General features: G+C 45.1%; 46 protein-coding genes, 11 tRNA genes, 6 rRNA genes and 1 other annotated feature (2 of these 64 cut by a window edge). All 63 genes read right to left on the bottom strand.

From position 1 onward, the window contains the following. Positions 1–462, bottom strand: partial view of a 23S rRNA (guanosine(2251)-2'-O)-methyltransferase RlmB gene (gene rlmB, locus NSU05_RS00625; RefSeq protein WP_014475598.1) — the 5' portion only. It extends 288 nt beyond the left edge of the window; the window shows 462 of its 750 coding nt (coding positions 1–462); it begins with the start codon at positions 460–462; the stop codon falls past the left edge of the window. After that, entirely contained in the window at positions 446–877 is a 432-nt protein-coding gene (locus tag NSU05_RS00620) for a mini-ribonuclease 3 (protein WP_014475597.1), read from the bottom strand. Before NSU05_RS00620 ends, rlmB begins: the two co-directional genes overlap by 17 nt. Before the next feature lie 3 nt (positions 878–880). Next, on the bottom strand, positions 881–2,281 hold the full coding sequence (gene cysS, locus NSU05_RS00615; protein ID WP_029317181.1) for a cysteine--tRNA ligase: 1,401 nt from the start codon (positions 2,279–2,281) through the stop codon (positions 881–883). Beyond that, a complete protein-coding gene (gene cysE / locus NSU05_RS00610) occupies positions 2,278–2,931 on the bottom strand; it encodes a serine O-acetyltransferase (RefSeq protein WP_038428274.1) in 654 nt (217 codons plus the stop codon). The genes cysS and cysE overlap by 4 nt, the downstream gene beginning before the upstream one ends. 68 nt (positions 2,932–2,999) lie before the next feature. After that, positions 3,000–3,230, bottom strand: a binding site (T-box leader). 2 nt (positions 3,231–3,232) lie between these two features. Beyond that, entirely contained in the window at positions 3,233–4,684 is a 1,452-nt protein-coding gene (gltX, locus tag NSU05_RS00605; RefSeq protein ID WP_014478617.1) for a glutamate--tRNA ligase, read from the bottom strand. A gap of 90 nt (positions 4,685–4,774) precedes the next feature. Then, complete coding sequence (ispF, locus tag NSU05_RS00600) at positions 4,775–5,251, bottom strand: 2-C-methyl-D-erythritol 2,4-cyclodiphosphate synthase (protein ID WP_014475594.1); 477 nt, start codon at positions 5,249–5,251, stop codon at positions 4,775–4,777. Further along, positions 5,244–5,942 carry a 2-C-methyl-D-erythritol 4-phosphate cytidylyltransferase gene (gene ispD, locus NSU05_RS00595; protein ID WP_017695824.1) on the bottom strand — a complete coding sequence of 233 codons (699 nt, stop codon included), beginning with the start codon at positions 5,940–5,942 and terminating at the stop codon, positions 5,244–5,246. Before ispD ends, ispF begins: the two co-directional genes overlap by 8 nt. A gap of 14 nt (positions 5,943–5,956) precedes the next feature. After that, entirely contained in the window at positions 5,957–7,057 is a 1,101-nt protein-coding gene (locus NSU05_RS00590; RefSeq protein WP_003235014.1) for a PIN/TRAM domain-containing protein, read from the bottom strand. Positions 7,058–7,172: 115 nt separating this feature from the next. Next, complete coding sequence (disA, locus tag NSU05_RS00585) at positions 7,173–8,255, bottom strand: DNA integrity scanning diadenylate cyclase DisA (protein ID WP_003225736.1); 1,083 nt, start codon at positions 8,253–8,255, stop codon at positions 7,173–7,175. A 3-nt stretch (positions 8,256–8,258) separates the two neighbouring features. After that, positions 8,259–9,635: a DNA repair protein RadA gene (gene radA / locus NSU05_RS00580; RefSeq protein ID WP_038428273.1), complete on the bottom strand. Its 1,377-nt coding sequence runs from the start codon at positions 9,633–9,635 to the stop codon at positions 8,259–8,261. Between the two features lie 91 nt (positions 9,636–9,726). Beyond that, positions 9,727–12,159: an ATP-dependent protease ATP-binding subunit ClpC gene (clpC, locus tag NSU05_RS00575; protein WP_003235011.1), complete on the bottom strand. Its 2,433-nt coding sequence runs from the start codon at positions 12,157–12,159 to the stop codon at positions 9,727–9,729. Beyond that, entirely contained in the window at positions 12,156–13,247 is a 1,092-nt protein-coding gene (locus NSU05_RS00570) for a protein arginine kinase (protein ID WP_038428272.1), read from the bottom strand. The genes clpC and NSU05_RS00570 overlap by 4 nt, the downstream gene beginning before the upstream one ends. Then, the gene (mcsA, locus tag NSU05_RS00565) at positions 13,247–13,804 is read right to left on the bottom strand and encodes a protein-arginine kinase activator protein McsA (RefSeq protein ID WP_015252993.1); all 558 of its coding nucleotides are present in this window, start codon (positions 13,802–13,804) and stop codon (positions 13,247–13,249) included. The genes NSU05_RS00570 and mcsA overlap by 1 nt, the downstream gene beginning before the upstream one ends. A 13-nt stretch (positions 13,805–13,817) precedes the next feature. After that, positions 13,818–14,282: a transcriptional regulator CtsR gene (ctsR, locus tag NSU05_RS00560; protein WP_003225724.1), complete on the bottom strand. Its 465-nt coding sequence runs from the start codon at positions 14,280–14,282 to the stop codon at positions 13,818–13,820. Positions 14,283–14,522: 240 nt separating this feature from the next. Further along, positions 14,523–14,638 (bottom strand): 5S ribosomal RNA (gene rrf / locus NSU05_RS00555). 55 nt (positions 14,639–14,693) lie between these two features. After that, positions 14,694–17,621 (bottom strand): 23S ribosomal RNA (locus NSU05_RS00550). A gap of 170 nt (positions 17,622–17,791) precedes the next feature. Further along, positions 17,792–19,341: ribosomal RNA gene (locus NSU05_RS00545) — 16S ribosomal RNA — on the bottom strand. Between the two features lie 170 nt (positions 19,342–19,511). Beyond that, a tRNA-Ala gene (locus NSU05_RS00540) sits at positions 19,512–19,587 on the bottom strand. Positions 19,588–19,594: 7 nt separating this feature from the next. Next, a tRNA-Pro gene (locus NSU05_RS00535) sits at positions 19,595–19,671 on the bottom strand. Positions 19,672–19,698: 27 nt separating this feature from the next. Continuing rightward, a tRNA-Arg gene (locus NSU05_RS00530) sits at positions 19,699–19,775 on the bottom strand. Between the two features lie 9 nt (positions 19,776–19,784). Next, positions 19,785–19,870: transfer RNA gene (locus tag NSU05_RS00525), tRNA-Leu, on the bottom strand. A 14-nt stretch (positions 19,871–19,884) separates the two neighbouring features. Next, positions 19,885–19,959: transfer RNA gene (locus NSU05_RS00520), tRNA-Gly, on the bottom strand. Between the two features lie 40 nt (positions 19,960–19,999). Further along, a tRNA-Leu gene (locus NSU05_RS00515) sits at positions 20,000–20,082 on the bottom strand. A 6-nt stretch (positions 20,083–20,088) separates the two neighbouring features. Continuing rightward, positions 20,089–20,164 (bottom strand) — tRNA-Lys (locus tag NSU05_RS00510). A 36-nt stretch (positions 20,165–20,200) separates the two neighbouring features. Further along, positions 20,201–20,276: transfer RNA gene (locus NSU05_RS00505), tRNA-Thr, on the bottom strand. A gap of 4 nt (positions 20,277–20,280) precedes the next feature. Next, positions 20,281–20,356, bottom strand: a tRNA-Val gene (locus NSU05_RS00500). Positions 20,357–20,378: 22 nt separating this feature from the next. After that, positions 20,379–20,494 (bottom strand): 5S ribosomal RNA (gene rrf / locus NSU05_RS00495). A gap of 133 nt (positions 20,495–20,627) precedes the next feature. Further along, a 23S ribosomal RNA gene (locus NSU05_RS00490) occupies positions 20,628–23,555 on the bottom strand. Between the two features lie 170 nt (positions 23,556–23,725). Beyond that, positions 23,726–25,275: ribosomal RNA gene (locus tag NSU05_RS00485) — 16S ribosomal RNA — on the bottom strand. Together the 16S, 23S and 5S rRNA genes with 9 tRNA genes alongside form the textbook arrangement of a ribosomal RNA operon. 310 nt (positions 25,276–25,585) lie before the next feature. Further along, on the bottom strand, positions 25,586–27,085 hold the full coding sequence (gene lysS / locus NSU05_RS00480) for a lysine--tRNA ligase (RefSeq protein ID WP_003226674.1): 1,500 nt from the start codon (positions 27,083–27,085) through the stop codon (positions 25,586–25,588). Between the two features lie 91 nt (positions 27,086–27,176). Continuing rightward, positions 27,177–28,178, bottom strand: coding sequence for a tRNA dihydrouridine synthase DusB (dusB, locus tag NSU05_RS00475; protein ID WP_014475588.1), 1,002 nt, complete (start codon positions 28,176–28,178; stop codon positions 27,177–27,179). A gap of 23 nt (positions 28,179–28,201) precedes the next feature. Next, entirely contained in the window at positions 28,202–28,411 is a 210-nt protein-coding gene (locus NSU05_RS00470) for a helix-turn-helix transcriptional regulator (protein WP_003226678.1), read from the bottom strand. Next, positions 28,363–28,866: a 2-amino-4-hydroxy-6-hydroxymethyldihydropteridine diphosphokinase gene (gene folK, locus NSU05_RS00465; protein WP_003242690.1), complete on the bottom strand. Its 504-nt coding sequence runs from the start codon at positions 28,864–28,866 to the stop codon at positions 28,363–28,365. The genes NSU05_RS00470 and folK overlap by 49 nt, the downstream gene beginning before the upstream one ends. Then, positions 28,863–29,225: a dihydroneopterin aldolase gene (gene folB, locus NSU05_RS00460; protein ID WP_014478613.1), complete on the bottom strand. Its 363-nt coding sequence runs from the start codon at positions 29,223–29,225 to the stop codon at positions 28,863–28,865. The genes folK and folB overlap by 4 nt, the downstream gene beginning before the upstream one ends. Then, positions 29,218–30,075 carry a dihydropteroate synthase gene (gene folP, locus NSU05_RS00455; RefSeq protein ID WP_015715113.1) on the bottom strand — a complete coding sequence of 286 codons (858 nt, stop codon included), beginning with the start codon at positions 30,073–30,075 and terminating at the stop codon, positions 29,218–29,220. Before folP ends, folB begins: the two co-directional genes overlap by 8 nt. Beyond that, positions 30,057–30,938, bottom strand: a complete 882-nt coding sequence (gene pabC, locus NSU05_RS00450) for an aminodeoxychorismate lyase (protein WP_015715112.1) — start codon at positions 30,936–30,938, stop codon at positions 30,057–30,059. The genes folP and pabC overlap by 19 nt, the downstream gene beginning before the upstream one ends. After that, positions 30,938–31,522, bottom strand: coding sequence for an aminodeoxychorismate/anthranilate synthase component II (pabA, locus tag NSU05_RS00445; protein WP_017696363.1), 585 nt, complete (start codon positions 31,520–31,522; stop codon positions 30,938–30,940). The genes pabC and pabA overlap by 1 nt, the downstream gene beginning before the upstream one ends. Before the next feature lie 13 nt (positions 31,523–31,535). Continuing rightward, complete coding sequence (locus NSU05_RS00440) at positions 31,536–32,948, bottom strand: anthranilate synthase component I family protein (RefSeq protein ID WP_033884635.1); 1,413 nt, start codon at positions 32,946–32,948, stop codon at positions 31,536–31,538. A gap of 166 nt (positions 32,949–33,114) precedes the next feature. Continuing rightward, positions 33,115–34,041 carry a cysteine synthase A gene (gene cysK, locus NSU05_RS00435; RefSeq protein ID WP_003218399.1) on the bottom strand — a complete coding sequence of 309 codons (927 nt, stop codon included), beginning with the start codon at positions 34,039–34,041 and terminating at the stop codon, positions 33,115–33,117. Positions 34,042–34,116: 75 nt separating this feature from the next. Further along, positions 34,117–35,010 (bottom strand): peptidyl-prolyl cis-trans isomerase, encoded by an 894-nt coding sequence (locus NSU05_RS00430; protein WP_003226693.1) that lies wholly within the window; start codon positions 35,008–35,010, stop codon positions 34,117–34,119. 46 nt (positions 35,011–35,056) lie between these two features. Then, entirely contained in the window at positions 35,057–35,932 is an 876-nt protein-coding gene (hslO, locus tag NSU05_RS00425) for a redox-regulated molecular chaperone HslO (RefSeq protein WP_003226695.1), read from the bottom strand. An 11-nt stretch (positions 35,933–35,943) separates the two neighbouring features. Next, positions 35,944–36,720 (bottom strand): type III pantothenate kinase, encoded by a 777-nt coding sequence (locus NSU05_RS00420; protein WP_010886388.1) that lies wholly within the window; start codon positions 36,718–36,720, stop codon positions 35,944–35,946. Between the two features lie 194 nt (positions 36,721–36,914). After that, complete coding sequence (gene ftsH / locus NSU05_RS00415) at positions 36,915–38,828, bottom strand: ATP-dependent zinc metalloprotease FtsH (RefSeq protein WP_038428271.1); 1,914 nt, start codon at positions 38,826–38,828, stop codon at positions 36,915–36,917. A 97-nt stretch (positions 38,829–38,925) separates the two neighbouring features. After that, the gene (gene hpt, locus NSU05_RS00410; protein WP_003226700.1) at positions 38,926–39,468 is read right to left on the bottom strand and encodes a hypoxanthine phosphoribosyltransferase; all 543 of its coding nucleotides are present in this window, start codon (positions 39,466–39,468) and stop codon (positions 38,926–38,928) included. Further along, entirely contained in the window at positions 39,465–40,883 is a 1,419-nt protein-coding gene (gene tilS, locus NSU05_RS00405; RefSeq protein WP_029726386.1) for a tRNA lysidine(34) synthetase TilS, read from the bottom strand. The genes hpt and tilS overlap by 4 nt, the downstream gene beginning before the upstream one ends. Positions 40,884–40,986: 103 nt before the next feature. Continuing rightward, the gene (prkT, locus tag NSU05_RS00400; protein WP_033884637.1) at positions 40,987–42,003 is read right to left on the bottom strand and encodes a serine/threonine protein kinase PrkT; all 1,017 of its coding nucleotides are present in this window, start codon (positions 42,001–42,003) and stop codon (positions 40,987–40,989) included. Then, positions 41,969–42,706 carry a VWA domain-containing protein gene (locus NSU05_RS00395; protein WP_003243782.1) on the bottom strand — a complete coding sequence of 246 codons (738 nt, stop codon included), beginning with the start codon at positions 42,704–42,706 and terminating at the stop codon, positions 41,969–41,971. Before NSU05_RS00395 ends, prkT begins: the two co-directional genes overlap by 35 nt. 84 nt (positions 42,707–42,790) lie before the next feature. Then, positions 42,791–45,274 carry a stage II sporulation protein E gene (gene spoIIE, locus NSU05_RS00390; RefSeq protein WP_015253002.1) on the bottom strand — a complete coding sequence of 828 codons (2,484 nt, stop codon included), beginning with the start codon at positions 45,272–45,274 and terminating at the stop codon, positions 42,791–42,793. A 199-nt stretch (positions 45,275–45,473) separates the two neighbouring features. Then, positions 45,474–45,545, bottom strand: a tRNA-Glu gene (locus NSU05_RS00385). Positions 45,546–45,554: 9 nt separating this feature from the next. After that, positions 45,555–45,631, bottom strand: a tRNA-Met gene (locus NSU05_RS00380). 168 nt (positions 45,632–45,799) lie between these two features. Further along, the gene (locus tag NSU05_RS00375) at positions 45,800–46,186 is read right to left on the bottom strand and encodes a S1 domain-containing RNA-binding protein (protein ID WP_003218379.1); all 387 of its coding nucleotides are present in this window, start codon (positions 46,184–46,186) and stop codon (positions 45,800–45,802) included. 80 nt (positions 46,187–46,266) lie between these two features. Next, positions 46,267–46,644 (bottom strand): cell division protein DivIC, encoded by a 378-nt coding sequence (gene divIC / locus NSU05_RS00370; protein WP_038428270.1) that lies wholly within the window; start codon positions 46,642–46,644, stop codon positions 46,267–46,269. A 17-nt stretch (positions 46,645–46,661) separates the two neighbouring features. After that, positions 46,662–47,297, bottom strand: a complete 636-nt coding sequence (yabQ, locus tag NSU05_RS00365) for a spore cortex biosynthesis protein YabQ (protein WP_003226711.1) — start codon at positions 47,295–47,297, stop codon at positions 46,662–46,664. Then, positions 47,294–47,596 (bottom strand): sporulation protein YabP, encoded by a 303-nt coding sequence (gene yabP / locus NSU05_RS00360; protein WP_003226714.1) that lies wholly within the window; start codon positions 47,594–47,596, stop codon positions 47,294–47,296. The genes yabQ and yabP overlap by 4 nt, the downstream gene beginning before the upstream one ends. A gap of 78 nt (positions 47,597–47,674) precedes the next feature. Continuing rightward, a complete protein-coding gene (locus NSU05_RS00355; protein ID WP_003226716.1) occupies positions 47,675–47,935 on the bottom strand; it encodes a S4 domain-containing protein in 261 nt (86 codons plus the stop codon). Between the two features lie 2 nt (positions 47,936–47,937). Beyond that, complete coding sequence (gene mazG, locus NSU05_RS00350; RefSeq protein ID WP_038428269.1) at positions 47,938–49,407, bottom strand: nucleoside triphosphate pyrophosphohydrolase; 1,470 nt, start codon at positions 49,405–49,407, stop codon at positions 47,938–47,940. After that, positions 49,397–50,995 (bottom strand): polysaccharide biosynthesis protein, encoded by a 1,599-nt coding sequence (locus NSU05_RS00345; protein ID WP_038428268.1) that lies wholly within the window; start codon positions 50,993–50,995, stop codon positions 49,397–49,399. The genes mazG and NSU05_RS00345 overlap by 11 nt, the downstream gene beginning before the upstream one ends. 181 nt (positions 50,996–51,176) lie before the next feature. After that, entirely contained in the window at positions 51,177–51,713 is a 537-nt protein-coding gene (gene spoVT / locus NSU05_RS00340; protein WP_003218365.1) for a stage V sporulation protein T, read from the bottom strand. A gap of 135 nt (positions 51,714–51,848) precedes the next feature. Beyond that, positions 51,849–55,382 (bottom strand): transcription-repair coupling factor, encoded by a 3,534-nt coding sequence (gene mfd, locus NSU05_RS00335; protein ID WP_038428267.1) that lies wholly within the window; start codon positions 55,380–55,382, stop codon positions 51,849–51,851. Positions 55,383–55,451: 69 nt separating this feature from the next. Then, positions 55,452–55,682 carry an anti-sigma-F factor Fin gene (fin, locus tag NSU05_RS00330; protein ID WP_003243417.1) on the bottom strand — a complete coding sequence of 77 codons (231 nt, stop codon included), beginning with the start codon at positions 55,680–55,682 and terminating at the stop codon, positions 55,452–55,454. 59 nt (positions 55,683–55,741) lie between these two features. Beyond that, a complete protein-coding gene (gene pth, locus NSU05_RS00325) occupies positions 55,742–56,308 on the bottom strand; it encodes an aminoacyl-tRNA hydrolase (RefSeq protein WP_038428266.1) in 567 nt (188 codons plus the stop codon). 106 nt (positions 56,309–56,414) lie between these two features. Further along, a complete protein-coding gene (locus NSU05_RS00320; protein WP_038428265.1) occupies positions 56,415–57,029 on the bottom strand; it encodes a 50S ribosomal protein L25/general stress protein Ctc in 615 nt (204 codons plus the stop codon). A gap of 85 nt (positions 57,030–57,114) precedes the next feature. After that, positions 57,115–57,671: the 3' portion of a ribose-phosphate diphosphokinase gene (locus NSU05_RS00315; RefSeq protein ID WP_003218353.1), read on the bottom strand. Its footprint extends 397 nt past the window's final position; 557 of the gene's 954 nt are visible here — the last part of the coding sequence; its start codon lies beyond the right edge, outside the window; it ends in the stop codon at positions 57,115–57,117.

Below are 57,671 nucleotides of genomic sequence, written 5' to 3'. Positions count from 1 at the left end.
TGCTACAGGAATGTGCTCAATTGCTCCTGTTGAAGCTTTTGCCACTGTTGTTGTCAGCCCGACAGCTCTCCGTTTTGGAATGACGATGCCATGAGCGCCGACCGCATCTGCTGTCCTCATAATGGAACCAAGATTATGAGGGTCTTCAAGCTCGTCCAGAATGAGGAAGAAAGGCTGTTCATTTTTTTCTTCGGCTGCTTTATATAAATCGTCCAGTTCTGCATATTCATACGCTGCAACCTGTGCCACTACGCCCTGATGCTGTCCTGTCACCATTTGATCGAGTTTTTTTCTCGGGACGTATTGAATCGTGATTCCCTGCTTTTTGGCAAGCTCAATCACTTGCTGTGCTTGTCCCTTTACGGTGTTTTCCGCCATCCACAGCTTATACAGCTTCCGATCAGATTTTAACGTCTCGATCACTGCATTTTTCCCTATGACGTAATCATGTTGCTGACTCATTTGTTTTCCTCCCTGACGTCCCGAATTGTATAGCTTCGGCTACGAGCTGACTAAGTCGTTCCTCTTTTTTCTCCAGAAAAAGGTAGCCCAGAAGCGCTTCAAATGCTGTACTGTAGCGGTACGTCTGAACATCTGTATTTTTAGGTATTGTCCCTGACTTGGCATTTCTGCCTCTTTTCAGCACCGCTTCCTCTTCTTCCGTAAAAAATGATTGATTCTGCAGAAAAAATAGGATCTCAGCCTGTGACTTTGCTGAAACAATCCGGCTTGATTTCTTATGAAGATCATTTGGTTTGGTAAAGCCCTGCTTAAGCAGGTGATGCCTGACATACACTTCAAAAATGGCATCACCTATATAAGCAAGCGCAAGACCGTTAAGCTGCTTAGAATCTTTTATCGTATCAAATTCAAGCATCTGTTATTCTCCCCGTTTCCAGCGAGTGCCTTGAGCCGTATCTTCAAGAATGATATTCATGCTTTTCAGCTGGTCGCGGATCTGGTCTGACAATGCAAAATCGCGATTCCGGCGCGCTTCATTTCGCTTTTCGATTAAGTCTTCAATCTCTTGATCGAGAAGTTCCTGCTCACCCAACGAAAAACCGAGGACAGAAACAATGCGGTCAAACATCTCAATAAACGCCGTAATCACATGATCAGCCGTATGATCTTTCTGAAGATAATAATTGGCGTGTTTCGCTAAGTCAAACAAGACTGAAATGGCATTCGCCGTATTAAAATCATCGTCCATCGCTTCTTCGAATGCTTTGCGGTGTTCTTCAACTTTTTCAAGCCATTGATCGTCATCCTCCGTTAAATTCGTACTGCTGTTCAGACGGTGCTGAAGATTGCTGTACGCTGTTTTTAAACGGCTGAACGCGCTTTTCGTATTCTCCAGAAGCTCTTCTGAATAGTTAATCGGATGGCGATAATGAACAGATAGCATAAAGAATCTCAAAAGCTGCGGATCATGCTGTTTAATGATGTCATGCACAAGCACAAAGTTGCCTAGTGATTTTGACATTTTTTCATTATCAATATTGATATAACCATTATGAAGCCAGTACTTCGCAAACGTTTTGCCTGTCAGCGCCTCAGATTGCGCAATTTCGTTTTCATGGTGAGGGAATGTTAAATCCTGTCCGCCCGCATGGATATCAATCTGGTCACCGAGATACTTTTTCACCATTGCTGAGCATTCAATGTGCCAGCCCGGACGTCCTTTCCCCCAAGGGCTATCCCAAGAGATTTCTCCTTCTTTTGCCGCTTTCCACAGTGCGAAATCAAGAGCATCTTCTTTTTTCTCGCCGACCCGGATGCGTGCACCTGATCTTAGTTCATCGATTGATTGCTGAGAAAGCTTTCCGTACCCTTCAAATGCTCTGGTTTTGAAATATACGTCACCTTCTGATTCATATGCGTAGCCCTTTTTCACGAGCTGATCTACGAATTCGATAATGGCATCCATGTTCTCCATTACTCGCGGATGAAGGTCGGCTTTTCGGCAGCCGAGCGCACCTACGTCTTCAAAGTATGCTTTAATAAAACGCTCTGAAATGGTGGGTACATCCTCACCGAGTTCATTTGCCGCTTTAATTAATTTATCGTCTACGTCTGTGAAGTTAGAGACATACTGCACATCATAGCCTTTATACTCTAAATAGTTTCGAACCGTATCGTAAACGATTGCCGGACGCGCGTTCCCGATATGAATGTAATTGTAAACCGTGGGTCCGCATACATACATTTTCACTTTTCCCTCTTCAAGAGGAACGAATGTTTCCTTCTGTCTAGTCAATGTATTATAAAGTGTGATTGTCATTTTTGATTGATCCTTTCTTTTCTGTCTTCAAGTTCTGCCTTCAGCTCTAAAATCTGCTGTTCCAAAGACTTAAAGCGGTCAGCAACTGGATCGGGCAAATCCTGATGGTTTAAATCGCGTCTTACTTTCTTGCCATTTTGTACAACGACCCGTCCAGGGATACCGACAACTGTTGAAAAATCAGGAACATCATGCAGCACTACTGAACCAGCCCCAATCTTTGAGCCTTCACCGACCGTAATAGAACCGAGCACTTTAGCACCTGTGGCTATCAATGCGTCATCTTTAATCGTTGGGTGCCTTTTTCCCTTTTCTTTCCCCGTTCCCCCGAGGGTAACCCCCTGAAAAACGGTTACGTTATTGCCGATTTCACATGTCTCCCCAATGACAACCCCCATGCCGTGGTCTATGAAAAATCTTCTCCCGATTGTAGCGCCGGGGTGGATTTCTATCCCGGTAAAAAATCGGCTTACTTGAGATATAAGGCGTGCAAGGAAATAAAATTTTCGTATATATAAAGCATGTGCAATCCGATGCGCCCATATAGCATGTAAACCGGAATAAGTTAAAATCACTTCAAAATAGCTTCTTGCTGCGGGATCTTGATCGAACACAGTATCAATGTCTTCTTTGAGCATTCTAAAAAACACATGCTTCCCCCCGTTTCTCTATCTGATTTCCTCTACCCAATAAAAAAAGCGTCTCTGCATGTAAACATGACAGAGACGCTTTAACCGCGCGGTTCCACTCTGTTTGAAAAGCAGACTTCTGCTCTCCCAACTTCAGCCTGTAACGGCGGCGGCCGCCTTTGAATACTGATTTCAAAAAACGTTCTTCAAAGGTCTTAAGGGCGCACTTCTAAAACCCGGCTCATGGATCTCTCTCAGCCAATGGAGATCCTTTCTGTAATGGCCTAAAGCTTTATACTCTTCCCTGTCAACAATCATTTATTTAGATATTTTTTAAACGCTGAATTGCAGTCTCTTTACCGATCAATTCAATTGATTGCGGCAGTTCCGGACCGTGAGTTTGCCCTGTTACAGCAACACGAATCGGCATAAACAGTTTTTTCCCTTTATGGCCAGTTTCTTTCTGCACTGCTTTGATCGATGCTTTGATGTTATCCGGAGTGAACTCCTCAAGCTCTTCAAGCTTCGCTGCGAATGTACTGAGCACTTCAGGAACCTGTTCTTCTTCCAGAACAGCTTTCGCTTCTTGATTATACTCGATCTCATCCGTAAAGAACAAATCAGTCAACTCAACAATTTCCGCACCGTAGCTTAATTGCTCATGATACAGGGAAATCAGTTTGCGAACCCATTCTTGTTCTTCAGCAGAAAGCTCAGTGCCAACTTTGCCGGCTTTTTGCAAATGCGGAAGCGTCAATTCAACAACCTGATCAAGATCCAGCTTCTTCACATATTGGTTGTTAACCCATTTTAGCTTATGCATATCAAACAAAGCTGGTGATTTAGATAAACGATTTACATCAAAAATTTCAATAAACTGCTCTTTTGTGAAAAGCTCTTCTTCTCCAACCGGTGACCAGCCTAACAGGCCGATAAAGTTGAACAGTGCTTCTGGCAGGTAGCCAAGCTCTTTGTACTGCTCGATGAATTGAATAATGGATTCATCACGTTTGCTGAGCTTTTTACGGCTTTCGTTTACGATCAGCGTCATGTGTCCGAACTGAGGAATATCCCATCCGAATGCTTGATAAATCATAATCTGTTTCGGTGTGTTAGAAATATGATCCTCACCGCGCAGCACGTGTGTCATTTTCATTAAGTAGTCATCAATCGCTACCGCGAAGTTGTAAGTCGGCGTTCCGTCCTTTTTCACAATAACAAAGTCGCCGATGCCATCTGATTCAAAAGAAATTTCGCCTTTTACGATATCATTGAAGGCGATAATTTTTCCTTCCGGCACGCGGAAACGAATACTTGGTTTTCTGCCTTCAGCGATAAATTTCTCCTGTTCTTCCTGAGTCAGGTCTCTGTGTTTTCCGGAATAACGAGGCATTTCTCCGCGGGCAATCTGTTCTTCACGCTCTTTTTCAAGCTCTTCTTCCGTACAGTAACATTTATAAGCAAGCCCTTTTTCAAGAAGCTCTTCATAGTACACTTTATAGATATCGTTACGCTCGGATTGACGGTATGGGCCGTACTCTCCTCCGACATCCACACTCTCATCCCAGTCAATACCTAGCCACTTCAGATAATTCAGCTGGCTTTGTTCTCCGCCCTCAATATTGCGCTTTTTATCTGTATCCTCAACTCGAATGATAAACTTACCGCCTTGATTGCGGGCAAATAAATAATTAAAAAGCGCCGTTCTGGCATTTCCAATATGCAAATGTCCGGTTGGACTCGGTGCATAACGGACGCGTACTTCGTTTCCCATTTTCAAATACTTCCTTTCATGTCATGTATGGCCTCAGGCAAAAATGTATGAATCTATTCTACCACCAAATAGACCCGGCATCAAAACAAGTTAGCCTTTTTGTATCAGTACTGTCGCCTGAGCCGCTATTCCTTCCGCCCGGCCTGTAAATCCAAGCTTTTCTGTCGTTGTTGCTTTTACATTTACTTGAGAAACTTCTGCCTCAAGGCCTTCAGCAATTCTTTTTCTCATATCTTCTATGTACGGCAGCATCTTCGGCTTTTGCGCTATGATGGTGCAATCAATGTTCCCAAGGACATACCCCTTCTGTTTCACGATTCCCCAGACATGCTGAAGTAATTTGAAAGAATCTGCGTCCTTGAACTCGGGATCTGTGTCAGGAAAATGCTTGCCGATGTCTCCTTCACCCACAGCTCCCAGGCAGGCGTCAGCGACGGTATGCAGCAAAACGTCTGCATCAGAATGGCCAAGCAGCCCTTTTTCGTACGGGATTTCAATTCCGCCAATAATGAGAGGACGCCCCTCCACTAATTGATGCACATCAAATCCTTGTCCAATTCTAAACATGTTTATTCCCACTTTCTGATTCCATGATAGCTTCAGCTGACGTCAAATCGTCTGGCGTCGTCAGCTTAATATTTGTATAGCTGCCTTCTACAACACGGACCGAACCGCCCTCCATCTGTTCAACGAGGCTGGCGTCATCCGTCCCTAAAAATCCCTTGCGCTCGGCCTCAGCGTGAGCCTTCATCAATAAAGAAAGACGAAAAGCTTGTGGCGTTTGGACAGCCCACAAGCTTGAACGTTCAATCGTCTCACTGACTTGTAAATCTTGAACGCGTTTAATCGTATCTTTTACCGGAACAGCAAGGATGGCCGCTCCTGTCTGTTCCGCCTCTGCGATCAGTTCGTCAATTTGTTCATGTTTTATAAATGGGCGGGCACCGTCATGTACAAGGACAATCTTTTCCTGCTTTACGGCTTTCAGCCCCTTATACACACTGTGCTGACGCTCATCTCCGCCTGCAACAAGCTCAATTGAAGTTTGAAACGGGTAATCGGACAGCAAGTGTTGAAAGTGCTCCCGCTCCTGCTCGTTAATCACCAAAATGATTTTATCGCACTGCCGGTGACTGTCAAACACTCTTAACGTGTGTATGATCACCGGGTCTCCCTTCAGCTCAATGAACAGTTTATTTCTCCCTGCCTTCATCCGCTTTCCCTGTCCGGCTGCAGGAATCACCACATCATAACTCATTGTTTTTTCTCCCTTTACAGCGCCTTCTCCAACAGCTTAGGCTTCGCAAAAATCATTCGTCCCGCTGCTGTCTGCAGCACACTTGTGACGAGTACATCAATATGCTTGCCGATATAATTCCGTCCTTCTTCAACGACAATCATCGTACCGTCATCCAAGTAGGCAACTCCCTGATTATGCTCTTTCCCGTCCTTAATGACCTGAACATTCATTTCCTCGCCAGGAAGCACAACAGGCTTGACCGCATTGGCAAGGTCATTAATGTTTAATACTGCTACCTTCTGAAGCTCGCACACTTTATTTAAATTAAAATCATTCGTCACGACGACCCCGGATGTCAGCTTAGCAAGTTTGACGAGCTTGCTGTCAACCTCCTGAATATCTTCAAAGTCGCCTTCGTAAATTTCAACTTCAATGTCTAATTCTTTCTGAATGCGGTTCAGGATATCAAGACCGCGGCGTCCTCTGTTTCGTTTTAAAACATCTGAAGAGTCTGCAATATGCTGCAATTCCTCAAGGACAAACTGCGGAATCACGATAACTCCCTCTAAAAAACCAGTCTGACAAATATCTGCTATTCTCCCATCAATAATAACACTAGTGTCCAAAATTTTCAGCTTCTTGTCTTGAACCTCATGTTCTTCATCAGCTGTTCCTTTTTTCTTTTGCATTCTGGCGGAAATGGAAAACAGGCTGATCAATTCATCCTTTTTCTTAAAGCCCACCTGGAAGCCGAGATAACCGAGGAAGAAAGCCAAAAATACAGGAATTATTGTGCTGAATATGCGGTAAGGTATATTGTCTAAAGGAATAACATTTACGATAAGATAAGCAATTATAAGTCCAAAAACTAAGCCAAGACTTCCAAATAACAAATCTGGAACCGGCGCTTTTAACAATGAATCCTCTATCCACTTCACCCAGTTCACAACGTATTCTGTACCCCATATACTGATGAGAAAAAAGATAATTGCTCCTATTGCCGCAGACGTATATGCGTTTGTTATTAAAGGTATGTCCTGTATATTTAACAGTACAAACAATTCAGGTATCAAAAATATACCAACAACGCCGCCAAAAATAATGAAGAACGCCTGAACTATTCGTTTTAACATACCCCCACCTCCTTTTTTAACATTTTAATTTCACAAAGTCTTATGCATCCTACGAATATCAGAATAAACAAAAACCAACATTAATATACCCGTATTCATAAGGTTTTAACCGAAATCACAGTTGTCTGTCTAAATAATGCTTCTCTTGCAGGCGTTTTAATCCTTTTTTGATTTTTTGGGCTCGTACTTCACCGATTCCCTCTACTTCATCTAATTCTTCTGCACTCGCCTCAATAATCCTTGGTAGGACTCCAAATGCTTCTACAACATTTTCAACAATCGGCATCGGAAGACGCGGTATCTTATTTAACAGCCTGTATCCTCTCGGCAATACATAATCATCAAGATTAGTAGAAGCAGGGTAACCGAGAAGCTTATACACAATGGAATCATCCAGCAGATCATAACTGGACATATCCTGCAGCTCCTTCAAGAGAACAAACGGATCTTTAATCTTTTCTTTTACATAGTCCTTAATAAATAAAGCGGCCTCTTCTTCCATATCCGTAATCAATTCAATGACTTGCAGTTTGATCAGATGCCCTTCTGTCCCCAGCTCTTTGATATACATATTAATTTCGTTTTTGATTCTCAGTACCATTTCATAACGATGCATGACAGACAAGACATCACTGAAGGTAACAAGTTCCTCAAACTCTAACGCGTTCAGTGCATTAATCGTTTTATCGAGGATTGTCTTATATTTTTCAAGTGTTTGAATGGCTTGGTTCGCCTTGGTTAAAATAAATCCTATGTCTTTTAGTGTATACTTCATGTTTTCCTGATATAACGTTATGACATTTCTTCTTTCAGAAATAGCGATTACAAGACAGCCAGTTTGCTTAGCTACTCTTTCGGCAGTTCTGTGCCGCATTCCTGTTTCTGATGAAGAAATTGTGGCATCCGGCATCAGCTGAGTATTCGCGTAGAGGATCTTTTGACCCGAATCACTTAAAATGATCGCTCCATCCATTTTAGCCAGCTCATATAAATGCGCCGGAGAAAAAGCCGTGTTTATGTGAAAGCCGCCGTCCACCACTTCTTTTACTTTATCATTATATCCAACAACAATCAGACCGCCTGTATTTGCTCTCAAGACGTTTTCCATCCCCGCTCTGAGCGGTGTACCCGGAGCAACAAACTGCAATATAGATGACAGGTCTAACTCGTGTTTCGCCCCTTTTTTCTCTTTTTCCATCTATTATCCTCCTAATGAAGTACGAAGCGCTTCTGCAACATTTGCTACTCCGATAACCTCAATCCCTTTTGGTTTTGTCCATCCATCCAGATTTGCCGCGGGTATGATCATGCGTTTAAAACCAAGCTTTGCCGCTTCTTTCACACGCTGTTCAATTCTTGAAACCCGCCGGACTTCTCCGGTTAATCCCACTTCTCCAATAAAACAATCTGCAGGATTTGGAGGTGTGTCTCTAAAGCTTGATGCAATACTAATCACAATCGCAAGATCAATTGCCGGTTCATCAAGCTTAACGCCGCCAGCCACTTTCAAATAAGCATCCTGATTTTGCAGCAGCAGTCCAACTCTTTTTTCTAACACAGCCATTAACAGAGAAACCCTGTTATGGTCTATTCCCGTTGCCATACGCCTTGGGTTGCCAAAGCTTGTTGGCGAGATGAGCGCCTGAATTTCAACGAGAATCGGTCTAGTGCCCTCCATAGAGGCAGTGATACTCGAGCCTGCGGAACCAGCAGAGCGTTCTTCTAAGAAAATTTCCGAAGGATTCAAAACCTCAGTGAGCCCCTCTTCCCGCATTTCGAAAATGCCCATTTCGTTTGTAGATCCGAAACGGTTTTTTACAGCCCGCAAAATACGGAAAGTATGGTGGCGTTCTCCTTCAAAATATAAAACAGTGTCAACCATATGCTCCAACAGTCTCGGACCTGCAATAGACCCTTCTTTCGTCACGTGCCCTACGATAAAAATCGGAATACCTTTTGTTTTTGCAATTTTCATCAGCTCAGCGGTACATTCTCTGACCTGTGACACACTGCCTGGAGCCGATGTAATATCGCTTTGGTAAACCGTTTGAATAGAGTCAACAACGACAAACGCTGGATTCATCTCTTGTATAGCAGACGAAATATACTCCATATCGGTTTCAGATAAAACATGCAGTGACGGACTATTAATGCCGAGACGGTCTGCTCGCAGCTTCGTTTGCTTTACAGATTCTTCTCCCGAAATATACAGGACACTGTTTGATGAGCCTGATAATTGAGCGGAAACCTGCAGTAATAGCGTTGACTTTCCGATACCAGGATCACCGCCAATTAAAACGAGGGAGCCTTTAACGACACCTCCGCCGAGTACTCTGTTAAACTCGCCAAGCTGGGTTTTAACGCGGGGTTCTTCTGATGTTTCGATTGATGTAATAGGTGAAGGTTTCTGTACAGTTTGAACAGAATGAGAAAAAGCCGCTCTCCGATTGGCCGGTGCTTTTTTAATCATTTCTTCCACCATTGTATTCCAAGCACCGCAGCCTGGACATTTCCCCATCCATTTTGGAGACTCGTAGCCGCAGGATTGGCAGATGAATTTCGATTTTGTTTTAGCCATATATAGTGTAAGACCTCTCCCTTGTTCTATTTCTTGATATGAAAGTGAGGCATACACTTACATGCTGTATGCCTCATTTCCGTCTTCTATATTAATTCGTTTTAGCAGTCGTTTTTACGACAAATTCGCCATCTTCTACATCAAGAACAATATGCTGTCCTTTATGAATATTTCCTCTGAGGAGTTCTTCAGATAAACGATCCTCGACATGTTTTTGGATCGCTCTTCTTAACGGACGGGCACCGTATTCCAGGTCAACGCCCTCTTCCGCGACTTTCGCTTTTGCAGCATCTGTCAATTCGATAGAAAGATCTTGTTCTTTCAAGCGTTTCGTTAATTGATCAGACATTAATGACACAATCTCAGTGAGATGTTTTTTCTCAAGTGAATGGAAGACAATGATTTCATCAATACGGTTGATGAACTCAGGTCTGAACGCTCGTTTTAATTCACCCATCACTTTATCTTTCATGTCTTTATGATTTTGAGTTTCATCCTGAACGTTAAAGCCGACATATTTATTGCGTTTCAGCTCACTTGCTCCGACGTTTGATGTCATGATCAGAATGGTATTGCGGAAATCGACTGTGCGTCCTTTAGAATCAGTCAATCGTCCGTCTTCAAGAACTTGCAGAAGGATATTGAAGACATCAGGGTGCGCTTTCTCGATCTCATCAAGAAGCACGACAGAGTAAGGTTTTCTTCTGACTTTCTCTGTCAATTGACCGCCTTCATCATATCCCACATAACCCGGAGGTGAACCAACAAGTCTTGAAGTTGAGTGTTTTTCCATGTATTCAGACATATCAATTCTGATCATGGATTCTTCATCGCCAAAAATGGATTCAGCAAGTGCTCGTGCAAGTTCTGTTTTACCTACACCTGTAGGGCCTAAGAAAATGAATGAGCCGATTGGGCGTTTAGGATCTTTCAATCCTGCTCTTGCACGTCTGACGGCTTTTGCAACAGCTACAACTGCTTCATCCTGGCCGATGACACGGGAGTGAAGAATGTTTTCCATATTGAGAAGCTTATCAGTTTCAGTTTGGGCGATTTTAGATACAGGCACACCAGTCCAGCTGGATACAACCATCGCAATATCATCCACAGTAACCTCTGAGTTTTCCTGCCCTTGCTTCTCTTTCCATGATTTCTTCGTATCCTCTACTTGCTCGCGCAGGCGTTGTTCAGTATCACGCAAGGAAGCAGCTTTTTCAAACTCTTGGCTTTGCACTGCCGCATCCTTCTCTTTACGAACCTCATCAAGCTTCTGCTCAAGCTCTTTTAAGTTAGGAGGCGTTGTAAATGAGCGCAGTCTCACCTTTGAACCTGCTTCATCGATCAAGTCAATTGCTTTATCCGGAAGGAAGCGGTCAGAAATATATCTGTCAGAAAGCTTAACCGCAGCTTCAATGGCATCATCAGTGATAGAAACGCGGTGGTGGGCTTCGTATCTGTCACGCAGACCTTGTAAAATTTGAATACTTTCATCTACAGATGGCTGATCAACCTGAATCGGCTGAAAACGGCGTTCCAGTGCTGCATCTTTTTCAATATATTTACGGTACTCATCAAGAGTCGTTGCACCAATACATTGGAGTTCGCCGCGAGCAAGTGAAGGTTTTAAAATATTAGATGCATCAATAGCACCTTCTGCTCCGCCTGCCCCGATTAATGTATGGAGCTCATCGATGAATAGAATGATATTTCCTGCCTGGCGAATTTCATCCATGACCTTCTTCAGGCGATCCTCAAATTCTCCGCGGTATTTTGTGCCGGCAACAACTGTTCCCATGTCTAATGTCATCACACGTTTATCACGCAAAATTTCGGGTACTTCATTATTGATAATTTGCTGTGCCAAACCTTCTGCGATAGCCGTTTTACCTACACCTGGTTCCCCAATGAGAACAGGGTTGTTTTTCGTTCTGCGGCTTAACACTTCAATGACACGCTGGATCTCCTTGCTTCTGCCGATTACAGGGTCAAGGCTGTCTTCCTTCGCAATAGCAGTTAAGTCTCTTGCCAAGCTGTCAAGCGTAGGCGTATTCGCATTGCTGTTTGTTCCTGCCGCTGATGATCCTGTTTCATTACTTCCTAGAAGCTGGAGCACCTGCTGTCTTGCTTTATTTAAGCTGACACCGAGATTATTCAGAACTCTCGCAGCAACACCTTCTCCTTCACGAATCAGACCAAGAAGAATATGTTCTGTTCCCACATAAGAATGACCGAGTTTTCTTGCCTCATCCATTGAAAGCTCAATGACTTTTTTAGCTCTAGGAGTATAATGAATCGTTTGAGACATTTCCTGCCCGCGCCCGATCAAACTTTCTACTTCTTTCTGAATTTTTTCTGAACCGAGTCCAAGCGCTTGAAGAGCTTTAGCAGCAATGCCCTCTCCTTCTCTTACCAGTCCTAATAAAATATGCTCAGTGCCAATGTTATTATGACCTAACCGAAGTGCTTCTTCCTGTGCTAGCGCCAGTACTTTTTGAGCTCGTTCTGTAAATCTTCCAAACATCATATCGATTCATCCTCCTGTCTTTTCCCATTCATTTCTAAGTGAAGCCGTTCTCTGATGAGAGCCGCTCTTCGAATGTCCCTTTCGTTCGGACGCAAAGCGCCTCCCGAGTATTGCTGTAAAAACCCTGGCTGCGTCAAAATCATAAGTTCGTTAAGTATGTTGCTTGAAAGTCCTTTTATTATGCCTAAGTCTATGCCTAACCGAACATCTGAAAGGCACTTTGCAGTTTCTTTCGATTCTATCATCCGGCAATTAGACAAGACCCCATATGAACGATATACCCGATCCTCAAGTTCGATTTTAGAAGTTTGATAAATCGCTTCTCGGGCAGATCGTTCTTGTTCAATCAACTGAGCAGCAACACTGTTAAGATCCTCTACAATATCCTGCTCTGACTTACCAAGCGTGATCTGATTTGAAATTTGAAAGATATTCCCTACTGCTTCGCTGCCTTCCCCATAAATTCCTCTAACAACTAAGCCTAATTGATTAATTGCCGGTATAATTCGATTTATTTGCCTAGTTAAAACCAGCGCCGGCAGATGCATCATGACCGAAGCCCTTAAACCTGTACCTACGTTTGTAGGACAGCTGGTTAAGTATCCTCTTTGCTCATTGAATGCATAATCAACTTTTTCTTCAATCCAGTCGTCGACCTGGTTTGCGGCTTTCATTGCTTCTAAAAGCTGAAATCCAGGGAAAAGACATTGAATTCTAATATGGTCCTCTTCATTTAGCATGACGCTTACTTCCTCATTTTCAGAAAGCAAACAGCCGCCAAAAGGAGACTCTGTCAGATTCGGACTGATTAGATGTTTTTCAACAAGTACACGCTTCTCTAAAGGCTGTGCATCATTCATTCTAATCAAAACAAATTTGCCGATTCCGGAAATTTCTTGCTCTGAAAACTGATCTTCAAATTGCTGTATGATGGATGAGGCTTCTTCATTGGAATACCGCGTAGGGAACCGAATATGCTCAAAGTTCCTTGCTAAACGTATGCGGCTGCTGAGTACAATGTCACTTTCAGGTCCTTTCTGCTTCATCCAACTGCTTAGTGCGTCCTGAATAAAATGCTTTAGCGACATTACTCCTGTTCCTCCTCACTATCTGTACTTTTGAGTGATTGTTCTAATGAACGAATTTGATCTCTTACATGAGCTGCATTTTCAAATTCTTCTTGATGGATTAAGGATTCCAATTCCTTTTTTAGCATATCAATCTGCCGTCTGACATGAAGATTGCCGCCTATTCGTTTCGGTATCTTACCTGCATGCACAGTGTTTCCGCTGTGCACTTTACGTAGGATTGGTGTAATGTTGCTATGAAATGTTTTGTAACATTCAGAACATCCAAAACGACCAATTTTTCTGAATTGCTGAAAAGTCATTCCGCATTTCGGACAAGCAGATATTTGCTCCGAGTGACTGAACATTTGAGTTCCTGCATTTTGAAATGAAGAATCCATATTCAGTAGACCCGAAAGTAAATTATGAATAGAGAAACCCTGATTTGCACTTATACCATATGAATCACTATTTTCTTTGGCACATTGTTCACAAATATGAACTTCTATTTTTTCTCCGTTAACAACCTTTGTAAAGTGAAAAGTGGCTGGTCTCTCGTGGCACTCTTGACAAATCAATCTTTTCACCCGCTTATTTTAATTTTAAAGAAGTCAGCATTGCCTTCATCATTCTCGCTCTTAATTCATCACGTTCAGGTAAGTCAATGTGTAAAACTGAGCGGTCCATTACGCTGACCATCATTTTTGCTTCTCTTTCTGAAATTACCTTGTCTTCTAATAGCCTTAAAATAATGTCATCAGAGGCTGCTTGAGACAAATGGGTATTAATTTGAGAAATAATATTATTGATCAGGACAACTTCATTGTTCATTTTAATTTTAATGATTCTGATATAACCGCCGCCCCCGCGTTTGCTCTCAACAATATATCCTCTTTCGCTTGTAAATCTGGTGTTGATGACATAATTTATTTGGGAAGGAACGCATTGAAATTTATCTGCAATTTCACTTCGTTTAATCTCTAAAATTTCCTTGCCGTTTTGATCTAACACTCGTTTTAAATATTGTTCAATGATGTCAGAAATATTATGTCCCACTCAACCCCCTCCTTTACTGACTTTGACTATATTTGACTTTAATCTTACTATAAGCCGTTTCTCGAGGAATTTCAACTTTCTCGCTCTATCCTTTATTATTTCCATTTTCGCGGTCCACAAAACCTGATTGCTGATTTAAAATTCGGTATAAAGTTATTATATTATACAGTTAAGTGGAATTTTATGATACCAATAAATCAAAATACAAAAAACCCAGCTCAATGAGCTGGGTTTAAGCTTGCTTGGCGGCGTCCTACTCTCACAGGGGGAAACCCCCGACTACCATCGGCGCTGAAGAGCTTAACTTCCGTGTTCGGTATGGGAACGGGTGTGACCTCTTCGCTATCGCCACCAAACAAATTGAGAGTGTTCTCTCAAAACTAGATAACAGGTGTGACATCATTCAAAAATATGGTTAAGTCCTCGATCGATTAGTATCTGTCAGCTCCATGTGTCGCCACACTTCCACCTCAGACCTATCAACCTGATCATCTTTCAGGGATCTTACTTCCTTGCGGAATGGGAAATCTCATCTTGAGGGGGGCTTCATGCTTAGATGCTTTCAGCACTTATCCCGTCCGCACATAGCTACCCAGCGATGCCCTTGGCAGAACAACTGGTACACCAGCGGTGCGTCCATCCCGGTCCTCTCGTACTAAGGACAGCTCCTCTCAAATTTCCTGCGCCCGCGACGGATAGGGACCGAACTGTCTCACGACGTTCTGAACCCAGCTCGCGTACCGCTTTAATGGGCGAACAGCCCAACCCTTGGGACCGACTACAGCCCCAGGATGCGATGAGCCGACATCGAGGTGCCAAACCTCCCCGTCGATGTGGACTCTTGGGGGAGATAAGCCTGTTATCCCCGGGGTAGCTTTTATCCGTTGAGCGATGGCCCTTCCATGCGGAACCACCGGATCACTAAGCCCGACTTTCGTCCCTGCTCGACTTGTAGGTCTCGCAGTCAAGCTCCCTTGTGCCTTTACACTCTGCGAATGATTTCCAACCATTCTGAGGGAACCTTTGGGCGCCTCCGTTACCTTTTAGGAGGCGACCGCCCCAGTCAAACTGCCCACCTGACACTGTCTCCCCGCCCGATAAGGGCGGCGGGTTAGAAGGTCAATACAGCCAGGGTAGTATCCCACCGATGCCTCCACCGAAGCTGGCGCTCCGGTTTCCAAGGCTCCTACCTATCCTGTACAAGCTGTACCAACATTCAATATCAGGCTGCAGTAAAGCTCCACGGGGTCTTTCCGTCCTGTCGCGGGTAACCTGCATCTTCACAGGTACTATAATTTCACCGAGTCTCTCGTTGAGACAGTGCCCAGATCGTTGCGCCTTTCGTGCGGGTCGGAACTTACCCGACAAGGAATTTCGCTACCTTAGGACCGTTATAGTTACGGCCGCCGTTTACTGGGGCTTCAATTCGCACCTTCGCTTACGCTAAGCGCTCCTCTTAACCTTCCAGCACCGGGCAGGCGTCAGCCCCTATACTTCGCCTTACGGCTTCGCAGAGACCTGTGTTTTTGCTAAACAGTCGCCTGGGCCTATTCACTGCGGCTCTCTCGGGCTTGCACCCTAACAGAGCACCCCTTCTCCCGAAGTTACGGGGTCATTTTGCCGAGTTCCTTAACGAGAGTTCTCTCGATCACCTTAGGATTCTCTCCTCGCCTACCTGTGTCGGTTTGCGGTACGGGCACCTCTCACCTCGCTAGAGGCTTTTCTTGGCAGTGTGGAATCAGGAACTTCGCTACTATATTTCGCTCGCCATCACAGCTCAGCCTTATGGGAAACGGATTTGCCTATTTCCCAGCCTAACTGCTTGGACGCGGATATCCAATACCGCGCTTACCCTATCCTCCTGCGTCCCCCCATTGCTCAAATGGTGAGGAGGTGGTACAGGAATATCAACCTGTTGTCCATCGCCTACGCCTTTCGGCCTCGGCTTAGGTCCCGACTAACCCTGAGCGGACGAGCCTTCCTCAGGAAACCTTAGGCATTCGGTGGAGGGGATTCTCACCCCTCTTTCGCTACTCATACCGGCATTCTCACTTCTAAGCGCTCCACCAGTCCTTCCGGTCTGGCTTCACAGCCCTTAGAACGCTCTCCTACCACTGTTCGAAGAACAGTCCGCAGCTTCGGTGATACGTTTAGCCCCGGTACATTTTCGGCGCAGAGTCACTCGACCAGTGAGCTATTACGCACTCTTTAAATGGTGGCTGCTTCTAAGCCAACATCCTGGTTGTCTAAGCAACTCCACATCCTTTTCCACTTAACGTATACTTTGGGACCTTAGCTGGCGGTCTGGGCTGTTTCCCTTTCGACTACGGATCTTATCACTCGCAGTCTGACTCCCAAGGATAAGTCATTGGCATTCGGAGTTTGACTGAATTCGGTAACCCGGTAGGGGCCCCTAGTCCAATCAGTGCTCTACCTCCAAGACTCTTACCTTGAGGCTAGCCCTAAAGCTATTTCGGAGAGAACCAGCTATCTCCAGGTTCGATTGGCATTTCACCCCTACCCACACCTCATCCCCGCACTTTTCAACGTGCGTGGGTTCGGGCCTCCATTCAGTGTTACCTGAACTTCACCCTGGACATGGGTAGATCACCTGGTTTCGGGTCTACGACCACGTACTCATGCGCCCTATTCAGACTCGCTTTCGCTGCGGCTCCGCATCTTCTGCTTAACCTTGCACGGGATCGTAACTCGCCGGTTCATTCTACAAAAGGCACGCCATCACCCGTTAACGGGCTCTGACTACTTGTAGGCACACGGTTTCAGGATCTCTTTCACTCCCCTTCCGGGGTGCTTTTCACCTTTCCCTCACGGTACTGGTTCACTATCGGTCACTAGGGAGTATTTAGCCTTGGGAGATGGTCCTCCCGGATTCCGACGGAATTTCACGTGTTCCGCCGTACTCAGGATCCACTCAGGAGAGAACGAAGTTTTGACTACAGGGCTGTTACCTCCTATGGCGGGCCTTTCCAGACCTCTTCATCTACCTCGTTCTTTTGTAACTCCGTACAGAGTGTCCTACAACCCCAAGAGGCAAGCCTCTTGGTTTGGGCTAATCCCGTTTCGCTCGCCGCTACTCAGGGAATCGCATTTGCTTTCTCTTCCTCCGGGTACTTAGATGTTTCAGTTCCCCGGGTCTGCCTTCTCATATCCTATGAATTCAGATATGGATACCACTCCATTACGAGTGGTGGGTTTCCCCATTCGGAAATCTCCGGATCAAAGCTTGCTTACAGCTCCCCGAAGCATATCGGTGTTCGTCCCGTCCTTCATCGGCTCCTAGTGCCAAGGCATCCACCGTGCGCCCTTTCTAACTTAACCGTTAAAAAGAATCACTATGTGATATCTTGTGTTACTAATTGAATGTGATGTCTACTGTTATCTAGTTTTCAAAGAACACGTTTCGAAGGAATGATCCTTCAAAACTAAACAAGACAGGGAACGTTCTGTTTATAAGACCCAAGGTCTTATATTCCGTATAATATCCTTAGAAAGGAGGTGATCCAGCCGCACCTTCCGATACGGCTACCTTGTTACGACTTCACCCCAATCATCTGTCCCACCTTCGGCGGCTGGCTCCTAAAAGGTTACCTCACCGACTTCGGGTGTTACAAACTCTCGTGGTGTGACGGGCGGTGTGTACAAGGCCCGGGAACGTATTCACCGCGGCATGCTGATCCGCGATTACTAGCGATTCCAGCTTCACGCAGTCGAGTTGCAGACTGCGATCCGAACTGAGAACAGATTTGTGGGATTGGCTTAACCTCGCGGTTTCGCTGCCCTTTGTTCTGTCCATTGTAGCACGTGTGTAGCCCAGGTCATAAGGGGCATGATGATTTGACGTCATCCCCACCTTCCTCCGGTTTGTCACCGGCAGTCACCTTAGAGTGCCCAACTGAATGCTGGCAACTAAGATCAAGGGTTGCGCTCGTTGCGGGACTTAACCCAACATCTCACGACACGAGCTGACGACAACCATGCACCACCTGTCACTCTGCCCCCGAAGGGGACGTCCTATCTCTAGGATTGTCAGAGGATGTCAAGACCTGGTAAGGTTCTTCGCGTTGCTTCGAATTAAACCACATGCTCCACCGCTTGTGCGGGCCCCCGTCAATTCCTTTGAGTTTCAGTCTTGCGACCGTACTCCCCAGGCGGAGTGCTTAATGCGTTAGCTGCAGCACTAAGGGGCGGAAACCCCCTAACACTTAGCACTCATCGTTTACGGCGTGGACTACCAGGGTATCTAATCCTGTTCGCTCCCCACGCTTTCGCTCCTCAGCGTCAGTTACAGACCAGAGAGTCGCCTTCGCCACTGGTGTTCCTCCACATCTCTACGCATTTCACCGCTACACGTGGAATTCCACTCTCCTCTTCTGCACTCAAGTTCCCCAGTTTCCAATGACCCTCCCCGGTTGAGCCGGGGGCTTTCACATCAGACTTAAGAAACCGCCTGCGAGCCCTTTACGCCCAATAATTCCGGACAACGCTTGCCACCTACGTATTACCGCGGCTGCTGGCACGTAGTTAGCCGTGGCTTTCTGGTTAGGTACCGTCAAGGTACCGCCCTATTCGAACGGTACTTGTTCTTCCCTAACAACAGAGCTTTACGATCCGAAAACCTTCATCACTCACGCGGCGTTGCTCCGTCAGACTTTCGTCCATTGCGGAAGATTCCCTACTGCTGCCTCCCGTAGGAGTCTGGGCCGTGTCTCAGTCCCAGTGTGGCCGATCACCCTCTCAGGTCGGCTACGCATCGTTGCCTTGGTGAGCCATTACCTCACCAACTAGCTAATGCGCCGCGGGTCCATCTGTAAGTGGTAGCCGAAGCCACCTTTTATGTTTGAACCATGCGGTTCAAACAACCATCCGGTATTAGCCCCGGTTTCCCGGAGTTATCCCAGTCTTACAGGCAGGTTACCCACGTGTTACTCACCCGTCCGCCGCTAACATCAGGGAGCAAGCTCCCATCTGTCCGCTCGACTTGCATGTATTAGGCACGCCGCCAGCGTTCGTCCTGAGCCAGGATCAAACTCTCCGATAAAGTAGTTTGACTGACTACGCACATCGCTGTGCGATTTTTAAAAACTGAATTAACAGGTACGTTTTGTCTTGTTTAGTTTTCAAAGATCATTTTGTTTGTCCGCTTTGTTAAAGCAACTTTATTAGTATACAACGTCACTTCTTCAAAGTCAACAACTTTTTTAAAACTTTTGGTGGAGCCTAGCGGGATCGAACCGCTGACCTCCTGCGTGCAAAGCAGGCGCTCTCCCAGCTGAGCTAAGGCCCCATAAAAATGGTCGGGAAGACAGGATTCGAACCTGCGACCCCATGGTCCCAAACCATGTGCTCTACCAAGCTGAGCTACTTCCCGATTTCCCATCTATTCTATTAAAAAATATGGCGCGCCCGAGAGGAGTCGAACCCCTAACCTTTTGATCCGTAGTCAAACGCTCTATCCAATTGAGCTACGGGCGCAAAACATAATGCCGAGGGCCGGACTTGAACCGGCACGGTAGTCACCTACCGCAGGATTTTAAGTCCTGTGTGTCTGCCAATTCCACCACCCCGGCGTGGATGGTATAGTTGGAGCGGAAGACGGGATTCGAACCCGCGACCCCCACCTTGGCAAGGTGGTGTTCTACCACTGAACTACTTCCGCAGACAGGATGTCCAGTTTTTCTAACTGTTATCCTATATAATGCGGGTGAAGGGACTTGAACCCCCACGTCATAAAGACACTAGATCCTAAGTCTAGCGCGTCTGCCAATTCCGCCACACCCGCGTAAAATGGTGAGCCATGAAGGACTCGAACCTTCGACCCTCTGATTAAAAGTCAGATGCTCTACCAACTGAGCTAATGGCTCTTCTACAAGAGACTTGAGTATTATATCATATAAAAGTGGTGCCGGCAAGAGGACTTGAACCCCCAACCTACTGATTACAAGTCAGTTGCTCTACCAATTGAGCTACACCGGCATAATGGTGGAGGATGACGGGCTCGAACCGCCGACCCTCTGCTTGTAAGGCAGATGCTCTCCCAGCTGAGCTAATCCTCCATAATTGCACTAACGTGCAATTGCTTGGCGGCGTCCTACTCTCACAGGGGGAAACCCCCGACTACCATCGGCGCTGAAGAGCTTAACTTCCGTGTTCGGTATGGGAACGGGTGTGACCTCTTCGCTATCGCCACCAAACAAATGCCTTCAGGATGAAGGTACTAGGCGTTTCTCACAGGATGTGAGAGCCCTTAGCGGAGTTTCCTTACCTTCCGCCTTTAGAGAGGTGTTCTCTCAAAACTAGATAACAGGTGTGACATCATTCAAAAATATGGTTAAGTCCTCGATCGATTAGTATCTGTCAGCTCCATGTGTCGCCACACTTCCACCTCAGACCTATCAACCTGATCATCTTTCAGGGATCTTACTTCCTTGCGGAATGGGAAATCTCATCTTGAGGGGGGCTTCATGCTTAGATGCTTTCAGCACTTATCCCGTCCGCACATAGCTACCCAGCGATGCCCTTGGCAGAACAACTGGTACACCAGCGGTGCGTCCATCCCGGTCCTCTCGTACTAAGGACAGCTCCTCTCAAATTTCCTGCGCCCGCGACGGATAGGGACCGAACTGTCTCACGACGTTCTGAACCCAGCTCGCGTACCGCTTTAATGGGCGAACAGCCCAACCCTTGGGACCGACTACAGCCCCAGGATGCGATGAGCCGACATCGAGGTGCCAAACCTCCCCGTCGATGTGGACTCTTGGGGGAGATAAGCCTGTTATCCCCGGGGTAGCTTTTATCCGTTGAGCGATGGCCCTTCCATGCGGAACCACCGGATCACTAAGCCCGACTTTCGTCCCTGCTCGACTTGTAGGTCTCGCAGTCAAGCTCCCTTGTGCCTTTACACTCTGCGAATGATTTCCAACCATTCTGAGGGAACCTTTGGGCGCCTCCGTTACCTTTTAGGAGGCGACCGCCCCAGTCAAACTGCCCACCTGACACTGTCTCCCCGCCCGATAAGGGCGGCGGGTTAGAAGGTCAATACAGCCAGGGTAGTATCCCACCGATGCCTCCACCGAAGCTGGCGCTCCGGTTTCCAAGGCTCCTACCTATCCTGTACAAGCTGTACCAACATTCAATATCAGGCTGCAGTAAAGCTCCACGGGGTCTTTCCGTCCTGTCGCGGGTAACCTGCATCTTCACAGGTACTATAATTTCACCGAGTCTCTCGTTGAGACAGTGCCCAGATCGTTGCGCCTTTCGTGCGGGTCGGAACTTACCCGACAAGGAATTTCGCTACCTTAGGACCGTTATAGTTACGGCCGCCGTTTACTGGGGCTTCAATTCGCACCTTCGCTTACGCTAAGCGCTCCTCTTAACCTTCCAGCACCGGGCAGGCGTCAGCCCCTATACTTCGCCTTACGGCTTCGCAGAGACCTGTGTTTTTGCTAAACAGTCGCCTGGGCCTATTCACTGCGGCTCTCTCGGGCTTGCACCCTAACAGAGCACCCCTTCTCCCGAAGTTACGGGGTCATTTTGCCGAGTTCCTTAACGAGAGTTCTCTCGATCACCTTAGGATTCTCTCCTCGCCTACCTGTGTCGGTTTGCGGTACGGGCACCTCTCACCTCGCTAGAGGCTTTTCTTGGCAGTGTGGAATCAGGAACTTCGCTACTATATTTCGCTCGCCATCACAGCTCAGCCTTATGGGAAACGGATTTGCCTATTTCCCAGCCTAACTGCTTGGACGCGGATATCCAATACCGCGCTTACCCTATCCTCCTGCGTCCCCCCATTGCTCAAATGGTGAGGAGGTGGTACAGGAATATCAACCTGTTGTCCATCGCCTACGCCTTTCGGCCTCGGCTTAGGTCCCGACTAACCCTGAGCGGACGAGCCTTCCTCAGGAAACCTTAGGCATTCGGTGGAGGGGATTCTCACCCCTCTTTCGCTACTCATACCGGCATTCTCACTTCTAAGCGCTCCACCAGTCCTTCCGGTCTGGCTTCACAGCCCTTAGAACGCTCTCCTACCACTGTTCGAAGAACAGTCCGCAGCTTCGGTGATACGTTTAGCCCCGGTACATTTTCGGCGCAGAGTCACTCGACCAGTGAGCTATTACGCACTCTTTAAATGGTGGCTGCTTCTAAGCCAACATCCTGGTTGTCTAAGCAACTCCACATCCTTTTCCACTTAACGTATACTTTGGGACCTTAGCTGGCGGTCTGGGCTGTTTCCCTTTCGACTACGGATCTTATCACTCGCAGTCTGACTCCCAAGGATAAGTCATTGGCATTCGGAGTTTGACTGAATTCGGTAACCCGGTAGGGGCCCCTAGTCCAATCAGTGCTCTACCTCCAAGACTCTTACCTTGAGGCTAGCCCTAAAGCTATTTCGGAGAGAACCAGCTATCTCCAGGTTCGATTGGCATTTCACCCCTACCCACACCTCATCCCCGCACTTTTCAACGTGCGTGGGTTCGGGCCTCCATTCAGTGTTACCTGAACTTCACCCTGGACATGGGTAGATCACCTGGTTTCGGGTCTACGACCACGTACTCATGCGCCCTATTCAGACTCGCTTTCGCTGCGGCTCCGCATCTTCTGCTTAACCTTGCACGGGATCGTAACTCGCCGGTTCATTCTACAAAAGGCACGCCATCACCCGTTAACGGGCTCTGACTACTTGTAGGCACACGGTTTCAGGATCTCTTTCACTCCCCTTCCGGGGTGCTTTTCACCTTTCCCTCACGGTACTGGTTCACTATCGGTCACTAGGGAGTATTTAGCCTTGGGAGATGGTCCTCCCGGATTCCGACGGAATTTCACGTGTTCCGCCGTACTCAGGATCCACTCAGGAGAGAACGAAGTTTTGACTACAGGGCTGTTACCTCCTATGGCGGGCCTTTCCAGACCTCTTCATCTACCTCGTTCTTTTGTAACTCCGTACAGAGTGTCCTACAACCCCAAGAGGCAAGCCTCTTGGTTTGGGCTAATCCCGTTTCGCTCGCCGCTACTCAGGGAATCGCATTTGCTTTCTCTTCCTCCGGGTACTTAGATGTTTCAGTTCCCCGGGTCTGCCTTCTCATATCCTATGAATTCAGATATGGATACCACTCCATTACGAGTGGTGGGTTTCCCCATTCGGAAATCTCCGGATCAAAGCTTGCTTACAGCTCCCCGAAGCATATCGGTGTTCGTCCCGTCCTTCATCGGCTCCTAGTGCCAAGGCATCCACCGTGCGCCCTTTCTAACTTAACCGTTAAAAAGAATCACTATGTGATATCTTGTGTTACTAATTGAATGTGATGTCTACTGTTATCTAGTTTTCAAAGAACACGTTTCGAAGGAATGATCCTTCAAAACTAAACAAGACAGGGAACGTTCTGTTTATAAGACCCAAGGTCTTATATTCCGTATAATATCCTTAGAAAGGAGGTGATCCAGCCGCACCTTCCGATACGGCTACCTTGTTACGACTTCACCCCAATCATCTGTCCCACCTTCGGCGGCTGGCTCCTAAAAGGTTACCTCACCGACTTCGGGTGTTACAAACTCTCGTGGTGTGACGGGCGGTGTGTACAAGGCCCGGGAACGTATTCACCGCGGCATGCTGATCCGCGATTACTAGCGATTCCAGCTTCACGCAGTCGAGTTGCAGACTGCGATCCGAACTGAGAACAGATTTGTGGGATTGGCTTAACCTCGCGGTTTCGCTGCCCTTTGTTCTGTCCATTGTAGCACGTGTGTAGCCCAGGTCATAAGGGGCATGATGATTTGACGTCATCCCCACCTTCCTCCGGTTTGTCACCGGCAGTCACCTTAGAGTGCCCAACTGAATGCTGGCAACTAAGATCAAGGGTTGCGCTCGTTGCGGGACTTAACCCAACATCTCACGACACGAGCTGACGACAACCATGCACCACCTGTCACTCTGCCCCCGAAGGGGACGTCCTATCTCTAGGATTGTCAGAGGATGTCAAGACCTGGTAAGGTTCTTCGCGTTGCTTCGAATTAAACCACATGCTCCACCGCTTGTGCGGGCCCCCGTCAATTCCTTTGAGTTTCAGTCTTGCGACCGTACTCCCCAGGCGGAGTGCTTAATGCGTTAGCTGCAGCACTAAGGGGCGGAAACCCCCTAACACTTAGCACTCATCGTTTACGGCGTGGACTACCAGGGTATCTAATCCTGTTCGCTCCCCACGCTTTCGCTCCTCAGCGTCAGTTACAGACCAGAGAGTCGCCTTCGCCACTGGTGTTCCTCCACATCTCTACGCATTTCACCGCTACACGTGGAATTCCACTCTCCTCTTCTGCACTCAAGTTCCCCAGTTTCCAATGACCCTCCCCGGTTGAGCCGGGGGCTTTCACATCAGACTTAAGAAACCGCCTGCGAGCCCTTTACGCCCAATAATTCCGGACAACGCTTGCCACCTACGTATTACCGCGGCTGCTGGCACGTAGTTAGCCGTGGCTTTCTGGTTAGGTACCGTCAAGGTACCGCCCTATTCGAACGGTACTTGTTCTTCCCTAACAACAGAGCTTTACGATCCGAAAACCTTCATCACTCACGCGGCGTTGCTCCGTCAGACTTTCGTCCATTGCGGAAGATTCCCTACTGCTGCCTCCCGTAGGAGTCTGGGCCGTGTCTCAGTCCCAGTGTGGCCGATCACCCTCTCAGGTCGGCTACGCATCGTTGCCTTGGTGAGCCATTACCTCACCAACTAGCTAATGCGCCGCGGGTCCATCTGTAAGTGGTAGCCGAAGCCACCTTTTATGTTTGAACCATGCGGTTCAAACAACCATCCGGTATTAGCCCCGGTTTCCCGGAGTTATCCCAGTCTTACAGGCAGGTTACCCACGTGTTACTCACCCGTCCGCCGCTAACATCAGGGAGCAAGCTCCCATCTGTCCGCTCGACTTGCATGTATTAGGCACGCCGCCAGCGTTCGTCCTGAGCCAGGATCAAACTCTCCGATAAAGTAGTTTGACTGACTACGCACATCGCTGTGCGATTTTTAAAAACTGAATTAACAGGTACGTTTTGTCTTGTTTAGTTTTCAAAGATCATTTTGTTCACTTCGTTCAAGCGACTTTATTATTATAACTCGTTGACTCAGTGAAGTCAATAACTTTTTTTGAAGTTCTTTTTTTCGTTATCGCCTTGTTTAGCGGCAACGAATAATAATATACCACCTAGTAAATAATAGTGCAATAGTTTTTTTGAAGAAATACTAAGGAATTTAAAAAGAGCGGCATCCTTTCCCTATGGAGGATACCGCTCTTCTTTATTAGCGTTGTCTCATTTGCGGGAATAACAGCACATCGCGAATAGAAGGGGCATTCGTCAGCAGCATAACCAGACGGTCGATACCGATGCCTAAACCTCCTGTTGGCGGCATACCGTATTCCAGAGCTTCAACAAAGTCTTCATCCATTAGATGAGCTTCATCATTACCGGCTTCACGCTCTTTTAATTGCGCTTCAAAGCGTTCTCTTTGATCAATAGGATCATTCAGCTCTGTAAACGCGTTGGCATGTTCACGGCCAACGATAAACAGCTCAAAACGGTCTGTAAAACGCGGGTCCTCAGGGTTTTTCTTAGCAAGAGGAGAAATTTCTACAGGATGCCCGTAAATAAACGTTGGCTGAATAAGCGTTTCTTCAATTTTTTGTTCGAAGAATTCGTTGATGATATGGCCTACTGTCATAGAGTCTTTAATTTCTACTCCATGTTCTTTTGCATATTCACGCGCCTGTTCAACAGTAACCTCTTCCCAGAAATCAACGCCGGTCGCTTCTTTGACTGCGTCAACCATATGGATTCTTTTCCACTCCGGTTTAAGGTCGATTTGCTCTTCCCCGTATTGAATCGTAGTTGTGCCAAGCACTTCTTGGGCGATATGAGCGACAAGGTTTTCAGTTAAGCTCATGATATCTTTATAGTCCGCATATGCTTCATATAACTCAATCATTGTAAATTCAGGGTTATGGCGTGTAGAGACACCTTCGTTACGGAAAACACGGCCGATTTCATATACTTTTTCTAAACCGCCGACAATTAGACGTTTTAGGTGCAGTTCGATAGCAATACGCATATAGAGTGGAATGTCTAACGCGTTGTGGTGAGTGATAAACGGACGTGCAGAAGCTCCCCCAGGAATGCTGTGCATTGTAGGTGTTTCTACTTCTAAGTATCCATGATCATCAAGGTATCTTCTCATAGCTTGAATGATCTTGCTTCGTGTAATAAACGTATGTTTGCTGTCTGGGTTTACGATAAGATCCAGGTAGCGCTGACGGTAGCGCTGCTCAACGTCTTTTAAACCATGGTATTTGTCAGGAAGCGGACGAAGCGCTTTTGTCAGCAATTCAAAGGAAGTTGCTTTAACAGACAATTCGCCTACATTTGTTTTGAAGACTTTTCCGGTTACGCCGATAAGATCACCGAGGTCAGAAGACTTGAAGATTTCATATTGGTCGTCACCGACACTGTCTTTTCTTACGTAGATTTGGATTTGGCCTTCTAAATCCTGAAGATGGGCAAAGCCGGCTTTTCCTTTGCCGCGTTTTGTCATCATGCGGCCTGCGATTGTAACTTCAATCGCTTTTTCTTCCAACTCTTCTTTGGTTAGATCTTGATATGCCGAAATAACTTCTTGAGACTGATGAGTTCTTTCAAAACGTGCGCCGAATGGATCGATGCCGTTATCTCTCAGCTGATTCATTTTATCGCGTCTGACTTGCAGCTGATCATTCAATTCTTCATGGTTATGCTCTTCTTGACTCATTGTTATCACTCCATTACAGATATTGTTTCATGAAAAAAGCAGAAAAACTGCCAGCGTAAAACTAGCAGTGAGCAGCAAATAGAGGTGAGTATTATCCTACTTTTGCATTTTGAAGCTCTTTTGCCTCAACTTCAACCGTAAATGCATCTAAAAGCTGTACAAACTCTTCTCTCGTCTCGCAATGATTGATTTCATTACGAACGTTCGCATTGCCTTTCACGCCTTTCAGATACCATGCAGCGTGCTTTCTCATTTCTCTTACCGCTACGTTTTCACCTTTTAAGTCAATCAGGCGGTCAAGATGCAGTTTGCATACGGCCATTTTTTCGCGTACTTGCGGCTCTTCTTTTAATTCACCTGTTTCAAGATACTGAACCGTACGGTAAATCATCCACGGGTTGCCCAATGCAGCGCGTCCGATCATGACCCCGTCTACTCCTGTCTCATCGAGCATACGCTTAGCATCCTGCGGTGTCTTAACATCGCCGTTTCCGATAACCGGAATCGATACTGATTGTTTTACTTCTTTGATGATATCCCAGTTTGCCGTTCCTTCGTACATCTGCACTCTAGTACGGCCGTGAAGCGCAACTGCTTTACCGCCCGCACGTTCTACAGCCTGTGCATTTTTCACTGCGAAAATGTGGTCTTCATCCCAGCCCATTCTCATTTTAACTGTAACTGGTTTATTAACAGCATCCACTACTGCAGAAACCATTTCGTAAATCTTATCAGGATCGAGAAGCCATTTGGCTCCCGCATCGCATTTTGTAATCTTCGGCACGGGACATCCCATGTTAATGTCAATGATATCAGCAGTTGTGTTTTGGTCTACAAACTTCGCCGCTTCCACAAGGGTTTCCTTTTTTCCTCCGAAAATTTGAAGGCTCAGTGGTTTCTCACGTTCATCAATATAAAGCATACCCATTGTTCTTGCATTGTTGTAAAGGATCGCTTTGTCACTGACCATTTCAGCGCATACCAATCCGGCTCCGAATTCCTTTACAGTCAATCTGAACGCAGAGTTGCAGACACCAGCCATAGGTGCGAGCACAACCCGGTTTTTCAATTGAATATCTCCGATTTTGAACAATTTTTCTCCTCCTTTCATTTGTTCTATTTTTCTGGCGGCGCCAATTCGTCCGCACTTATATTTAAAACATCTGCTGCATCTTGAATGATGGCAGCTGACGGCAATCGGTTTCCGCGTTCAATTTCGCCGAGAATAGAAACTGATATACCTAATGCTTTTGCAAATCCTTCTTGAGTATAACCTTTCAGCTTTCTGAATGCACGAATTCGTCTACCCCAGATTTCTGCTTCCATACTCTTACACCTTCTTGGTCTGTTTCGGCGCTTGTAGCCTCTTTTTCAACCTGCTGGCAAATTTCCGCAAGCGGCGCAAGGACAAACAAACGCTCATACATTCTCGGATGCGGAACAATTAGTTGCTCTGTTTCAATATTTTCACGATTAAATAACAAAATGTCAAGGTCTGCCGTCCGCGGCCCCCATCTTACTTCCCTTGTTCTGCCTAATTCATTTTCTATCTGCTGCGTCAGTTCAAGGAGTTCAAAAGGGTTCAGTGATGTCTTGATTTCAACAGCCATATTCAAAAATTGAGCTTGATCTTCGTATCCGACCGGGTCAGTTTCATAAATAGACGACACTTTAGTGACTGTCACCGCAGCATGCTGATGCAGTAAAGCCACTGCTTGCCTTAAATACGTTTCTCTATCTCCAATATTAGATCCAAGTGCAATATAAGCTATGTTGTTCATGACTTTTTTCTCGTAATTTCAATTGCTACTGATTTATAGTGTCCGGGAATTGGCGGGTCTGGCTTAATCACTTTCACCGTACATTGCTGAACAGGCTGAAATTTTTCGAGAACAGTGCCAGCAATACGTTCCGCCAGCGTTTCTACCAATTTTACAGGCTCCCCTTCCACGATATCTTTACATACGTGATAGAGCTCAGCATAGTTGATCGTTTGCTCAAGGTCGTCTGTTTGTCCGGCTTTGCTTAAATCCAGCTCAGCGGTTAAATCGACTTTAAACCGCTGGCCAAGTTTGTTTTCTTCTTTGAACACACCGTGATATCCGTAAAACTCCATACCTTCTACATAAACTTTATCCATGGTGCACCCCTCCCTTATTCAGCATCGCGTCCATCATTTTCGCCATTCTGGCAATTTGCTTTACATCATGGACCCTGACAATGTCACAGCCTTTTTGAATGCCGAGACACACAGTCGCGCCTGTGCCCTCAGCCCGCTCCTCAGGCGGAAGATCCAGAACACGTCCGATGAATCTTTTTCGGGAGGTTGCCAGAAGAACCGGATATCCCAATCCGCTGAAAATCTCTAGTTTGTTCATCACTGCCAAGTTATCGTGATAGGTTTTCGCGAAACCGATACCGGGATCAAGAATAATGTTCTTCTCGTCTACTCCGGCCTCAACAGCAATTTTTACACTCTCCATTAAGTCCGACAGCATATCCGGCAATAAGTCATTGTAGTTTCTTTCAGGGCGGTTATGCATGAGAACAATTGGAACATTATGTTCAGCTGCAACGGAAGCCATCTTCGGATCATGTTTGGCTCCCCAAATATCATTGATAATGGATGCACCGGCTTTCACTGCTTCATCTGCGACAGAAGCCTTGTACGTGTCTACAGAAATAGGAACACCAAGCTCTTTCGTAATCCGCTCAATCACCGGAATGACTCTGGACATCTCCTCATCCTCAGATACGCACTCAGCGCCAGGCCTTGTCGATTCCCCTCCGATATCAATGATATGGGCACCATCATTGATCATCTCTTCCGCGTGCAGCAGCGCCTTGTCCAAGCTGTCATATTTTCCGCCGTCCGAGAAAGAGTCAGGCGTTACGTTTAAAATTCCCATCACCAGCGTCTTCTCTTTATATGATAAAGCGCTGGGCTTAGTGTGGATTACTTGTGTTTGATCTATTGTGTGCTGCGCCATGCTCTTCCTCCCTTTTCATGAATCATGTTCTTTATTTCTTTTTTGTATAACAATTGAAGAGCGGAGGTTGCTTCTCCGCTTTGGCTTCCATAGTTTACTTCTTCTATTTTAATAAACGGGATGATTTCAAGAACCGAGTTCGTCATCCACGCTTCGTCAGCTGTCAAGAGAGCTTCTAGCTCATATCGGCCCGTTTTGAGCTCCAGGCCGATATTCTTTGCATTTTCTATGATAAAACGTCTCGTGACGCCGTCCAGAATACCAGTATCAAGCGATGGCGTATAGATACAGCGACCTTTTCTCCAGAAGACATTAGATATGATACCCTCTGCAACAGCTCCATCCTCCGTTAGGAAAATTCCCTCGACACGTGGATCATTTCCAATTTCCCGTTTCGCATACATATTATTTAGATAATGATGAGATTTTAACCGGAACGATCCCTCAGGAGTGTTTCTCCGTATCGATAAAACCTTCCCTTCTTTTTGCAAAGGAAGGCTTTCTGGTTTCAGCTGATTCACAAAGCATAAAACGGTCGGCTTATCGTACGTCTGGGCGACAAAGCCTTTATCGCTGATCCCCGCTGATATGTTCAGTCTGACGCGGGCATTGCCATCCTTGATATCATTTAGCTTAAGCAGCTTGTCCAGCATCTCAAGGATCTCATGCTTTGAAACAGTATATTCGATTTGCAGATCCTTAAGCGCGCGTTCAAGCCTTTCTATATGCCAATCAAGCAAAAACGGGCAGCCTTCGTAGAGCCTGAAGGTTTCGAAAACACCGATCCCATATAAAAACCCATGGTCAAAAGGAGAAAGAACTGCATCTTTCTCCTCCATATACCGGCCGTTCACATATATCATCACGCAATAACTTCCTTGCGATATGTCTCAATAAAATTTCTGAGCATTTCTTTCCCAAAGGAGGTCATAATAGACTCTGGGTGAAATTGCACGCCCTCTATCGGGAGGTCATTGTGGCGAATAGCCATGATTTCTCCTTCTTTCGTTTGTGCTGTTACTGTAAAACAGCTTGGCAGCGTCTCAGGTTTTACGATCAGCGAGTGGTATCGCGTCGCAACAAGGGGGTTTTTCAACCCTTCAAAAATGGTCTTGCCGTCATGCTCGATATCCGAAGTTTTCCCGTGCATAAGCCGTTCTGCCCTAACAACATCACCGCCGAACACTTGTGCGATGGACTGATGTCCGAGACATACACCGAAAATAGGAATTTTCCCTGCGAAATGTTTAATTGCTTCGAGGCTGATTCCCGCCTCATCAGGGCTGCAAGGTCCGGGAGATATCATCAGAAAGTCCGGAGACAGTTCTTCAATTTCTTCGATTGTGATGCTGTCATTGCGTCTCACAACAAGCTCTTCCCCAAGCTCGCCCAAATACTGTACCAAGTTGTACGTGAATGAATCGTAGTTATCAATCATTAAAATCATTTCTCCGCTCACCTCATCTAATTTTTGTCTCTTCTTTGCTCAGCTCTAATGCTCTTTGCATCGCAAAAGCTTTTTTGAATGATTCCTTGTATTCGTGCTTCGGAACAGAATCAATCACAACTCCTGCGCCGGACTGCATAAATGCCTGCCCTCCGGTTGCATAAATGGTTCGAATGACGATATTAAACTGCAGATCGTGATTATATCCAAACCATCCTATAGATCCAGTATAAAGCCCTCGGCGTGTCGGCTCAAGTTCTTCTATAATTTCCATCGTTCTTACTTTCGGTGCTCCAGTAATGGTTCCTCCGGGAAACACAGCATGAATAATATCTACAGCGTCATACCCATCCTGCAGTTCACCTTGGACATTAGACACAATGTGCATCACATGCGAGTATTTTTCAATTGCCATGAATTCATTTACGCGCACAGACCCGTAACGTGATACTCTTCCCAGATCATTTCGCTCAAGATCAACCAGCATGACATGTTCCGCGCGTTCTTTTTCATTGTGTATCAATTCGTTTGCAAGCGCCTCGTCTTCTTCATTTGTTTTCCCTCTGGAACGGGTGCCCGCAATCGGTCTCGTCTCTAATAGCTTGCCCTTTTTGCTGACAAGCAGTTCAGGCGATCCGCAAATGATTTGGAAATCAGGTGTTTCTAAATACGCCATATAAGGAGAAGGATTTACTTCTCTCAAGGTTTTGTAAATTTGATATGGGTGGGCAGACAGTGACTGTGACTGCCTTATTGATAGATTGACTTGAAACACATCTCCGCTGGCAATGTATTGTTTGATTTTCTCTACAGCTTGTGAGAACCCATCCTCGGTAAATGGCGCCGCGAAGGAACCATCTGTTTCATGCTTCATCTTTCGCGAAGAGACAGCGGGAAGCTCAGTCAGCCACATCTGCTCTAACTCAGATAGCCTCACATCCGCTGTTTCCTGATCAGAACCATTAACATGAGTAATCAGCCATAGAGACTCTTCTTGATGGTCATAAACTGCTATATCATCAAAAACAAGAAAATAAATATCTGGTGTTTCTAGATCATCTAATGAGAGCATTTTAAAATTTTCAATGTACCGTGCGTAATCATAGCTGAGAAACCCGATTGCCCCGCCTTGAAAGTCAGGGAACTCATGATTCGTTTCTGTTTCCAGCGTTTTAAACCAGCTGTGGAAGGCCCGTAATGGATCACCTTCTTTAAACAGCATCTCATCACCATGCTTAATTGTAGTTATTCCGTCTTTTCCTTTCACAGTCGCAATTGGATCAAGACCGGCTATACTATATCTGCCGCCTCTTGCACTTTCAAGAAGTACATGATGTTTCCGGGATTGCGCAAGTTTCTCAAATTGTTGTAAGAATGAGTCTTTTTGAAAAGGTACTTTTTTGCCTGCCGGTCTGCGTTGTGCCATTTGTATCATTCCTCTATTTTCTTTTTTACTTGTTTTTAATTGTAAAGCAATGTTGTTAGTGAAAAAAGTGAATTTCTCTTCCAAGAATAACATTCGTCGCAGACATGGCATATTTGATGCACGAAATATAAAAAAACTCCCGGCGGACCGGGAGTTTTGGCTTTTTTTAATCGAATTGATACAGCGGCGTGCTTAGATAACGTTCGCCGTTACTTGGAATGATGGCCAATACTTTTTTGCCTTTTCCGAGTTTTTTTGCTACTTGAAGAGCAGCATAAATTGCCGCACCTGATGAGATGCCTCCGAGAATTCCTTCTTCACGTGCAGCTCTGCGGGCATATTCGAATGCTTCTTCATTCTTCACAGGGAAGATTTCATCATATACTTCAGTGTTTAAGATGTCCGGCACGAATCCAGCTCCTATTCCCTGAATTTTGTGGGGGCCTGGTTTTCCTCCTGAAAGCACTGGGGAATCTGACGGTTCAACAGCATAAATCTTGATGGAAGGGTATGCTTCCTTCAGCACTTCGCCCGCTCCCGTAATCGTTCCGCCCGTTCCGATTCCGGCTACAAATGCATCAAGCTGGTCATCACCGAATTGCTCAACGATTTCTTTACCAGTTGTTTGGCGGTGAATTTCTGGGTTAGAAGGGTTGTTAAACTGCTGCGGCACAAAGTATCCGTGCTTTTCAGCAAGCTCTTCAGCTTTCTTAATGGCGCCTTTCATGCCTTCCGCACCAGGAGTCAGCACAAGTTCAGCACCGTATGCGCGAAGAAGGTTGCGGCGCTCCATGCTCATTGTATCAGGCATAACCAAAATAGCTTTTAATCCTTTAGCAGCAGCAACCATTGCAAGCCCGATTCCAGTATTTCCGCTTGTCGGTTCAATGATTGTATCACCGGCTTTTAATTTTCCTTCTTTTTCAGCCGCTTCAATCATGGCTAAACCGATACGGTCTTTTACACTGCTTCCAGGGTTCATGTATTCAAGTTTTAGATATACATCCGCACTGTTTTCATCTGCAAGGCGATTTAATTTAACGATTGGCGTATTCCCAATTAATTCAGTAATGGAGTTTGCTACACGTACCATTCTCGACACCTCAATTTCCGACTATTTGTATTGGTATTATGTATATAATCTATCAATTTCAAAATTTTTTGTCAATCACTTAGTACTTTTTTCCCCATAAAACCAAGATACATCGGCTTCTTTCCAAAGTGTCTTAACTGTCGCTTTATCGCCTAGCTGATCCATTGCGATTTGCCGTCTGATCTGGTCCTTTACTTCATCAAATGAGAACGTTCTTGCCTTTAGTTTTTCTTTCAGCTGGATAATGGCATATCCGTTGCTGACCTTTATTGGTTCCTGAGACCATTCATCCTCTTTGAGTGTTTTCGCCTCTTCAATGTATGCTGATGGAATGTTGTCTGATGCCTCTGTGACAAAACCTAAATCTCCGCCGTATGGTGATGTATATCTGTCAGTGGATCTTTCGGCAGCGACAGCTTCAAAGCTTGATCCGCCTTTCAGTTCTTTCAGGACTTCTCTCGCTTCTTCTTCATCTTTTACAACAATGTGCCGAATTCGATACGAATCATCAAACTGATATAGTTCCTTATTTTTATGATAGAATGATTCCAATTCTTTGTTTGAGATATCGATATCCCTTGTTAACAATTCCTCAAGGAGGATATTATAACGAATTTGGTCTTTCCACTCTTTCTCCGTCGTATGTTCATCTTCGTAAAAGGAATTATTGACCGCTTTAATCAGCAAAAACTCACGATCAACTTCGCTTTTGGATATTTTAAGGTTGTTCTTTTTAGCCAGCTGCTCAACAACTCGGACATTGATCATATCTTCAAGCGTTGATTTACCATACTGATCTTCCATTTCTTTCAGCCATTCTTCTCTTGTCACACTCTTGCCCCCGATAGTCGCAATAGACTCACCGGATGACGATGCGCCGGCTTGGGATTTCGTCAGCGTATATGCAACAGCAATACAGCAAACCAACAGCGCCCCTAAAATAATGGTCCAGATTGTTCTTGATTTCAAACCTGCTTTCAGCCCCTTTTCTCAAATTAAAAACCCGCTAAAGAGCTTAGCGGGTAGTTTGGTCACGAAGCCCTTCCAGCTCTTCTTTTGTAAATAAGTACTTTTCATTACAAAAATGGCATACTGCTTCGGCTTGTCCATCTTCTTCTATCATATCTTGAATTTCTTTTTTGCCTAGTCCTAAAATGGCTGTTTCGAACCGTTCTTTTGAACAAGGGCAATGGAATCTGACAGGCATCGTTTCCAAAATCTCAGGTTTCTCGCCTAGGACTTCTTCTAAAATTTCTTCTGGTGTCAGCCCTTTCTGGATGAGCTTAGAAATCGGCTCTACTTGAGATAGACGCTGTTCAATTTTTGTGATTGTTTCATCATCTGTTCCCGGCATCAGCTGAATAATAAAGCCCCCTGCCGCAAGAATGGTATTGTCAGGATTCACGAGCACACCTACGCCCACTGATGAAGGAACCTGCTCAGATGATACAAGATAGTAAGTGAAATCATCTCCTAATTCTCCTGAAACGATTTCTACTTGTCCTGTGAAGAACTCGCGCAAACCTAAATCTTTTACGACACTTAACGTTCCGTTTGTTCCAACCGCACGTCTGACATCAAGCTTGCCTTGTTCATTTAAATCAAAATGAACTTGCGGGTTAGAGACATAGGCTCTGACTTCTCCTTTGGCATTGGCATCAGCTACAATAGCTCCGATCGGACCTCCGCCCTCGATTTTCACGGTCAGCTTATCATCGCCCTTCAGCATAGCGCCGAGCATGAGTGAAGCTGTCATTGTGCGTCCCAATGCAGCGGATGCTGTCGGCCACGTACCATGGCGTCTCTGCCCCTCATTTACCATATCAGTCGTTCTCGCCGCATAAGCCCGAACTTTTCCGTCATACGCAAGTGCTTTTACTAAATAATCCATTACTAAACCTCCTATACACTTCCTACGCGGTTTCTTTCATAAATCAATTCCAGCCCTTTTAGGGTTAAGAATGGATCAACGATGTCTATACAATCTGATTCGTTCGCAATGAGCGGCGCCAGGCCTCCTGTCGCAATGACCTTTGGTTCCTGTTTTGCCTGCCATTTCATTCGCTTAACGATTCCTTCCACTTGGCCGACATAGCCAAATAAAATCCCAGATTGCATCGCGCTAACAGTGTTTTTTCCGATAATATTGTCGGGCCGGGTGATTTCGATACGCGGAAGCTTTGCTGCACGCGAGTAAAGCGCCTCTGTCGAAATTGTAATCCCAGGGGCAATCGCCCCGCCCATGTATTGTTTGTTTTCATCAATATAGCAGTACGTTGTAGCGGTTCCGAAATCGACAACAATTAATGGATTGCCGTACAAGTGTATCGCAGCGACAGCATTTACGATTCTGTCTGCCCCCACTTCTTTCGGATTGTCATATTTTATATTTAAACCGGTTTTCATACCTGGACCAACAATTTGAGGCTCGATATGAAAGTATTTTGTGCACATTCTTTCTAACGCAAACATGATTGGCGGCACTACTGACGAAATAATAATGCCATCTATCTGTTCAAACATAAGCCCGGAGTGATCAAATAAGGAGCGCAAAATCATCCCAAACTCATCTTCTGTTTTATGCCTGCTTGTTTCTATACGCCAGTGATATTCTAATTTTCCATCATGATATACACCAAGTACAGTATTGGTGTTCCCCACATCGATAACCAGTAACAACCTCTATCACCACTTTTGAATAGTTTCTCTACTTTACTTTTTACAAACATTCTACAATACCATACACGATCAGCGGCTCATTTGTAAACAAATCGATACCAGAATTGGATGATTGTAAAAGCCGCAGCTGAGCCCATCATTTACATAAAAAAACTGCCAGCGTCAGCCGGCAGTTTTTTTAGAAAGAAAGCGAATTACTCCTTCGTATCGTCTTTCTTTTCTTCTGTTTTTGTCAGAATGTTTACTTTCACATCATCGTTCTTTTCATCATCTGAGAAATTACGCTCAGGTAATGTTCCATGATCGATAAGGTGTTTGATTTGTTCAGCGTCAAGCGTTTCAACTTTCAGAAGCGTTTGGGCAATCAATTCAAGCTTGTCACGATTTTCAGTCAGGATTTGTTTCGCACGCTCATAACATTCTTTGATGATGCGCTGAATTTCCTGATCAATTTCGTAAGCGATTTGATCACTGTAGTTCTGTTCGTTGTTGAAATCACGGCCTAAGAATACCTGACCGCCCTGAGACTGTCCAAATTGCAACGGTCCCAGTTTTTCTGACATACCGAATTCCGTAACCATTCGTCTTGCAATATTCGTCGCACGCTGGAAGTCATTGTGCGCCCCTGTGCTGACTTCACCGAAGATAATCTCTTCAGCAACACGTCCGCCCAAGAGGCCGACAATTTTATCAAGCAGCTCCGGCTTTGTTTGGAAATAACGGTCTTCTCTTGGCAGCATAACAGCATAACCGCCAGCCTGGCCCCGAGGAACAATCGTTACTTTATGAACCATATCTGCCTCATCTAAAACGAGACCGATAACGGTGTGTCCGCCTTCGTGATAAGCCACGATATTGCGTTCTTTCTTGGAGATAACACGGCTCTTCTTAGCGGGTCCGGCAATTACACGGTCCGTCGCTTCGTCAATATCACGCGCATCGATTTTTTTCTTGTTTTGACGAGCTGCTACAAGCGCAGCTTCATTCAAGAGGTTTTCTAAGTCAGCGCCCGAGAAGCCTGGTGTTCTCATGGCAATTGATTTTAGGTTAACCGTTTCATCCAGCGGTTTGTTTCTCGCATGGACTTTCAATACAGCTTCACGGCCAATCACATCTGGGCGGTCCACTGTGATTTGACGGTCAAAACGTCCCGGACGAAGTAAGGCTGGGTCCAAGATGTCCGCACGGTTCGTCGCAGCAATGATGATAATTCCTTCATTAGCGCTGAATCCGTCCATTTCAACAAGCAATTGGTTTAGCGTCTGTTCACGTTCATCGTGTCCACCGCCGAGACCAGCGCCACGCTGGCGTCCGACTGCGTCAATTTCATCAATGAAGATCAAACAAGGCGCATTCTTTTTCGCATTTTCAAACAAGTCACGCACACGGGAAGCACCGACCCCTACAAACATTTCAACGAAATCAGATCCGCTGATGCTGAAGAAAGGTACGCCGGCTTCTCCTGCACAAGCCTTGGCAAGCAATGTTTTACCGGTACCCGGAGGTCCGACTAAAAGCACGCCTTTCGGTATTCTGGCGCCGAGCTCGGCAAACTTGCGGGGATCTTTCAGAAACTCAACAACTTCAACAAGTTCTTGCTTTTCTTCGTCAGCCCCTGCAACGTCTTTAAATTTGACGCGTTTCTTTTCCTCTGTATACAGCTTCGCTTTACTCTTGCCAAAGTTCATGACACGGCTGCCGCCGCCTTGAGCCTGATTGAGCAGGAAGAAAAACAGAATAAAGATAATGACAAATGGGATGATGGTCGTCAGGAACGTCACCCATCCGCTTGTTTCTTGCGCGGGCTCAATCTTTACGTCTGTCTTTTTCAAAGCGTTAAATATCTGGTCTGCTCCCTTTCCTTCAGGAACATGAGTCAAAAAGTATTGATCTTTGTCGTAGTTTTTCAGCTGCCCTTTTACCTCATAAACACCTCTGACAGGCTGAACCGATACGCTATCAACTTTCCCGTCATCCAGGTTTTTGATGAACGTACTGTACGACATATTTTCTGTTTTCGGATTTGAGGTCTGGAAGTAGCTCACAACCCCGATTACTACTAATAAAATAAGTAAATAAAAAATGGTATTACGGAAGACCCGATTCATTCCTTACCTCCTCCCACAGTAAGCACAACTATGTTCAATAGTACCATAGAAAATCATTCCAATACAAACAATAACCATCTCGGAAGCAGGCTGCCGATCAGCTTTCATAAACTGCCGGTTTTAACACTCCGATATAAGGCAGATTGCGATAGCGCTCAGCATAATCAAGTCCGTAACCCACTACAAACGCGTCAGGAACTTCAAAACCGACAAAGTCTGCTTTGATGTCCGCTTTTCTTCCGCTCGGTTTATCCAAAAGGGTAACAATCTTAATTGATTTTGCTTTACGGTATCGGAAGAGCTCTACGAGATAACTTAAGGTTAACCCACTGTCGATGATATCTTCAATAATTAAGATGTCCCGGCCCTCTACAGATGTATCCAAATCTTTAATGATTTTTACTTCTCCAGAAGAAACCGTAGAATTTCCGTAGCTTGATACATCCATGAAATCCATTTCCAAATATGTATCAATATGCTTGATAAGATCCGCCATAAAAGGAAGTGCTCCTTTTAACACACCGATTGCCAACGGAAATGTATCTTGATACTCGCTCGTTAATTCTGCACCTAACTCTTTTACTTTCTTTTGTATCTCTTCCTCTGAGATCAGTACTTTCTCGATATCATGTTTCATCATGATTTTGCTTGCCCCCTACACTTTTCATGCTGTCTATATTGTAATACAATGCGGTCGCTGTTTGGAATCACAAGATCTTCAAAAATTGATTTTTTCAAGCCAGGTATCCAGATAATTTCACCGCTTGCGTCCGTCACAATCGGCCAGTTGTCTCTTTCTTGGAGAGGCAATTTCTTATCAATAAATATATCCTTTACCTTTTTTGAGCCGTTCATCCCTTTTAGTTTGATCCGGTCTCCAGCTTTTCTCGTCCGGATTGTTAAGGGAAATCGCACCTTTTTTTCACTTGTGATAAAAACAGCATTCCCATGTTCTTCAGGCGAGTCCGCATAATGCCTTGCCTCTATCAGATATCCATTAGGGAGCACTGCCGTTTCATCAGAAGCTCCGCTAATTTGGTATTCAAAGGGAACATTTTTGCACTGCCATTGTTCAAATGTAAACAAACATGTCTGATATGATTTGACCACCTTCAGTCCTTTCGGAAAGTCCAGTACTCCTGAAGGACTGCCATTTTCCGCCCAATCGAGAAACTGCTGAATGTGATGGGCTGAAAAGGATGATGGAACGTTTTCATAAAGATAGTTTAATATTAGTTGAACTCCTCTTCTTTGTAAAGGCATCGGGAGGGCAAGCAATTGAGAGGAATTGATTTCAACTGATGTATTAGACTGGCTTGTGATTACTTTATTCATTTCATCTTTCGTTAATGACTGTAAGAATTGCTCATCTTCCGTCAGTGCTTCACTCACTTTCTGAAACCTTTTATGCACATCCGGAGATTCCTGCTTCAAAAACGGGAGCACTGTTCTTCTGAATCTGTTTCTTGTGTAGTCATCTTTGGCGTTGCTTTCATCCGTCCGGTAGCTCAAGCCGTTTTCACGGCAATAGTGAAGGATCTCTTCCTTTGTAATGGTTAAGAACGGCCTGATGATCCGCCCTGTCCCAAAACGTCTAACCGGCTGCATTCCCGCAAGTCCCGTTCCAAGCGTACCCTTAGCCAGTTTCATAAGCATTGTTTCAACCTGGTCATCACCATGATGCGCAAGAGCCAGATAGTCCGCTTGGTGCTTCGACATGATTTCCTCAAAAAACTGGTAGCGACAATCGCGTGCTGCAGCCTGCTTATTGAGTCCTTTTTCCTGTGCATATGCGGTTACATTGATTTGAGCCGTTTCGCACACGAGCTGTTCAGCTTTACAATAAGCTTGGACAAAACGCATGTCCTCCTCGGATTCCGCACCTCTGAACCGATGGTCAACGTGAGCTGCAATAACATTCGCTGAACGGCCGCATAACGTATGCAACGCGTGAAGAAGAGCCATTGAGTCCGGACCGCCAGAAACGCCTACAATGATCGTCGCCCCTTTTAACGTAAGATTGTGTTTGTTTAAAAAATCTTTGACACTTTTCACAATGTCCTCCTCACAATGAGCAGGTATTTTAAAGATATTCATATCCTAACACTTTCAACCCCTCCAAGCAAAGAAGAAGCATAGGCTCTGCAGTTTGCACCATTCAGATTAAGAAAAAGATAATATAGGCGAAATAAAGCGCTAAAACACTGATCACGATCAGCGTTGTTTCAAATAACCCCCCCGACTTAGCCGGTTTCTGTTTTGGGGTATATCGCGTCTTCGTTATTTTTCCTTGGCGCGGTTTTTGCTGTCTATGTCGTGTGGCAGGCTGCGGTGATGCTTTTATAGGCTGTTTTCTTTGTGCTGCTTTTTGCCCCGCGTCTAGCATATCCTTTTTCATTTCATCTGCGGATTGATAATCTCCGTTCAAGGCTGAAAAAAGCACTTTTTTATACTTTTGAAGCAGAGGGTTTCCTTCGATGAGAGACCTAAGCTGTTCTTTGGGCTGGTTCGTTTTCTTAAATTCTTTTTTATGCACACTGTTGATCATAATCATGGCAACTGCGAACAGATCATAGGATGGCTCTGCCTTTCTTGTTCCATACCCCCAATAGCCTCTGTCATAAAACTCCGTATACTCTTTTATCGCCCGGCCTTCCTTTGTCGTGCCGCCCACATCAATGCAGCGGATCCTTGCGGGCGGACCAGTTACGATCAGATTATCAGGTTTAAGATCGCCGAATATCCATCCTTGCTGGTGAAGCACCGATAAGCTGGATAACAGCTGAATCATTAATACCGGTATCCACTCTGCTCCTTTATCACTGACATACTTCAAAAGCAGCGGCCCTTTTATGTATTCCATTGCATAAAATGAAACTTTCGTATTGGTACTGGGAATATAGGCATCATCCGTATCAAAAAAAGAAGGCCCCATCGTAACGGACTGGGCCTTTGAGAAAGATTTCAAGACATTCACTTCAGAAGTAATAGACAGGCTGTCATCACTCACCTTTAAGGCAACATGTCCATCTGATGCTTCTGCCAAATACACAATTCCATTGGCCCCTTTACCAAGCTGTTTACGCAATGTATAAGTGTTTCCATTCCACTTGCCTTTGATTGTCGTACCCGGCTTGAGGCTACATGCCAAACTCGTCAAAGCGTCGTTCATCATCTGCCAGCATGCCCCTTCTTGAGCGTATTTTCTCAAACTGCAGTGTCGCTTCACGAATCGCCGGACCTGTCGGCGTGATGCCGCCTGTCGAAAGCTTTGCAAAGAGTGTGGAAAGAGATTGCAGCTTCGGTGTCCAGTTCAGCACAAGCTCGACCTCTTGTTTTTTCCCGGGAAATATACACATCGCAAATTCGTTATTCCCGATTCGGGAATTGAGGCTTACAGACAAATCAATCAGCGCCTCTTTTACTGTTGGGAGCTTTGGCGCCATACTTGCACTTGTATCAACAAGAACCAACACCTGAAGATGCACCGTTTCTCCAAGCTCGTCGACCACTTCCATGACTTCGCCGCGTTTTTCCGGAGAAAGCTCTTCCATTTCCACATTCTTTCCGAGAATCTGTTTCAGTTCTTGATTGACTACACCTTGTAAGGTTTGCGTCATCGCTTTTTTTGTTACCATTTGAACAGTTTGTGAAAGCTGAGATGCATAAACGACTTGGTGCACGCCTCCTCCGGCAAGTGCAATCCCTTCGACTTCCTTCATTGCCTCAGGGTCAATTTGATTTTCTTCCATTATACCAATGACATTTACCGTAATCCCCTGCTCTTTAGCAAAAGCAGCCATTGCAAGCGGGTCTTCCCCATGGTTTGAGCAGCCATCCGTTATCAGCAAAATTTGATTTAAATGTCCGTTGTTCACATTCATTCCTCCTGGAGAATACGAGGATTCTCAGATTCATATATTCCCATCTTCGCCAGAAGAAATTTGATTTATACGGGAGCGTTATGAAATTTCTTGTTTGTTTTGAAAGATTGCCGGAACAGGAATGGATGCCCACTTCGGTGTATTGTGATCAATCCGGACGACAACAACAGTCATATCGTCCTCAATTTGGCCGGATCTTGTGCGGATGACTTCTTCCATAAGCAAATCGGCAATCTCCTGCGGGTCATTTGTTTTCAACCCTTTCATTTTACGTTTCATCCATAAGTCGTGATTTTCCACATGCTTAGGCCCCTCAAAAATGCCATCACTCATCATAATTAAGAGGTCACCCGCTTTCAGCTGTTCACTCACAACCTCCACATCAAATTCATTAATAATACCGATTGGCAGATTGCTCGCTTGAACTTTCATGACCTGGTCACCCCGTTTGATAAAGCTAGGCGTCGATCCAACCTTCAAAAATTTACAGCTGGCATCTTGAAGATCGATAATAGATAGGTCAAGCGTGGAATATATTTCGTCAGTTGTCCTTAGAGACAGTATGCTGTTGATCGTTTTAATTGCTATTTTTTCATCAATTCCCGATTCAAGGATTTTTTCAAGAAGCTTGATCGTTTCATTGCTTTCAAAGTGCGCTCTTGCGCCATTGCCCATTCCGTCACTGATTGCTGCAGCATATTTTCTGGCTCCAAGCTCCATCATGCTGTAGCTGTCGCCGGAGACAAGTCCGCCGCCCTTCGCAGCGTGAGCAGCTCCCGTGGACACCCTGTATGATTTTGTTGATCCAAAGGCGACATGGCTGTATCCATTCGGATGCGGAGAGTGCTGTTCGGCTTTCACAAGTATTTGTTCTTCCAGAATGTCAGAAAGCATAGGGGCAATGATTTTTTCACTTTCTCCATGTCCGCTGAACGGAATGGTCATTTCAATATCAATATTTCCTTGTTCAAGGCTATAGATCTCGACATGCTGAATCTCAATTCCGAAATGCTGAAGCGCCTCTATGATTTGCTCTTCCTGCAGAAAGTGCTGTTCTCGCTCTCTTTTTATTTCCCGAGAAAAGTCGGCCATGACTTCAGAAACGCCTAAAAGCTGTTCAGCAACAAGACGCCTGCTGTCTTGGACTTTTTTCTTGAGTGTCAAATGGGCATGATGATGTGCGAGCTCATCCTCAATCAGCTCTTCAACCTGCTTGGATTTAGAACAATACTGTTGAAACTCTTTTTTCAGCCTTCGGTTTGATGCATATTCTTTTTCCTCTGTTTCAAGCATAACTTGTTTCATTAAATCATATGTTTTATCAAAGTTCTGTACCCAGCACCTGTTTTTCTTGTAGCACGTCTGACAGGAATGCTCCGTGATTTTGCTTAAGAACAGATCAACTTCACTGTCATCCGTCTGTTCGTCTGATGCTTGGTAAAAGGTTGCAAAGCTTTCAGACAGCGCGTGAAATACATTGGAGAACTGGTCTACCTTCTGAGCAGTGACATCACGGATTTTTCTAGCGTATTGCTGTTGCTCTTGAAGATGCTCGACAGTTCCCGGAATATATCTCGCCACTTTCCTTGTAATAGATTGAGGTGTGAGCAAAAACAGGCCGACTGCGATTAATGACTCATAGAGCGTTGTCATCAGACCGGCAGAGCCTTCACCATATAAAGATATAAGAAGTGATCCAACGATCAGACCGATTGCTGCACCCGCTTTTTTCCCTTCCTTCAGCAAACCGCCCAATAAACCGGAAAAAGCAAGCAGACTCATTTGATATAGGTTTCCGATATTCGCCAAGCCAAGAATCAGGCCGGTCACAACACCAACCGTACAGCCGATGCTTGCTCCGCCAATAAAGGAAAAACTCAATACAACATAACGAGCCAATATATGTTCTGCCTGCATCCCTTGGTAGGACAAGCCGGCCAGCCCCGTTAAAACAGAGGCAATAAGAATCATAAAGCAAATGATTTCCTCTATTTTTAATGATTGTTTCACTTTTTTCACAGTAAAAATCGGAAGGCTCTGAAGGAAAATCAGTGTTAAGATAAACGACAGTCCAGCCTCAACGATAGCCATTACATAATCATAGGTTGTAAATACGCCATTTTGGGCATAAACAAACCCGGCTCTTGCTGCAGCCATGGAGAAGAACACGACAATCGGGAGTGCTTTAACACGATCGTCGGTAATGAAGGCAGCCACTTTAGAAAATACGAAGAATGCCAGCAATGCCGCCAGTATGAGCAATGAGTGCTTTGGAGATATGGTCAGCGCACCTGCAAGCACAGCCAAAACCGCATAAAACGCTTTGTCTCTTCTGATGAGAAGCATCGCTCCAAAGAAAGGAAGTGCGAAAGGAAGCACCTCGGATAATATGAAAGCCCGTCCAAGCAAAAATCCGATGACAACATAAATGAATCCTTTATAGAAAAACAGTGAATGCAAATGATGAGTCACCAGCTTCGTGCCCCTGTTAAAAAACGATTGGAGTTTTTCCAAAGCTTGTCCCGCCATTGGCCCGTTCACTCTTCTTTCTGCTTTTTCCATTCCTCTCATCTCCCACCTGTTATATTCGTTGCCTGTCATTATAGCGAAAGCACAGATAGGATTTTGTCAAAAGAAGGTAACAATACCAGAGAAGTCTTCGACGGTTTCTGCCTTGATATTCGTTTATGAAAAGAATTTCTGGAATGTTGTCTAAAAATGAAAAAAATCGGCTTCTGCAAGAGAAACCGATTTTTTAGGATGACCCGTACGGGATTCGAACCCGTGTTACCGCCGTGAAAGGGCGGTGTCTTAACCGCTTGACCAACGGGCCAAACAAATATGGTAGCGGCGGAGGGGATCGAACCCCCGACCTCACGGGTATGAACCGTACGCTCTAGCCAGCTGAGCTACACCGCCATATTGTTTTGTGCTTCTAAGCACAAGTTATATAATACAAAGGTTTGTCTCTTTCGTCAACAGAAACTTTAATGTTGTAATTTTCTGACTCTTAAAGAGAATGAGGATAATAAAAAAGCATCCGTCGGGATGAACGGATGCTTCATTTATTTTATAGAAAGCAGCAAGTTATCCTCTTCTTGCTCCGCGCCCTCCACGTTTTGATTCCGTATTGCGTTTTAAAGATGACAAGCGATCTTCGCTGTCTTTTAAAAACTTATTCATTTTCTGTTCAAAAGATTCTTTCGGACGGAAATCATTTCTAGGTCTGGCTTGCGGACGGTCTTTAGCTTTTTTAATAGATAAACCAATTTTCCCGTCTTTTTCAACGTTGATGACTTTCACTTCAACTTGGTCGCCGACTTTTAAGTGGTCGTTAATGTCTTTGACATAATTATCAGCTACCTCACTAATGTGAACGAGACCGGTTGAGCCTCCAGGCAATTCAACAAATGCTCCAAAATTTGTAATACCTGTAATTTTCCCTTGCAACTTGCTGCCAACTTCAATCGACATAAAAAAAGTGCTCCTCCTTAGGCTTATAAAAAGATCGTTTGCTTAATTATACCTAAATAAAAATTTAAGTGTCAACAAGGCTACTTGCTCTTCTTCTCCACATTGAAGATAATTTCTCCGTCTCCAGACATGAATAAGTCCCTTCTGGCAAGCTCTGTGACGTAATCCTCATCCTTCAATTTGGATATTTCTTCTTTTAAATCCGTTTGTTTTGTCTTTAAACTTTTCAGTTCTTTTTCAAGCTGTTCTTTCTTTTCTTCTTTTGCACTAAGGGAAGATGTTTGAGACCAGACAGAGCTTGCCAGCACAATTGCCGTCAGGAATACTAGGGCGCCGAATACAGTTAACCGTCTGTACAGCCCTGTGCGTCTTCGTTTCTTCAGCTGATTTTGCCGTTCTACTTGTTCTTTATAGTCGTTTTGTATTTCAGTTATCGTTCGTTCCCTGGAAAAATTCAAACCAGACGGTCCTCCTTTCATTTCTTCAAAAACCGTGTAATGGTCGTTCTTATGGTTATCAATAGTTTCTTCTTCTTTTTGAGAAATCCTGCACCTTTTTCAAAATAACGTCTAAAAGTTAGACGCATTTTCACAGGAAGAAGTTTCAAACATTGTTTCGCGATAAAACGGATCGGAAAACACAGAACCATGACTATTTTATATAGACACAGCAGGAGAAAACCTATCAGGCTGTATGTTTTCTTGAATAAAAATGCCGCCATCCAGATGATCGCTCCGCATGTCCACACAATAGGACGAAATAACACGTGCTGAATGAGTTTTTTGAAGAATTGATAAACAGAAACAACAAGGTAAATGACGAATTTCAGTATTTTTATATAGATTCGTTTGCAAAGGCTCTGATACGTCGCAACGCCCAGCAGAACCGCTAAAAAGATGTAAATCCTGAATTCTCCCTCATTTACATGAAGCAAGACATAAAAGAAAAGCAGCCCTTGCACAATCCAGAAAAGAATATCATGAATAAATAATAGCCATCTGGCTGTTTTGGCACGAATGACAAAGAGCCGGTATGTATCAAGCGAAGCACCAAGCCAGAGACCCATACCGGACATCGCCAGCATTGTATAGAATTGTGTCGTCAGCGTCATTTAAACAACTTGCTAAAAAACCCTTTAGCTTTATCCCCTTGTTGTTCGTCTAAGTACACTAAATCAAATACCCTGCCTTTAATCGAAACAATCCCTTTTTCCACATCAAGATTTTTCATCTGCAGGTTTTGGCCTCTGACGGAGAGCATTCCCATCACCGTTTCCAGCAGGAATTCTTCGTTATCAAAACTCTCCACATGCTTAACCCCAGAAATATCTAAATGCTTCCGGCCTTTCATTGTCACATCATGCTGTTCCGGAACAGACGAAGAACCTTTTTGATCATAATATGAATTCATCTATTCAGCCCCCATATCCTCGATACTTTTAGCATTATTACTGCATTGTATGAGGAGGGGGATTTTTTTAGAACAAGCCTATTCGCCGAGTTTTTCTTCTTTTAGAATCGTGTACATGTTTGCAGCTTCTTCTTTTTTCGTCGTGTCTTTCAATTCATTAACTTGAACCGTTACAAGCTTTTGGCCGAAGCGGACCGTTAGTTCATCTCCCGGTTTTACGTCAGAGCTAGCTTTAGCTTGGTTTCCGTTAATAGAGATTCGTCCTTGGTCAGCTACTTCCTTCGCTAGTGTACGCCGTTTGATCAGCCGTGATACTTTCAAAAATTTATCTAATCTCATATCTATGATCTCCTCTCAGTTTCTTTTGCTTCATTCCACAGTTTGTCCATGTCCTCAAGGGACATATCAGCCAACTCGACTCCCTCTTCCTTCGCTGTTTCCTCAATGTACGAGAACCGTCTCCGGAATTTGTCATTAGTCATGGTCAGCGCTTCCTCTGGCTCTATTTTGTAGAAGCGGGCTACATTCACCAGCGCGAACAAAATGTCGCCAAACTCAGCTTTAAGATTGTGTTCGTGAGGAGCTTCAGAAACCTCAGAAGAAAATTCCTTCATTTCCTCACTTACCTTTTCCCAAATATCGCTGACGTCTTCCCAGTCAAAACCGACATTCGCTGCTTTTTTCTGCAATTTAGCAGCTTTCGAAAGAGCTGGAAGGGTTTTCGGTACGCTGTCTAGTAACGATGATTCAGACGTATTTTTTTCGGCCTTTTTTATATCTTCCCAATTGGCCAAAACATCGTTTTCATCCTGAACCTTAACATCTTTAAACACATGGGGATGTCTTCTGACCATTTTTTCACTGATTCCTTTTATGACATCATCAATTGTGAAATAACCTTCATCTTCACCAATTTGCGCGTGAAGCAAGACCTGAAGCAAAACGTCGCCAAGCTCTTCGATCATATGGTCTGTGTCTTCTTCGTCAATAGCTTCGAGAAGCTCGTAACATTCTTCAATCATGTACTGCTTTAATGACTGATGCGTCTGCTTTTTATCCCACGGACATCCATTAGGTCCGCGAAGCTCTCTGATGATGCTTCGGAACGTGGAGAATTCGTGATAAAGCAGCTTCTCTTCTTTAATCGGCGGAATATACACACTTGTTAAGTTGTTCAAGGCGACATTGCGGTCCAGCTCAAATAATGGCACTGTCCTGATCTCCTCGCCACGGCTGCCTGCTGCAGTCACAATGACGACCTCATAATCATCAGGCAGCTTCTCCATCAATGTCAGCTTGACTTCAGAAGCCGTCATTTGGTCGTAAACCTGACATATGATCAGATGATGTCTGAGCTCAAGCTCATCCGCAGACAATGTGCCGGCATCCACAAATTGAAAACCTTCAATCGGGTCAATTTGCAAGGCATTGAATGTGGCATCAAGGAAACTTTGTCCCCCCGCGACTTTCACTTGAACGTTTTCCTTTTCCTGCCGCTCCGTCAGCAGCTGAACTGTTTTTTCTGCGACAAACGGATGTCCCGGCACAGCATAAACCACGTCCTCACGCCGCGCCGCTTCAAAGAGGGTATCCGCAATTTCTTCATATACCGCCTCGAACTGATCATGTTTCTCATATATATCATCAAAGAAACGGATGTTCTTCGTTTCTTTTTCAAGCTCCTCAATTAAAGGATGATCCTTGGTTCTGACATACAGCGTATCTGCCTTCGTCAGCAGCTTGTGTATACCAATTGTCAATTGGTCCATGTCTCCGGCACCAAGTCCGACGACTGTAATTTTACCCGCCATTTTGTTCTCTCCTTCTCATGAATTTGCTTAACTTGCTGCCGAATGGCACACTGTTCAGCTCTTCATCTGTAAATATTCCCAATCTCATCATACAATAAATAAACACCGCGCCACCAATGGCAACAGCAGAAAGACTCTCAATCACAGCCGCTCCTCTTCCTGTTGCAGGAAACAAGAAAGTCCAGAGACGCGTATACGCAAGCAAAACAGCTGACATCAAAAGAGCAGATCCAATAATCGGAATCAAAACGCCTCTAAGCTTATCGAGCCATTCCTTTTGCCGAAGCTGATACAAGTTAAGGCCGGCGACAGCCGCAAAGGAAGCAGCTGTCGCAAGCGATGCGCCTTCAATCCCATAGCGCGGAACCAAAAGTGTGTTTAACACCCATTTCACCGCAACACCCGCGCCCACCGCTATCGCTGGAAAAACTGTGTACCCCGCTCCCTGTAAGACTGCCGCTGCCGTTACCGCCATAGATGCAAACAAAATGGAGCAGCTAAATACTTGTAACGCACCTGTCCCTTCTCCATTTTGAAACAGCATGATATTTACCGGCTTTAGAATGCAAATCAACCCAGCCGATGCTCCTGTACCGAGCACAAGGCATAGTTTCAAAGATGACGTGATTTTTTCTTTCATGATCTTCAGCTCATTGTTTTTTACAGCCATAGAAATATACGGAACGAGTGACGTCGCAATGCTTACCGCGAAAATTGAACCGAGCTGCAGCAAGGGTTGTCCCCGATCATAGATCCCCTTTAGGCGTTTTGCTTCTTCGCTTGTCTCACCACCCGAAAGCAATGCATATAAATTCAAAGCATCAACAAGCTGGATAAACAAAAGCAGCAAACTGCTTACACAAATTGTAACCGAATATAAAAGCAGTTTTTTCGTCAATTCTTTTGTTGTGATGACATTTTCATTTTGCCTATCCGTTTGGTTGTCTCTATTCGTTTTAAACCAAAAAAACCCCAGTATCATCAATGCAACCAAACTTCCGGCAAGAGAGCCTGAAGCGGCTGCCGCTCCCGCAGTATAAAGCGAGGCTCCCTTTTTCACGAGCCAAAATGATAAACCCAAGAGCACTGCAACACGCAGAAACTGCTCTGTCATCTGTGATAAGGCTGAAGGGAGCATTTCGTGCCGCCCCTGAAAACCGCCTCTAAGCAACGCGACAAATGGGAAAAGCAGAAACGCGTATGCGGCCACTTGAATTAACACGGCTAGATGCGAATCCCCCATAAAGAGTGCAATAGGAACAGCACCCAAATATAAACAAAGAAATAATAAAATACCGATTAAAGACAAAAACAACGCAGATATTTTTAATATGGTGTGATGATTTTTTTCACTATAATCATTCATCAGCTTTGAAATAATGACTGGAAATCCTGATGTGGACAGCATGACCGCAATACCAAGAAAGGGATATACCTGCTGATATATATAAAATCCAACATCGCCGACAATATTTTGAAACGGGACTCTGTAAACAGCGCTTAAAATTTTTGTGATGACGCCTGCCAGAATTAAAACAAAAGCCCCCTGCCAAATCCAATGCCGTTTAACGCCTATTGAATCGTCCATCCAAAAGCTCCTTCCCAACGTCAGGGGCAATACGGTTCACGTATTACCGCGGCACAAATAAAAACGAGGTTATTATACCACATCCCAACCCTTGGATTCCTTTTTCGGCACGCATGAAAAAGAACAGCGTCCCAAGGAGAGCTGTTCTTTACATACCTATTTTCGAAGAAAGGAATAAGACCTACTGTTCCATTTGACGAGCCAAAAATCCAGCTGCTGTTTCAACGGCTTTATGCTCTACTTCGCCCATTGTCTGATCTTTTGAAAAGATCACCACAGCACCTATCGGATCACCGTTCGCCACAATTGGGCCTACAGTATAAGAATTCATGTCCTCATCAATTCCATTCACAAGCTGTACTGATTTCGCATCACTCTCAAGCACGGAGCTGCGCTGATCCATTGTTCTTTCCAGCATTTCGCTGATTGACTTGTTTAAGTAATCTTTTTTGGAGCTGCCGGACACGGCAATATATACATCACGATCACAAATCAGCACTGAATGGCCGAGGCTGTCGTAAAGCGCGTCTGCATACTCCTTTGCAAAGTCTCCAAGCTCACTGATCGGAGAATACTTTTTCAAAATCACTTCTCCGTCACGATCTACAAAAATCTCAAGCGGATCGCCTTCCCTGATTCTCAGAGTTCTTCGAATTTCTTTAGGAATGACGACCCGACCTAAGTCATCAATACGACGTACGATACCGGTTGCTTTCATCTCTGGTGCCTCTCTTTCATTTGATGGTATATACATGTGGGAAAGACCTAAAGCAGTTACTTTATGTACCTTCCGCCTCGCTTGAAATTAGTATCCGTCACATCAAATGTAATATACACCAGAGAGTAACAAAATTTACGTTGATGAAATGGTTTGCTTTTTCACATCTTTTAAGCCCTTCAGCATGCCCAGCACGGTGTCGAGCCATTCATCAGCACTACGGCCTTTCGTCTGTATGGAGATTTTGAGTTTTTTTCCTTCCATTCCCAGTCCGATTTGTCTGCCATATTGATTGCCAAGCTCAAACAGCTTCTGTCCGTCAATTTCAGCACTTGCTTCTTCAGAAATTGTCAATCTGACAGCATCTTTATCCTGCTTAATCAGCTCGACACGTTCCTGTCTCGCATAGACTTTCATTTCTGCAACAGTAAACAAGTATTCGACTTCTTTTGGATAGTTTCCAAAGCGGTCGATCATTTCATCTTGAAGCTCATTCATCTCTTCGATTGTCGCCACAGACCTGAAGCGTTTATACATATCAATTTTCTGTTTGCCGTCTTGAATATAAGTTTCCGGAATATACGCATCAAGCTCGACATCAATTTCTGTTTCAAACTGCTCTGTCTTCGCTGTGTCTCCTTTACGCTCCTCAATGGCCTCCTTCAGCATTTGTGAATAGAGGTCAAACCCGACCGAATCGATGAAGCCATGCTGCTGGGCACCAAGAAGATTCCCGGCTCCGCGAATCGTTAAGTCACGCATTGCGATTTTAAAACCGGAACCTAGCTCTGTGAATTCTTTAATAGCCTGCAACCTTTTTTCAGCCACTTCTGTCAGCACTTTATCCCGGCGATACGTGAAGTACGCATACGCCACACGGTTAGAACGACCGACACGCCCCCGCAGCTGGTAAAGCTGAGAAAGTCCCATCTTGTCGGCGTCAAATACGATCAGCGTATTGACGTTCGGGATGTCCACGCCAGTTTCGATAATGGTTGTGCTGACGAGAACGTCTGATTCTCCTTCAAGGAAACTTAGCATAACGGTTTCTAATTCATTTTCTGTCATTTTCCCATGCGCATATGCTACCTTCGCGTCAGGGACTAGCATTGAAATTTCATCCGCTTTCCGCTCAATGTCCTCTACCCGGTTGTACAAGAAATAGACCTGGCCTCCGCGTGCAAGCTCACGTTCAATCGCCTCTCTGACAAGAGCGCCGTTATATTCCACAACATACGTCTGTACGGGGAAGCGATTTTCCGGCGGAGTCTCGATGACTGAAAGGTCCCTTACGCCAAGCATAGACATATGCAGCGTACGCGGAATCGGCGTTGCTGTTAACGTTAATACATCAACATTGGCTTTTATTTGCTTGATTTTTTCTTTATGGGTTACACCGAAACGCTGCTCTTCATCAATGATGAGGAGCCCTAAATCTTTATACACGACATCCTTTGATAGCAGCCGATGCGTCCCGATGACGATATCAACCGTTCCATTTTTCAGCCCTTTGATTGTTTCGTTTGCTTCTTTTCTCGTTCTGAACCTGCTGAGAAGGCCGATATTAATCGGATAGTCCTGGAAGCGCTCTTTTATGGTTTCATAATGCTGCTGTGCCAAAATGGTTGTCGGAACGAGCAGAGCTACCTGCTTTCCGTCACCGATCGCCTTAAACGCGGCACGTATGGCAACCTCTGTTTTACCGTAGCCCACATCTCCGCACAGCAAGCGGTCCATCGGACGTTCTCTTTCCATGTCTTTTTTGATTTCGTGAATAGAACGGAGCTGATCCTCAGTCTCTTGATAAGGGAAAGCCGATTCGAATTCACGCTGCATCTCATGGTCAGGAGAAAACGCATAGCCCTTGCTCGCTTCTCTTTCGGCATACAGCTTAATTAAGTCGTCAGCAATATCCTGAACGGATGTCTCTACTTTTTTCTTGACCCGCTTCCATTCACTTCCGCCTAATTTATACAGCTTTGGCTCTTTTCCTTCGGAGCCGACATATTTTTGGACCTGATCAATTTGTTCTACAGGAACGTAAAGCTTGTCACTGCCCTGATAATGTATATTTAAATAGTCTTTATGAATGCCGTTGATTTCAAGAGTTTCAATCCCCAGGTATTTTCCGATCCCGTGATTAATATGAACGACATAATCTCCAATTTGAAGCTCAGAATAGCTTTTGATGCGCTCTGCATTGGTAAGCTTCTGTTTTCGCGGCTTCTTCTTTACACGGTTTTTGAACAGTTCTTCTTCCGTGATAACGGCAAGCTTCATTAACGGCAGCTCAAATCCCGATTGGAGCTCGCCTTCCATGATATAGACCTGTCCCTGAACAAGCGCTTTTTTGCTGTCTGTCATGGCAGCCTCGATATCATAATCAGCCAAAACAGATGACAATTTCTGTGTACGTTCCTTGTTTGCTCCTAAGAACACAACAGTGAAATTTGATTTTTTAAAACGCTCCATTTCGCCCGCAAGCACGTTCATTTGGCCATGGAAACTCTGCATTTGCCGGCCTGACACATTGACGATATTTTGCGGGCTCGTATGGTGTACATGCCGCAAAAATAAAGAGTAGTACAGCAGAGGCCGTTTTTGCTCAACCACTATTTTTTGGAAGCTGAATGACAAACGAATGTCATGCAAAATCTTCCCTTCCTCAAGAAGATTTGTTATAAACTCCGCTTCTTCTTTTTGAAGCTGTTCTTCCATCTCATGAATCCGACTGACTTCATCCAAAATCAGAAGTGTATTATCAGGTGTATAATCTAGTAAACTAGCAGGCTTTTCATAGAAATATGAGAGATACTTCACGAGCTCCTGATCTGTCTGGCCTTCAGACAAGCGTTCTTTATCGTGAGAAATATTCGCATGAAGTATTTCTTTTTGTTTGTCAGCCTTTAATTTTTTCAAGCTCGCGGCAAGACCACTATCGATTTTCTCCATCGCCCGCGCTTTTTCTTCCGGTCTGATAATTAATTCCTTCGCGGGACCGATATTGATCGAGGTAAGGGTCTCAATTGACCGCTGATCATCTGAATTAAAGCTGCGGATTGAATCCACCTCGGTGTCAAAAAGTTCAATTCTCACCGGATTCTCTGAAGTCAACGGATAAATGTCAATGATTCCCCCGCGAATACTGAATTCCCCGGGCGCAGAAACCATATCAGACCGCTCATACCCTACCTCTACCAGCCGTGAGGCAAGCTGGTCAGGTTCAATATCATGGCCTACTTGAATGAGCATCTGGCTGCTTTTCCACACCTCAACAGGCGGCAGCATTCTTCTGATTGCAGCTACCGGAGCAACGACAATTGGCGCTTCTCCATTCGTTAGTCTATTAATGACTTCTAATCGCTGCGCCCGCAATTCAGGGCTTGCAACTGCGATTTCTGATGAAATGAGTTCATTGACGGGGTACAAAAGGACAGACCGATCCTCTAGAAGTGAAGTCAGATCATCTGTTACTTTCTGGGCTTGATATAAGTTATGGGTGATGAGAAAGATAGGCTTATTCGTTTCATTAGCCAGAGCAGAAGTAAAAACAGAACGCGCGGAACCCGACAGACCCGCGAGCAGCTGTTCCTTCAGGCCCTCGTGTAAACCGTTGATGATGGATTTAAAGTCGTCGCTTTCTTTTATAAAGGTTTGAATGTTGTCCATATGGCCCCTCCTCTCTGTTTCCTGCGAGAACAGAAAAACGCTTTGGTCTAGTGTCTACACCAAAGCTTTTTATTGAATAAATGTGTGATATTCGTGGTAATGCGGATTTCGGTCAAGCGCCTCTTGGCAGTCTTCACATATCGTCAAAACATGGACATCTCCATTTTCTTTATAAGAAATCATATCGTTTCTTTCCTCATTTGTTAAGTGCTGAAATCCAAGTGAGTCTGTCGATACCATTGAAGATTCGAGACTGCCTACTTTCACTCCGCAATGACGACAATAATAATGCAAAGCCATACAAGGGACCTCCTGATGAAAAAGTCATTTTGGTGTAGTATGGACTTTGTTGTTACATTTTATACCTTTGCGTTAAATTCGTTCATGACTTCTAAAAACGGTTTACTCAAAGAAGCCTCACAAGCCTTCACAGATTTATCAACCGCTTCTTCGATCTCAGGTGCCTCCTCCTTGGTAAAGGAGCCTAACACATAATCAACGACCTTCATGCCGTTTACAGGCCGGCCGATTCCGATGCGGACACGGTCAAACTCGGATGTTCCAAGATGCTGGATCAGTGATTTGATGCCATTGTGCCCTCCGGCGCTTCCTTTCGTTCTTAAACGGATCTTGCCAGTCGGAAGGTCAAGGTCGTCGTAAATGACTGTCAAATCTTCGTTATCGACATCATAGTAGTCCATTAAAGGCCGCAAACATTCTCCTGATAAATTCATATATGTAAGCGGTTTAACAAGTAGAACCTTTTTGCCGGAAACAAATCCGGTTCCGTATAATCCGTTAAATTTATTTTGATTCAGCTCTATATTCCATTCCTTTGCAAGCTGATCTATCACCATAAATCCGACATTATGCCGTGTGTTTTCATAGTTCTTCCCCGGGTTTCCGAGACCGGCAATCACAAGCATGGCGAATCCTCCCTTAGTCACATAACTCCCGTCTTCATAAACGGGCTATAATTCTTCTCATTCTAGCACAAAAGACGTAACCGCGGGAGGGTTACGCCTTAAGCTATTATTGTTCGTTTTCACCTTCTGGCTGAGCATCGGCAGATTCCTCTTCATCGACCTCAGCTGCTTCCTGCTGCTGCGGAGGAAGGATTGAAGCCACAACCTCATCTGATTCATGATTAAAGGAGTAGTTACCGCCAGCAGGCAAATCTGCAATCGTCAGTACTTCATTTACATCGAGGCTTGAAATATCAGCCTCAATCGTTTGCGGAATGGCTTTTGGCTTGGCCTTTACAGTAAGTGCATATAACGGCTGCTGCAGTACGCCTCCGTTTTTCACTCCAATGGCTTCTCCGGTCAGATGAATCGGAACTTCCACTTCAATGTCCTCACTCATATTAACTACTTGAAAATCAGCATGAGTGATTTCATTTTTCAGCGGGTCCGTCTGCAGGTCTGTTACCATGACTGAGTGTTTTTCTCCGCTGACCTCAAGCGTAATGACTGCATTTTTGCCTTCGTCCCTCAGCGTTTTGATGAGCTCCACACTGTCTAGTGACACAGGTTTGTTGCCCGTATCCTTCCCATATATGATACCTGGAACATGTCCTGAAGTACGGATATTCCGAAGAGACGAACGAGTAAAGTCCGTTCTTTCTTTTGCCGTTAAAGTTGCCATATTCAGCACCATCCTATTGTCGTTTTAGTTGTCCTATTACAAACAATACCCAAAACGATAAAGGTTTAAACCTTTCAAAATCGGTTTAGCTGAAAAGGTAGCTGACAGATTGCTGCTCATGAACGCGAATAATCGCTTCGGCCAGAAGCGGTCCGACTGAAAGCTGCTTAAAGCGTTCAATTTTCTTTTCTTCAGGAAGCTTGATGCTGTTTGTCACAACAAGCTCTTTAATTGTTGAATTATTAATCCGTTCTACCGCAGGGCCTGATAGTACAGGGTGTGTACAGCATGCATATACTTCTTTCGCTCCGTTTTCAACGAGCGCATTAGCAGCAAGTGTAATCGTACCTGCAGTATCAATAATGTCATCGATGAGGATAGCAGTCTTCCCTTCGATGTTACCTACAATATTCATGACTTCCGCCACGTTTGGACGCGGACGGCGTTTATCGATAATCGCAATTGGCGCTTTTAGTCGGTCAGCCAGTTTGCGGGCACGTGTCACACCGCCATGGTCTGGTGAAACAATGACGATATCTTCAAGATTTTTGCCTTCAAAATATTCTCCTAAAATCGGAACACCCATTAAGTGGTCAATCGGTATATCAAAGAATCCTTGAATTTGCGGCGCATGCAGGTCAA

Origin of the sequence: Bacillus sp. EU52 (assembly GCF_037964975.1) — a bacterium.
GTDB classification, from domain to species: Bacteria; Bacillota; Bacilli; order Bacillales; family Bacillaceae; genus Bacillus; species Bacillus subtilis.
Note: the sequence above shows the minus strand (reverse complement) of the source record. Positions and strands in the feature narration are given on the sequence as shown.

Excerpts from the sequence above, each read along its gene's own strand:
- NSU05_RS00620 (WP_014475597.1), bottom strand. The coding sequence starts at position 877 with ATGCTTGAATTTGATACGATAAAAGATTCTAAGCAGCTTAACGGTCTT.
- cysS (WP_029317181.1), bottom strand. The coding sequence starts at position 2,281 with ATGACAATCACACTTTATAATACATTGACTAGACAGAAGGAAACATTC.
- gltX (WP_014478617.1), bottom strand. The coding sequence starts at position 4,684 with ATGGGAAACGAAGTACGCGTCCGTTATGCACCGAGTCCAACCGGACAT.
- ispF (WP_014475594.1), bottom strand. The coding sequence starts at position 5,251 with ATGTTTAGAATTGGACAAGGATTTGATGTGCATCAATTAGTGGAGGGG.
- ispD (WP_017695824.1), bottom strand. The coding sequence starts at position 5,942 with ATGAGTTATGATGTGGTGATTCCTGCAGCCGGACAGGGAAAGCGGATG.
- NSU05_RS00590 (WP_003235014.1), bottom strand. The coding sequence starts at position 7,057 with ATGTTAAAACGAATAGTTCAGGCGTTCTTCATTATTTTTGGCGGCGTT.
- disA (WP_003225736.1), bottom strand. The coding sequence starts at position 8,255 with ATGGAAAAAGAGAAAAAAGGGGCGAAACACGAGTTAGACCTGTCATCT.
- radA (WP_038428273.1), bottom strand. The coding sequence starts at position 9,635 with ATGGCTAAAACAAAATCGAAATTCATCTGCCAATCCTGCGGCTACGAG.
- clpC (WP_003235011.1), bottom strand. The coding sequence starts at position 12,159 with ATGATGTTTGGAAGATTTACAGAACGAGCTCAAAAAGTACTGGCGCTA.
- NSU05_RS00570 (WP_038428272.1), bottom strand. The coding sequence starts at position 13,247 with ATGTCGCTAAAGCATTTTATTCAGGACGCACTAAGCAGTTGGATGAAG.
- lysS (WP_003226674.1), bottom strand. The coding sequence starts at position 27,085 with ATGAGTCAAGAAGAGCATAACCATGAAGAATTGAATGATCAGCTGCAA.
- NSU05_RS00470 (WP_003226678.1), bottom strand. The coding sequence starts at position 28,411 with ATGGAAGCAGAAATCTGGGGTAGACGAATTCGTGCATTCAGAAAGCTG.
- folK (WP_003242690.1), bottom strand. The coding sequence starts at position 28,866 with ATGAACAACATAGCTTATATTGCACTTGGATCTAATATTGGAGATAGA.
- folB (WP_014478613.1), bottom strand. The coding sequence starts at position 29,225 with ATGGATAAAGTTTATGTAGAAGGTATGGAGTTTTACGGATATCACGGT.
- folP (WP_015715113.1), bottom strand. The coding sequence starts at position 30,075 with ATGGCGCAGCACACAATAGATCAAACACAAGTAATCCACACTAAGCCC.
- pabC (WP_015715112.1), bottom strand. The coding sequence starts at position 30,938 with ATGATATATGTGAACGGCCGGTATATGGAGGAGAAAGATGCAGTTCTT.
- pabA (WP_017696363.1), bottom strand. The coding sequence starts at position 31,522 with ATGATTTTAATGATTGATAACTACGATTCATTCACGTACAACTTGGTA.
- NSU05_RS00440 (WP_033884635.1), bottom strand. The coding sequence starts at position 32,948 with ATGGCACAACGCAGACCGGCAGGCAAAAAAGTACCTTTTCAAAAAGAC.
- cysK (WP_003218399.1), bottom strand. The coding sequence starts at position 34,041 with ATGGTACGTGTAGCAAACTCCATTACTGAATTAATTGGGAATACGCCA.
- hslO (WP_003226695.1), bottom strand. The coding sequence starts at position 35,932 with ATGGATTATTTAGTAAAAGCACTTGCGTATGACGGAAAAGTTCGGGCT.
- ftsH (WP_038428271.1), bottom strand. The coding sequence starts at position 38,828 with ATGAATCGGGTCTTCCGTAATACCATTTTTTATTTACTTATTTTATTA.
- hpt (WP_003226700.1), bottom strand. The coding sequence starts at position 39,468 with ATGATGAAACATGATATCGAGAAAGTACTGATCTCAGAGGAAGAGATA.
- prkT (WP_033884637.1), bottom strand. The coding sequence starts at position 42,003 with ATGATGAACGACGCTTTGACGAGTTTGGCATGTAGCCTCAAGCCGGGT.
- spoIIE (WP_015253002.1), bottom strand. The coding sequence starts at position 45,274 with ATGGAAAAAGCAGAAAGAAGAGTGAACGGGCCAATGGCGGGACAAGCT.
- NSU05_RS00375 (WP_003218379.1), bottom strand. The coding sequence starts at position 46,186 with ATGTCGATTGAAGTTGGCAGCAAGTTGCAAGGGAAAATTACAGGTATT.
- yabQ (WP_003226711.1), bottom strand. The coding sequence starts at position 47,297 with ATGACGCTGACGACACAATTCTATACAATGCTGGCGATGTCCGGTATG.
- yabP (WP_003226714.1), bottom strand. The coding sequence starts at position 47,596 with ATGAATTCATATTATGATCAAAAAGGTTCTTCGTCTGTTCCGGAACAG.
- NSU05_RS00355 (WP_003226716.1), bottom strand. The coding sequence starts at position 47,935 with ATGAGATTAGATAAATTTTTGAAAGTATCACGGCTGATCAAACGGCGT.
- mazG (WP_038428269.1), bottom strand. The coding sequence starts at position 49,407 with ATGGCGGGTAAAATTACAGTCGTCGGACTTGGTGCCGGAGACATGGAC.
- NSU05_RS00345 (WP_038428268.1), bottom strand. The coding sequence starts at position 50,995 with ATGGACGATTCAATAGGCGTTAAACGGCATTGGATTTGGCAGGGGGCT.
- spoVT (WP_003218365.1), bottom strand. The coding sequence starts at position 51,713 with ATGAAAGCAACCGGTATCGTACGTCGTATTGATGACTTAGGTCGGGTC.
- mfd (WP_038428267.1), bottom strand. The coding sequence starts at position 55,382 with ATGGACAACATTCAAACCTTTATAAAAGAAAGCGACGACTTTAAATCC.
- fin (WP_003243417.1), bottom strand. The coding sequence starts at position 55,682 with ATGGCTTTGCATTATTATTGTCGTCATTGCGGAGTGAAAGTAGGCAGT.
- pth (WP_038428266.1), bottom strand. The coding sequence starts at position 56,308 with ATGCTTGTGATTGCCGGTCTCGGAAACCCGGGGAAGAACTATGAAAAC.
- NSU05_RS00320 (WP_038428265.1), bottom strand. The coding sequence starts at position 57,029 with ATGGCAACTTTAACGGCAAAAGAAAGAACGGACTTTACTCGTTCGTCT.